The sequence below is a fragment of the Catenulispora rubra genome (genome assembly GCF_015356825.1).
Taxonomy (GTDB): domain Bacteria; phylum Actinomycetota; class Actinomycetes; order Streptomycetales; family Catenulisporaceae; genus Catenulispora; species Catenulispora rubra.
Genome location: NZ_JAACYW010000034.1, coordinates 1 through 55781, shown reverse-complemented (window position 1 = coordinate 55781; position 55781 = coordinate 1). Strand labels below are relative to the sequence as shown.

Annotated in this window: 56 protein-coding genes and 2 pseudogenes (2 of these 58 only partly in view); 24 read left to right on the top strand and 34 right to left on the bottom strand. The window is 70.6% G+C overall.

The window, feature by feature from the left end; all coding sequences use genetic code 11:
• Positions 1–22, top strand: partial view of an SDR family NAD(P)-dependent oxidoreductase gene (locus GWK61_RS12700; RefSeq protein WP_194908540.1) — the 3' portion only. Its footprint begins 746 nt before the window's first position; only the last 22 of its 768 coding nucleotides appear in the window; its start codon lies beyond the left edge, outside the window; it ends in the stop codon at positions 20–22.
• On the opposite strand, the gene GWK61_RS12695 is transcribed toward GWK61_RS12700, so the two are convergent.
• Positions 1–899 carry the 5' portion of a hypothetical protein gene (locus GWK61_RS12695; protein ID WP_194908539.1) on the bottom strand. The gene continues 46 nt to the left of window position 1, outside the view, so 899 of the gene's 945 nt are visible here — the first part of the coding sequence; its start codon is at positions 897–899; its stop codon lies beyond the left edge, outside the window. The genes GWK61_RS12700 and GWK61_RS12695 overlap by 68 nt on opposite strands.
• A 137-nt stretch (positions 900–1036) precedes the next feature.
• Positions 1037–3271: a transglycosylase domain-containing protein gene (locus GWK61_RS12690; protein ID WP_194908538.1), complete on the bottom strand. Its 2235-nt coding sequence runs from the start codon at positions 3269–3271 to the stop codon at positions 1037–1039.
• Between the two features lie 394 nt (positions 3272–3665).
• Here GWK61_RS12690 and GWK61_RS59455 point away from each other — a divergent pair, with 394 nt between their 5' ends.
• Positions 3666–4067, top strand: coding sequence for a WhiB family transcriptional regulator (locus GWK61_RS59455; protein ID WP_194908537.1), 402 nt, complete (start codon positions 3666–3668; stop codon positions 4065–4067).
• A gap of 138 nt (positions 4068–4205) precedes the next feature.
• Here the strand turns inward: GWK61_RS59455 and GWK61_RS12680 are convergent, their stop codons facing one another.
• The 5 genes from GWK61_RS12680 to GWK61_RS12660 form a co-directional block, all read right to left on the bottom strand.
• Positions 4206–5042 carry an MBL fold metallo-hydrolase gene (locus tag GWK61_RS12680; RefSeq protein WP_228562202.1) on the bottom strand — a complete coding sequence of 279 codons (837 nt, stop codon included), beginning with the start codon at positions 5040–5042 and terminating at the stop codon, positions 4206–4208.
• 38 nt (positions 5043–5080) lie between these two features.
• Entirely contained in the window at positions 5081–5950 is an 870-nt protein-coding gene (locus GWK61_RS12675; RefSeq protein ID WP_194908536.1) for an NUDIX hydrolase, read from the bottom strand.
• 67 nt (positions 5951–6017) lie between these two features.
• Entirely contained in the window at positions 6018–6476 is a 459-nt protein-coding gene (locus GWK61_RS12670; protein WP_194908535.1) for a RidA family protein, read from the bottom strand.
• 3 nt (positions 6477–6479) lie between these two features.
• Complete coding sequence (gene sp36, locus GWK61_RS12665) at positions 6480–6662, bottom strand: Sp36 family protein (protein WP_194908534.1); 183 nt, start codon at positions 6660–6662, stop codon at positions 6480–6482.
• Between the two features lie 23 nt (positions 6663–6685).
• On the bottom strand, positions 6686–8230 hold the full coding sequence (locus tag GWK61_RS12660; protein WP_194908533.1) for a serine/threonine-protein kinase: 1545 nt from the start codon (positions 8228–8230) through the stop codon (positions 6686–6688).
• Between the two features lie 116 nt (positions 8231–8346).
• Between GWK61_RS12660 and bagA the strand changes: the two genes are divergently transcribed.
• Both bagA and bagB read left to right on the top strand, forming a co-directional pair.
• On the top strand, positions 8347–9342 hold the full coding sequence (gene bagA, locus GWK61_RS12655; RefSeq protein ID WP_194908532.1) for an ATPase BagA: 996 nt from the start codon (positions 8347–8349) through the stop codon (positions 9340–9342).
• Positions 9339–10487 (top strand): ArsA family ATPase, encoded by a 1149-nt coding sequence (gene bagB, locus GWK61_RS12650; RefSeq protein ID WP_194908531.1) that lies wholly within the window; start codon positions 9339–9341, stop codon positions 10485–10487. The genes bagA and bagB overlap by 4 nt, the downstream gene beginning before the upstream one ends.
• 185 nt (positions 10488–10672) lie before the next feature.
• Here bagB and GWK61_RS12645 read toward each other — a convergent pair whose 3' ends face one another.
• Together GWK61_RS12645 and pdxR are read right to left on the bottom strand one after the other, a co-directional pair.
• Entirely contained in the window at positions 10673–11347 is a 675-nt protein-coding gene (locus GWK61_RS12645) for a Crp/Fnr family transcriptional regulator (RefSeq protein WP_194908530.1), read from the bottom strand.
• Positions 11348–11460: 113 nt separating this feature from the next.
• Complete coding sequence (gene pdxR, locus GWK61_RS12640) at positions 11461–13023, bottom strand: MocR-like pyridoxine biosynthesis transcription factor PdxR (protein WP_194908529.1); 1563 nt, start codon at positions 13021–13023, stop codon at positions 11461–11463.
• Between the two features lie 47 nt (positions 13024–13070).
• Here pdxR and GWK61_RS12635 point away from each other — a divergent pair, with 47 nt between their 5' ends.
• On the top strand, positions 13071–13562 hold the full coding sequence (locus GWK61_RS12635) for a carboxymuconolactone decarboxylase family protein (protein WP_194908528.1): 492 nt from the start codon (positions 13071–13073) through the stop codon (positions 13560–13562).
• A 194-nt stretch (positions 13563–13756) separates the two neighbouring features.
• Here the strand turns inward: GWK61_RS12635 and GWK61_RS12630 are convergent, their stop codons facing one another.
• The 4 genes from GWK61_RS12630 to GWK61_RS12615 all read right to left on the bottom strand — a co-directional run bounded on the left by GWK61_RS12630 (position 13757) and on the right by GWK61_RS12615 (position 18425).
• Entirely contained in the window at positions 13757–14572 is an 816-nt protein-coding gene (locus tag GWK61_RS12630) for a COG4705 family protein (protein ID WP_194908527.1), read from the bottom strand.
• A gap of 125 nt (positions 14573–14697) precedes the next feature.
• On the bottom strand, positions 14698–15381 hold the full coding sequence (locus GWK61_RS12625) for a TetR/AcrR family transcriptional regulator (protein WP_194908526.1): 684 nt from the start codon (positions 15379–15381) through the stop codon (positions 14698–14700).
• Positions 15382–15385: 4 nt separating this feature from the next.
• Positions 15386–16801: an MFS transporter gene (locus GWK61_RS12620; RefSeq protein ID WP_194908525.1), complete on the bottom strand. Its 1416-nt coding sequence runs from the start codon at positions 16799–16801 to the stop codon at positions 15386–15388.
• A 40-nt stretch (positions 16802–16841) separates the two neighbouring features.
• Positions 16842–18425, bottom strand: coding sequence for an MFS transporter (locus GWK61_RS12615; RefSeq protein ID WP_228562201.1), 1584 nt, complete (start codon positions 18423–18425; stop codon positions 16842–16844).
• 195 nt (positions 18426–18620) lie between these two features.
• Between GWK61_RS12615 and GWK61_RS12610 the strand changes: the two genes are divergently transcribed.
• Positions 18621–19433 carry a TetR/AcrR family transcriptional regulator gene (locus GWK61_RS12610; protein WP_194908524.1) on the top strand — a complete coding sequence of 271 codons (813 nt, stop codon included), beginning with the start codon at positions 18621–18623 and terminating at the stop codon, positions 19431–19433.
• Between the two features lie 9 nt (positions 19434–19442).
• Complete coding sequence (locus GWK61_RS12605; RefSeq protein ID WP_194908523.1) at positions 19443–20471, top strand: protein kinase family protein; 1029 nt, start codon at positions 19443–19445, stop codon at positions 20469–20471.
• A 6-nt stretch (positions 20472–20477) separates the two neighbouring features.
• Here GWK61_RS12605 and GWK61_RS12600 read toward each other — a convergent pair whose 3' ends face one another.
• Both GWK61_RS12600 and GWK61_RS12595 read right to left on the bottom strand, forming a co-directional pair.
• The gene (locus tag GWK61_RS12600; RefSeq protein WP_194908522.1) at positions 20478–20795 is read right to left on the bottom strand and encodes an ArsR/SmtB family transcription factor; all 318 of its coding nucleotides are present in this window, start codon (positions 20793–20795) and stop codon (positions 20478–20480) included.
• A 202-nt stretch (positions 20796–20997) separates the two neighbouring features.
• Complete coding sequence (locus GWK61_RS12595; RefSeq protein WP_194908521.1) at positions 20998–21801, bottom strand: arylamine N-acetyltransferase family protein; 804 nt, start codon at positions 21799–21801, stop codon at positions 20998–21000.
• Positions 21802–21927: 126 nt separating this feature from the next.
• On the opposite strand from GWK61_RS12595, the gene GWK61_RS12590 reads away from it, so the two are divergent.
• Complete coding sequence (locus GWK61_RS12590) at positions 21928–22521, top strand: TIGR03086 family metal-binding protein (protein ID WP_194908520.1); 594 nt, start codon at positions 21928–21930, stop codon at positions 22519–22521.
• On the opposite strand, the gene GWK61_RS12585 is transcribed toward GWK61_RS12590, so the two are convergent.
• The 6 genes from GWK61_RS12585 to GWK61_RS12560 all read right to left on the bottom strand — a co-directional run bounded on the left by GWK61_RS12585 (position 22522) and on the right by GWK61_RS12560 (position 28842).
• Positions 22522–24426 carry a GTP-binding protein gene (locus GWK61_RS12585; protein ID WP_194908519.1) on the bottom strand — a complete coding sequence of 635 codons (1905 nt, stop codon included), beginning with the start codon at positions 24424–24426 and terminating at the stop codon, positions 22522–22524.
• A gap of 137 nt (positions 24427–24563) precedes the next feature.
• Positions 24564–25307 (bottom strand): metallophosphoesterase, encoded by a 744-nt coding sequence (locus GWK61_RS12580; protein WP_194908518.1) that lies wholly within the window; start codon positions 25305–25307, stop codon positions 24564–24566.
• Positions 25308–25389: 82 nt separating this feature from the next.
• Entirely contained in the window at positions 25390–26352 is a 963-nt protein-coding gene (locus GWK61_RS12575) for an ABC transporter permease (protein WP_194908517.1), read from the bottom strand.
• Positions 26349–27194: an ABC transporter ATP-binding protein gene (locus GWK61_RS12570; RefSeq protein WP_194908516.1), complete on the bottom strand. Its 846-nt coding sequence runs from the start codon at positions 27192–27194 to the stop codon at positions 26349–26351. The genes GWK61_RS12575 and GWK61_RS12570 overlap by 4 nt, the downstream gene beginning before the upstream one ends.
• Entirely contained in the window at positions 27191–27670 is a 480-nt protein-coding gene (locus GWK61_RS12565) for a GntR family transcriptional regulator (protein WP_323747534.1), read from the bottom strand. Before GWK61_RS12565 ends, GWK61_RS12570 begins: the two co-directional genes overlap by 4 nt.
• Before the next feature lie 131 nt (positions 27671–27801).
• Positions 27802–28842 (bottom strand): NAD(P)-dependent alcohol dehydrogenase, encoded by a 1041-nt coding sequence (locus tag GWK61_RS12560; protein ID WP_194908515.1) that lies wholly within the window; start codon positions 28840–28842, stop codon positions 27802–27804.
• Positions 28843–28977: 135 nt separating this feature from the next.
• On the opposite strand from GWK61_RS12560, the gene GWK61_RS56295 reads away from it, so the two are divergent.
• Positions 28978–30045 carry an endo alpha-1,4 polygalactosaminidase gene (locus GWK61_RS56295; protein ID WP_228562198.1) on the top strand — a complete coding sequence of 356 codons (1068 nt, stop codon included), beginning with the start codon at positions 28978–28980 and terminating at the stop codon, positions 30043–30045.
• A gap of 17 nt (positions 30046–30062) precedes the next feature.
• On the opposite strand, the gene GWK61_RS12550 is transcribed toward GWK61_RS56295, so the two are convergent.
• The 4 genes from GWK61_RS12550 to GWK61_RS12535 form a co-directional block, all read right to left on the bottom strand.
• The gene (locus GWK61_RS12550; protein WP_194908514.1) at positions 30063–30533 is read right to left on the bottom strand and encodes a carboxymuconolactone decarboxylase family protein; all 471 of its coding nucleotides are present in this window, start codon (positions 30531–30533) and stop codon (positions 30063–30065) included.
• A gap of 114 nt (positions 30534–30647) precedes the next feature.
• The gene (locus GWK61_RS12545) at positions 30648–31346 is read right to left on the bottom strand and encodes an alpha/beta fold hydrolase (protein ID WP_194908513.1); all 699 of its coding nucleotides are present in this window, start codon (positions 31344–31346) and stop codon (positions 30648–30650) included.
• 67 nt (positions 31347–31413) lie between these two features.
• On the bottom strand, positions 31414–31623 hold the full coding sequence (locus GWK61_RS12540) for a monooxygenase family protein (protein ID WP_194908512.1): 210 nt from the start codon (positions 31621–31623) through the stop codon (positions 31414–31416).
• Between the two features lie 139 nt (positions 31624–31762).
• The gene (locus GWK61_RS12535; protein WP_194908511.1) at positions 31763–32677 is read right to left on the bottom strand and encodes an LLM class flavin-dependent oxidoreductase; all 915 of its coding nucleotides are present in this window, start codon (positions 32675–32677) and stop codon (positions 31763–31765) included.
• A 726-nt stretch (positions 32678–33403) separates the two neighbouring features.
• On the opposite strand from GWK61_RS12535, the gene GWK61_RS12530 reads away from it, so the two are divergent.
• The 3 genes from GWK61_RS12530 to GWK61_RS12520 are packed head-to-tail and all read left to right on the top strand — an operon-like array spanning position 33404 to position 35976.
• Positions 33404–34309 carry a S41 family peptidase gene (locus GWK61_RS12530; protein WP_194908510.1) on the top strand — a complete coding sequence of 302 codons (906 nt, stop codon included), beginning with the start codon at positions 33404–33406 and terminating at the stop codon, positions 34307–34309.
• A gap of 43 nt (positions 34310–34352) precedes the next feature.
• Entirely contained in the window at positions 34353–34706 is a 354-nt protein-coding gene (locus GWK61_RS12525) for a YciI family protein (protein ID WP_194908509.1), read from the top strand.
• 16 nt (positions 34707–34722) lie between these two features.
• Positions 34723–35976 (top strand): RNA polymerase sigma factor, encoded by a 1254-nt coding sequence (locus tag GWK61_RS12520; protein ID WP_194908508.1) that lies wholly within the window; start codon positions 34723–34725, stop codon positions 35974–35976.
• Between the two features lie 5 nt (positions 35977–35981).
• Here the strand turns inward: GWK61_RS12520 and GWK61_RS59450 are convergent.
• Positions 35982–36239, bottom strand: a pseudogene (locus GWK61_RS59450) (ABC transporter); the annotation flags it as partial.
• Positions 36240–36386: 147 nt separating this feature from the next.
• On the opposite strand from GWK61_RS59450, the gene GWK61_RS12510 reads away from it, so the two are divergent.
• From GWK61_RS12510 to GWK61_RS12495, 4 genes are all read left to right on the top strand, one after another.
• Positions 36387–37283, top strand: a complete 897-nt coding sequence (locus GWK61_RS12510; RefSeq protein ID WP_194908507.1) for an RNA polymerase sigma-70 factor — start codon at positions 36387–36389, stop codon at positions 37281–37283.
• Positions 37284–37341: 58 nt separating this feature from the next.
• On the top strand, positions 37342–38349 hold the full coding sequence (locus GWK61_RS12505) for an LLM class flavin-dependent oxidoreductase (protein WP_194908506.1): 1008 nt from the start codon (positions 37342–37344) through the stop codon (positions 38347–38349).
• Positions 38289–38828, top strand: a complete 540-nt coding sequence (locus GWK61_RS12500; protein WP_228562197.1) for a DUF6882 domain-containing protein — start codon at positions 38289–38291, stop codon at positions 38826–38828. Before GWK61_RS12505 ends, GWK61_RS12500 begins: the two co-directional genes overlap by 61 nt.
• Positions 38829–39313: 485 nt before the next feature.
• Positions 39314–39790 (top strand): DUF1062 domain-containing protein, encoded by a 477-nt coding sequence (locus GWK61_RS12495; protein WP_228562196.1) that lies wholly within the window; start codon positions 39314–39316, stop codon positions 39788–39790.
• Between the two features lie 82 nt (positions 39791–39872).
• Here GWK61_RS12495 and tuf read toward each other — a convergent pair whose 3' ends face one another.
• The 3 genes from tuf to GWK61_RS12480 form a co-directional block, all read right to left on the bottom strand.
• The gene (gene tuf / locus GWK61_RS12490) at positions 39873–41069 is read right to left on the bottom strand and encodes an elongation factor Tu (RefSeq protein ID WP_194908505.1); all 1197 of its coding nucleotides are present in this window, start codon (positions 41067–41069) and stop codon (positions 39873–39875) included.
• Between the two features lie 160 nt (positions 41070–41229).
• Positions 41230–41376 (bottom strand): hypothetical protein, encoded by a 147-nt coding sequence (locus tag GWK61_RS12485; RefSeq protein WP_194908504.1) that lies wholly within the window; start codon positions 41374–41376, stop codon positions 41230–41232.
• Positions 41377–41466: 90 nt separating this feature from the next.
• Positions 41467–41880, bottom strand: coding sequence for a winged helix-turn-helix transcriptional regulator (locus tag GWK61_RS12480; protein WP_194908503.1), 414 nt, complete (start codon positions 41878–41880; stop codon positions 41467–41469).
• A 131-nt stretch (positions 41881–42011) separates the two neighbouring features.
• On the opposite strand from GWK61_RS12480, the gene GWK61_RS12475 reads away from it, so the two are divergent.
• Complete coding sequence (locus GWK61_RS12475; RefSeq protein ID WP_194908502.1) at positions 42012–42881, top strand: aldo/keto reductase family oxidoreductase; 870 nt, start codon at positions 42012–42014, stop codon at positions 42879–42881.
• A gap of 18 nt (positions 42882–42899) precedes the next feature.
• Here the strand turns inward: GWK61_RS12475 and GWK61_RS12470 are convergent.
• Both GWK61_RS12470 and GWK61_RS12465 read right to left on the bottom strand, forming a co-directional pair.
• Positions 42900–43253, bottom strand: a pseudogene (locus GWK61_RS12470) (TetR/AcrR family transcriptional regulator); the annotation flags it as partial.
• A 12-nt stretch (positions 43254–43265) separates the two neighbouring features.
• Complete coding sequence (locus GWK61_RS12465; protein ID WP_194908544.1) at positions 43266–43649, bottom strand: SDR family NAD(P)-dependent oxidoreductase; 384 nt, start codon at positions 43647–43649, stop codon at positions 43266–43268.
• 50 nt (positions 43650–43699) lie between these two features.
• Here GWK61_RS12465 and GWK61_RS12460 point away from each other — a divergent pair, with 50 nt between their 5' ends.
• A complete protein-coding gene (locus GWK61_RS12460) occupies positions 43700–44179 on the top strand; it encodes a TetR/AcrR family transcriptional regulator (protein WP_194908500.1) in 480 nt (159 codons plus the stop codon).
• A 46-nt stretch (positions 44180–44225) separates the two neighbouring features.
• Here the strand turns inward: GWK61_RS12460 and GWK61_RS59445 are convergent, their stop codons facing one another.
• Both GWK61_RS59445 and GWK61_RS12450 read right to left on the bottom strand, forming a co-directional pair.
• Entirely contained in the window at positions 44226–45215 is a 990-nt protein-coding gene (locus GWK61_RS59445; RefSeq protein WP_194908499.1) for an outer membrane protein assembly factor BamB family protein, read from the bottom strand.
• 11 nt (positions 45216–45226) lie between these two features.
• Positions 45227–48838 (bottom strand): eCIS core domain-containing protein, encoded by a 3612-nt coding sequence (locus GWK61_RS12450; protein WP_194908498.1) that lies wholly within the window; start codon positions 48836–48838, stop codon positions 45227–45229.
• 165 nt (positions 48839–49003) lie between these two features.
• Here GWK61_RS12450 and nth point away from each other — a divergent pair, with 165 nt between their 5' ends.
• The 4 genes from nth to GWK61_RS12430 all read left to right on the top strand — a co-directional run bounded on the left by nth (position 49004) and on the right by GWK61_RS12430 (position 52528).
• Positions 49004–49759 (top strand): endonuclease III, encoded by a 756-nt coding sequence (gene nth / locus GWK61_RS12445; RefSeq protein WP_194908497.1) that lies wholly within the window; start codon positions 49004–49006, stop codon positions 49757–49759.
• 14 nt (positions 49760–49773) lie between these two features.
• On the top strand, positions 49774–50475 hold the full coding sequence (locus GWK61_RS12440; protein WP_194908496.1) for an NUDIX hydrolase: 702 nt from the start codon (positions 49774–49776) through the stop codon (positions 50473–50475).
• Positions 50476–51657, top strand: coding sequence for a MarP family serine protease (locus tag GWK61_RS12435; RefSeq protein ID WP_194908495.1), 1182 nt, complete (start codon positions 50476–50478; stop codon positions 51655–51657).
• A 154-nt stretch (positions 51658–51811) separates the two neighbouring features.
• Positions 51812–52528, top strand: a complete 717-nt coding sequence (locus GWK61_RS12430) for a metal-dependent hydrolase (RefSeq protein ID WP_194908494.1) — start codon at positions 51812–51814, stop codon at positions 52526–52528.
• A 95-nt stretch (positions 52529–52623) separates the two neighbouring features.
• Here the strand turns inward: GWK61_RS12430 and GWK61_RS12425 are convergent, their stop codons facing one another.
• Positions 52624–53523, bottom strand: a complete 900-nt coding sequence (locus GWK61_RS12425; RefSeq protein WP_194908493.1) for an alpha/beta fold hydrolase — start codon at positions 53521–53523, stop codon at positions 52624–52626.
• Positions 53524–53647: 124 nt separating this feature from the next.
• On the opposite strand from GWK61_RS12425, the gene GWK61_RS12420 reads away from it, so the two are divergent.
• Both GWK61_RS12420 and GWK61_RS12415 read left to right on the top strand, forming a co-directional pair.
• Positions 53648–54898, top strand: coding sequence for a GNAT family N-acetyltransferase (locus tag GWK61_RS12420; RefSeq protein ID WP_194908492.1), 1251 nt, complete (start codon positions 53648–53650; stop codon positions 54896–54898).
• 24 nt (positions 54899–54922) lie between these two features.
• Positions 54923–55753, top strand: a complete 831-nt coding sequence (locus tag GWK61_RS12415; RefSeq protein ID WP_194908491.1) for an enoyl-CoA hydratase/isomerase family protein — start codon at positions 54923–54925, stop codon at positions 55751–55753.
• Positions 55754–55781: the final 28 nt, after the last annotated feature.

Here is a 55781-nt window from a genome sequence, read left to right as displayed (position 1 = left end):
CCTGTTGATCGGCTCCAAGTGATGCCGAACAACGTGTAGACCTTGGGGATGAGATCGGCGGCGCCGTCGTAGTACTGCGGGGAGCCGCCCTGCGGGGTGATCACGACCTCGCCGCAACCGCCCGCCTGCGCGGCGACCGCCGCCAGGCCCGGCAGCGTGATCCGGACCGTGACGCCCATGTCGGCCGCGCAGTTCTTGGTCCCCGGGACCGGCGGCTGCAGGGCGTTGAGCAGGTCCACGACCTTGTGGACGACGGCCGGATCGGTGCTGGTGTGGCCGGCGGTCTCGTCGGCGGGCAGGGCGAACTGCGGGTTCATCGGGTTCCGGGTGACCACCGACACGGACGTCGCGGTGTAGCCGAGCATCGAGCCCGGAGGCCGCGAGGGCGTCCAGACGTCGGAGGCGTCGAGCCGGATGACCGTGCGGCCGTCGGCCGCGCTCTGCGGCGTCACGATCAGCCAGTTGGTGCGCCCGGGGAAGGCGAAGGTCACGAAGCCGGGCCCGGACCCGCCGCCCGATCCCGACCCCGACCCCGATCCCGATCCCGATCCCGACAAGGTCGCCCCGGTCGGCGGATGCGCTGTGACCCAGGCCAACACGTCATCCGGACTCTGCGAGGTCTCATACCAGCCGACGGCGGCGACCTGGGACTCCGCGGCCGACCTCATCGGCGGCCGGTCCAGGCCGACCGGCAGCGGATCCGGCTGGTTCGCGGCCTTGGTCGCTCCCGGCGGGGGCTGGAAGGCCGCGAGCATCTGGACGACCTCGCGCCGGGCCGCCGCCTCGTGCGGATCGTTCGCTGAGGACGATCCTGCGGGCACGATCGCTCTGGCCGCCGGCGATGCCGGACTGGAGGACGACGCCTGTGCTCCCACCGCAGCGCCGGACACGACAGCCACCGCTGCCAGAGTCGCGCCGATCCAGCCCGGAGTGTTCCGTAGTTTCGATCGAGGAGACTTCATGAACGTTCGACGGGGCACGGAACCGTTCGGTTCCGTGCCCCGTCGTGATCCTTTCGCGGCTATTGCCCGTCGAGCTATTGCCCGCCGATGAACCCGCCGATGAAGCCGCCGGTACCACCGTTGGCGCCGCCGTTCTGGCCGCCGTTGGCCTGGCCGGGCGGCGGGGTGGGCTGACCCGGCGGCGGCGTCGGCTGCGTGGGCGGCGGGATGTCGCCGGGCAGTTCGGGCACCGAGAAGCCGGGCGGCGTGGTGCCGGCCAGGGCACCGTTCATGGCCTGGCCCCAGATCGGCGCGGCCAGGCAGCCGCCACAGACCTTGTCGTAGTACTGGCCGTGGATCTTCACGTTGACCAGGCCCTTGTCGTTGGGCTTCGGCGAGACCACGCCGACCCAGACCGCGGCGGCCAGGTTCGGGGTGTAGCCGTCGAACCAGGTCATCAGGCGGCTGTCGTTGGTGCCGGTCTTGCCGGCCGCCGGGCCCGAGTAGAAGGTGCGGATACTGGCCGCCGTGCCCTTGTCCACCACGCCCTGGAGCATCCCGGTCAGCTGGTCGGTCAGCGACGGGTCGATGGTCTGGTGGCAGTCGGGGGTGGCGACCGGGTACTGCTTGCCGGAGGTGTCGGTGATGGCGGAGATCGCCGTCGGCTTGCAGTACATGCCGCGTGCGGCGAAGGTCGCGTAGGCGTTCGCCATCGCGATCGGCGTCACCTGGTTGGTGCCCAGGGTGAACGATCCGATCTGCTGCAGCCGCTTGCCGACGCCGTTGTCGCTGTCGATGGTCAGGCCGGCGGCCGCGGCCAGCCGGGCCGGCTCACAGATGCCGGTCTGCTCCTCCATCTTGACGAAGTAGTTGTTGACCGAGTTCCACAACGCGCTGGTCATGGTCTGCGGACCGGCTTCCTGCTGGGTCTCGTCGGTCGGCTTCCACTTCGGGTCCTGGGTGAAGCCGGCCGGGGTGTCGCAGGTCGAGAACTTGCTCTGGGTCTCGTCGACCTGGTACGGCAGGTCCTGGACGAACTCCGGGGTCATGCCCTTCTCCAGCGCGGCCATCGCGACGAAGGACTTGAAGGTCGAGCCCGCCTGGTACCCGTTGCCGCCGCCGTGCGAGGGGTCGGCGGCCAGGTTCAGGTAGGTCTGGCCCTCGCCGGTGCCCATGTTCCGGCTCTGCGCCATGGCCTTGATCTGGCCGGTGCCGGGCTGGATCATCGCGATCGCCGCGCCCGGGATGTCGGTGGGCAGGACGTTGTCGTTGATCGACTTCTGGGCGGCGGCCTCCATCTTCGGGTCCATCGTGGTCTTGATGGTCAGGCCGCCGCGGTTGAAGAAGGCCGCGCGGTCGGCCGTGGTCTTGCCGTATATCGGGTCGTTGAGGATCTCCTGCTCGATGTACTCGCAGAAGAACGCCGTGCTGCCCGGCGCGTAGATGCAGCCGGAGTGCTGGGGCTGGAGCTTCAGGCCCAGCGGCTGCGCCTTGAAGGCCGCGGCCTGCTCCGGCGTGATGTAGTGCACGGTCGGGTCGGCCATCCGGTCCAGCACGGTGTTGCGCCGGTCGGTGGCCGCCAGCGGGTGCTTGGCCGGGTCGTAGGCGACCGGGTTCTTCAGCATCCCGATCAGGGTCGCGGCCTGCGGCACGGTGAGCTGGCCGGCGTGCACGCCGAACCAGCGGTCGGCGGCGGTCTCGATGCCCGAGACGTTCTCGGCGAACGGCACCAGGTTCAGGTAGCGCTCGAGGATCTCGGTTTTGGAGAACTTCTGCTCGACCGCGATCGCGTACTTCAGCTCGCGGACCTTGCGGGCCATCGAGTCGCCGGTGGCGTCGGCGTACTTGGCCTTGTCGTTGCCGGCCTCCAGCACCAGGACGTTCTTCACGTACTGCTGCGAGATCGAGGAGCCGCCCTGGTTCGACCCGCCGAGGTCGGAGACGAACGCGCGCAGCGTGCCCTTGATGTCGATGCCGCCGTGCGAGAAGAAGCGGGAGTCCTCGGTGGCCACCAGCGCCTGCCACACGTTCGGGCTGATGGCGCTGAAGGGCACGATGACCCGGTTGCCGAAGTCGCCCCAGAAGGTCGCCATCACCGAGCCGTCGGCGGCCAGGATCTGCGAGCGCTGCGGCAGGTCGGGGGTCTTCAGGTCGTCCGGGATGTCCTCGAAGTGGTCCGAGGCGCTCTTGGCGGCCAGCCCCGCGGTGCCGACGAAGGGCAGTGCCATACCGGCCACCAGCACGCCGGCCAGCGCACTGATCATCAACAGGCCGAACAGGGCGCGCAGCGGACCGCTGCCGCGGAAGGGCCGGGGCGGGTGCGAAGCCATGGGGGACAGACTACGACGTCAACCTCGGCCGGGGTGGCCGGGTGGCGCGGTCGGGGCGCACGCGCCCCGCTTCGATCCGACGCCGCTGTTCAGCGCCGCGCGGGGCACCGCCGGCGTGGTGAGGTGGGGAGGGTGCGGCATCTGCGGCGATCTAGTCACAAAGGACCATAGGAATTGAGTACATCGGGGACTGTTGCGCCCTCCCGATCTTCCGTATTGTGCTGTTTGGCTGCCGAGATCGACCCTTCCACCAGGTCGGATGCGTTTCGGTCCGACCGACGGGCCGGCCATCACCAGCGCGTCCGGGTCCGAGGACGGCTGTCGGTGAGGGGAAGGGCCGCTGTCGGCTCCGCCGTTGGGGGAGCTCGATCTTTGCGAGAGGACGGCACCGGCGATGAGCTGGGTAGAGGACTGGACCGTTGTGGCGGCGTGCCGCGGCATGGATCCGGATGAGCTGTTCGTGCAGGGAGCAGCTCAGAACCGGGCGAAGACCGTGTGCTCGGGGTGCCCGGTGCGCACCGAGTGCCTGGCCGACGCGCTCGACAACCGCGTCGAGTACGGAGTGTGGGGCGGGATGACCGAGCGCGAGCGGCGTGCGCTGCTGCGCCGGCGCCCCGAGGTGCGCTCCTGGCGGCAGTTCCTGGAGGCCGCCAAGGAGCACTACGAACGCAGCGGTGCCGAGCGCACCGGGGGCGACCTCAGTACCGCGGCGGAGGTCGACGCGCGGTTCGCCGCCGCGACCCAGGCCGCCATCCCCCGACAGCGCAGTGAGGCCGGTTCCTTCGGCCGGGCCTGACCCGCCCGCGCGACCCGGCGTACCCGACGTACGACCGGTGAGCGCGTTCGACCAGTGGTCGAGCGGGTCCTCAGGGCCCGCTGACGCCTGCTGCCGTGCGGTGCGAGCCGCACGGGCAGCCGTCCCATCCGCGCCGCCCTATGCGCGGCTGGCCTGTCCGTCGCCGTCCTGTCCCCCGGCGCCGAGGTATTCCAGCTGGGCCCGCACCGACATCTCGGCCGCGAACTTGACCGCCGGATCCACGTCCGCGTACACCCGGGCCACCACGTCGGCGGCGGTCTCGTCGCCTGCGGCCAGCGCCGCCCGCACCTGCTCCAGCCGCTGCCGGCGGTGTTCGAGGTAGAACTCGACGACGCCCAGCGCGTCGGCCGGCACCGGTCCGTGCCCGGGCAGCACGGTCTCCACCTCGTGCGCGGCCGCCAGGTCCCGCAGGTGCCGCAGCGAGTCGAGGTAGTCCCCCAGCCGGCCGTCGGGATGCGCGACCACGGTCGTGCCCCGGCCCAGGATGGTGTCGCCGGTCAGCAGCGCGCGATCGTCGGGCAGGACGAAGCACAAGCTGTCAGCGCTGTGCCCGGGCGTGGCGACCACGAACAGGTGCAGCCCGTCCATATCCACCACGTCGCCGCCGACCAGCCCCTCGTCCCCGAGCCGGAACCGCGGGTCCAGCGCGCGCACCGGCGCGCCGGTCAGCTCGGCCAGCCGCGGGGCGCCCTCGGAGTGGTCGAAGTGGCCGTGGGTGAGCAGGATCAGCCCGATCCGCAGCTCGCGCTCCTCGGCGGTGGCCAGGATCAGCTGGAGGTGGTCCTCGTGCAGCGGCCCCGGGTCGACGACCACGGCGCGGCGCGCCCCGGGCTCGGCGAGCAGCCAGGTGTTGGTGCCGTCCAGGGTCATCGGGTCGGCGTTCGGGGCCAGGATCAGGGTCGCGCGGTCCGTCCCGGCCTCGGGCCGGACGCCGGGCTTCATCAGGTCGTTCATCGCCGCCCCGCCGCTGTCACTGTCAGAGTTCCCATTTGTCAGAGTTCCCATTCGAGGTGCCAGGACCCGTCGTCGTGGCGTCGCACCGTGGCCATGATCGGCTTCAGCGGCCGGCTCGCCGCGGCTCGCACGGCCTCCTGGGCGGTGCCGAAGCCGTGCACCTCGCGCAGCGTGGTGACGGTCGGCGGGAGCATCAGGGCCCGGCCCGCGATGTGGTCGTCAATGGCCTGTCGGGGCTGCATCCAGGTGGTCGACTCGGTCTCCCCCGACACGTCCCGGGTCCGCTGGCCGGCCGGCAGCGCCGAGACGAAGAACGCGGTGTCGTAGCGGCGCGGCTCGAACTCCGGGGTGATCCAGCGGGACCAGCCGCCGAGCAGGTCGGTGCGCAGCACGAGCGACCTTTTTGTGAGGAACTCCGCCAGCGATGTTTCCCGTGAAACCAGCGCCCGCCGGTCGGCTTCCCAGTCCTCGTCGGTGGTGTCGGCGACCACGGAGTGCTCGTCAGGGCCGGCGAACAGGACGCCGGACTCCTCGAAGGTCTCCCGGACCGCCGCGCACAGCAGCGCGCGGGCCTCGGCCTCGTCGCTGCCGAAGCGCCGGGCCCAGTCCGCGGCCGAGGGCCCGGCCCAGGCGATCTCGGCGTCCGCGTCGCGCGGGTCGACCCGGCCGCCGGGGAAGGCGTAGAAGCCGCCGGCGAAGGACATCGAGGCGGCGCGCTTGAGCAGGTAGACGTCCGGGGGTGCGTCCACGCAGTCGCGGAGCAGTACTACTGTCGCAGCGTGCTTCGGGGGCACCGGGGTGAACTCGCCGCGCTCGTAGGCGGCGATCTGCTCCTGCCAGCCCTCCGGCACCTGCGCGCTGAGCCGGCTGCCGGCCGGAGCTATGTACTCCCCGCCTTGCTGCGACATGCGTTCCCCTTCCTTTTCTGGTTCCCGCCGCGGCGGGAACCAGATGCCGCCGTGTACCGCCGCCGGCTCAGACCTCGACGGTCAGCTCGACCTCGACCGGCGCGTCCAGCGGCAGCACCGCCACCCCGACCGCCGAGCGCGCGTGCCGGCCGGCCTCGCCGAAGACCGCGCCGAGCAGCTCCGAGGCGCCGTTGACGACCCCGGGCTGGCCGGTGAAGTCCGGGGCGCTGGCCACGAACCCGACCACCTTCACGACCCGCTTGACCTTGGCTAGGTCGCCGATCTCGGACTTCACCGCGGCCAGCGCGTTCAGCGCGCAGCGCTGCGCCAGGGCCTTGGCGTCCTCCGGGCTGACCTCGGCGCCGACCTTGCCGACCATCGGCAGCGCGCCGTCGACCATCGGCAGCTGGCCGGAGGTGTAGACGAGATTGCCGCTGCGCAGCACCGGGATGTAGGCCGCGACCGGGGCCGCGACCTCGGGCAGCTTCAGGCCGAGCTCGGTCAGCTTCTCTTCGGGGTGGGTCATGTCTCAGGACTCCGTCGTCTTCGGACGCTTCAGGTAGGCGACCAGCTGGTCCGGGTTCGGGCCCGGGACCACCTGGACGAGTTCCCAGCCGTCCTCGCCCCAGGTGTCGAGGATCTGCTTGGTGGCGTGCACCAGCAGCGGCACTGTCGCGTATTCCCATTGATTGTAAATTGGACGCAGCGTCATGGGGTAAGACTACGGGGCGGCGGCTATGAGCCGTCGCCAGGCAGTTGCCCCGCGGTGTTCGTCATCAGGCAGTAGACGCTCTGGTCCGCGCTCGAACTGGTGGGCAGGTTCTTTCCCGCCCACAGGTCCGGGGTCGGGATGACGGCGTAGTAGTTGTAGTGGCCGCCCTTGGCGTTCGCATAAGGCGTGATCAACCGGTCTGTCCAGCATGCCTGCTTGGCCAGTGCCGTCAGCTGGTCGACGCCGGGATACGGCACCGGGTTGTTGGTGCCGTAGCTGCTGAACGAGGTGTTGACGAAGGAGGTCTGGTAGTAGATCTCCAGGTCGTGGGGGTTGGAGCACGAAGTGCTCTGATACGTCGGGCTGCCGGGGACGAAGGGCGGGCCGCTCAGGCAGGTCTGGGAGCCGCTCATGGGCAGGCCGGCCGGGAAGTCGGTCTTCGGGCCGGGCCCCATCGAGTACACCTTCACCACGTCCGAGGGCAGGGCGTCGGCTTTCTGCTCCTGCTTCTTCCCCGAACTCGAGCCCGCGTTGTAGGCGGCGAAGCCCGCGACCGCCGCGGTGACCAGTACTGCCGCGGCGAACGTCCCGGCTATCTTGGCCCAGGACCGCTTCGGCGGCGCGGCTGCCGGGTTCCACAGCGGGGCCAGCGGCGTGGTCGGCGCCCCGATGGGCGCGATCGGTATCGTGCCCATGGTGCCCTGCGGCGCGAGCGGCATGGCCGTCTCGCGGGTCACCGCGTCCAGCAGCGTCCGGATCTGTGGCGCGGTCAGCCGGCCCTCGGGCGCGGAGGCCAGCATCCCGGACACCGCGGCGGCCAGCGGACCCTGCGCGTTCGTCAGGTATGGGACCTCGGTCAGCACCGCGCCGAACGTGGCCGCCGTGGTGTCGCGTTCGAACGCGGCCTTGCCCTCGATCGCGAAGTACAGCACCGCGCCGAGCGACCACAGGTCGGAGGCCGGGCTCGCCTCGTGGCCGGAGAGTCGTTCCGGGGCGAGGTAGGCGGGGGAGCCGATGACGGCGCCGGTCTTGGTCAGCGTGGGGTCGTCGACGGCCTGCGCGATCCCGAAGTCGGTGAGCTTGGCCCGGCCGTTGCCGCCGACCATGATGTTCGACGGCTTCACGTCGCGGTGCACGATGCCGGCTCCGTGGGCGGCCTCCAGCGCGGAGAGCACCTGGCGGCCTATTTCGGCGACGGCGGGTGGGGAGAGCGGACCGGAGCCGCGGACCAGCTGCGCCAGGTTCGGTGCCTCGACCAGCTCCATGACGATGAACACGGAGCCGTTGTCGTGGACCACGTCGAAGACGGTGACCACGGCCGGGTCGTTCAGCCGCCCGGCGGTGCGGGCCTCACGCATGATGCGCTGCTCGAAGACCGCGCGCTCGGCGACCGTGACGCCCTCGCTGAGCCGCATCTCCTTCACGGCGACCGGCCGTCCGATCACCCGGTCCTCGCCGCGCCACACGACGCCCATGCCACCCCGGCCGAGCTCCGCGCGCAGAACATAACGCTCCGCGATCAAGCGCTCCGGTGGTGCCAGGCGTTCGGTGTCGACGTCGTCGCTCATCTGTGGGCCCCCCTCGGCCAAGTTCCCTGATAAGCACCACCCCTGCGGTGGCCCTCCAGAGTAGCGCCAGGGGTGGGCCGTCCCAGGAGTGTCCGGCGCATGGTTAGGCTGGGCCCATGAGCCGACCCTGGCCGCCGGAGTGCCGCCTGCACATCGTCACGGGAAAAGGCGGCACCGGGAAAACCACGGCCGCCGCGGCGCTGGCGCTGGCCCTGGCCGAGGGCGGCGGCCGGGTGCTGCTGGTGGAGGTCGAGGGGCGCCAGGGCATCGCGCAGCTCTTCGACACGGCTCCGCTGCCGTACGAGGAGCGCAGCATCGCGATCGCGCCCGGCGGCGGCGAGGTGTTCGCCCTGGCCATCGACCCCGAACAGGCGCTGCTCGAGTACCTGGACATGTTCTACAAGCTGGGCCGGGCCGGCAAGGCGCTGAAGAAGTTCGGCGCCATCGACTTCGCGACCACCGTGGCCCCGGGCATGCGCGACGTGCTACTTACCGGCAAGGCCTGCGAGGCGGTCCGCCGCACCGCCCCCGACCGCCCGGGCGCGGCCTTCGCCTACGACGCCGTGGTGATGGACGCACCGCCCACCGGCCGCATCACCCGCTTCCTGAACGTGAACACCGAAGTCGCCGGCCTGGCCCGGGTCGGCCCGGTGAAGAACCAGGCCGAGGCGGTCATGCGGGTCCTGACCTCGCCGCAGACCGCGGTGCACCTGACGACCGTGCTGGAGGACATGCCGGTCCAGGAGACCCTCGACGGCGTCGAGGAGCTGCACGCCGCAGGCCTGCCGGTCGGTGCGATCCTGGTGAACATGGTCCGCACCGCGCACCTGGCCATCGGCAAGCGCGCGGCCGTCAGCGCGGCGGCGGAGAAGCGGGTCGCGGCCCTGCTGCGGCCCTACGGCATCGACGGCTCCGAGACCCACGCCCTGGCGGTTCTCGGCCGCGAGCACGCCGAACGCCTCAGCCTGGAGGAGGTCGAGCGGCGCGCGCTGGACTCTGCCGGCCGCCCGGTGGTGGAGCTGCCGCAGATCGCCGGGGGCATCGACCTCGGCGGACTCTACGAGCTGGCCGCGGCGCTGTCTGCGGCGGCGGCGACCGGGGAGGCCGCATGAGTGTGACCCCGAAGCGCCTCGACATCGACGGCCTGCTGACCGACCCGGCGACCTCGATCGTCGTGTGCTGCGGCTCCGGCGGCGTGGGCAAGACCACCGCCGCCGCGGCGCTGGCCCTGCGCGCCGCCGAACAGGGCCGCAAGGTCGTGGTCCTGACGATCGACCCGGCGCGCCGGCTGGCGCAGTCCCTGGGCCTGACCGAGCTGGACAACAATCCGCGCGAGGTCGAGGGCGTCCAGGGCCCGGGCCGGCTGTTCGCGATGATGCTCGACATGCAGCGGACCTTCGACGAGATCGTGGAGAACCACGCCGACCCGGACCGCATCGAGCAGATCCTGGAAAACCCGTTCTACCAGTCGCTGTCCGCGGGCTTCTCCGGCACGCAGGAGTACATGGCGATGGAGAAGCTGGGCCAGCTGCGCCGCACCGGCGACGAGACCGGCAGCTGGGACCTGATCATCGTCGACACCCCGCCCAGCCGCTCGGCCCTGGACTTCCTCGACGCTCCGAACCGCCTCGGCAGCTTCCTCGACGGCCGCCTGATCAAGGTCCTGATGGCCCCGGCCAAAGCCGGCGGCGGCTTCGCCATGAAGGTCCTGGCCTCCGGCTTCTCGATCGCCACCATGGCCCTGAACAAGCTCCTGGGCTCCGGCCTCCTGCACGACGTCCAGACCTTCGTCGGCTCCCTGGAATCGATGTTCGGCGGCTTCCGCCAACGCGCGGAGGAGACGTACCAACTGCTCCAGGCCGACGGCACCGCCTTCCTGGTGGTAGCGGCACCGGAACCCGACGCCCTCCGCGAGGCCGCCTACTTCACCGAGCGCCTGGCCGCCGAGAACATGCCCCTGGCCGGCCTCATCCTGAACCGCGTGCACCCCGTAACGGTCCCCGAACTGTCCGCCGAGAAAGCCCTGGCCGCCGCCGAGGAACTCGACGCCGACTCCCCCGACCTCCGCCTGGCCGCCGGCCTGCTCCGCCTGCACGCCGAGCGCGTCCGCCTCAGCGCCCGCGAACGCCGCCTGGCGGACCGCTTCACCGCCTCCCAGCCGAACGTCGCGGTGGCCGAGATCCCGGCCCAGTCCGGCGACATCCACGACCTGGACGGCCTGCGGCTCGCGGGCGACCTACTGGCGGGCAGCAACTGACATTCGTTTTCGCGGGGAGGACAGGGCCGCCCCACCCAAAGGGGGTCACCAACCTCGATTGAGAGCGCGCGCCGCTGAATCCAAGGTCAGGATCGCCGCCAGCCAGGGACGCGGTCAACGCCAACGCGGAGACTCGCCGATGAAGTTGGGCCGAAAGCGGGTGTGGCGCAATGCGCTGTGACTCCCTACCGCGACCGCTGACTCAACCTCTCCACATTCGTCAGCACCACAGCGCGCGCCTCCAGCCGGAGCCAACCGCGCCCGGCGAAGTCCGCCAGCGCCTTGTTCACCGTCTCGCGGGAGGCGCCGACCAGCTGCGCCAGCTCCTCCTGCGTCATGTCGTGGGCGACGTGGATGCCGTCCTCGGCGGGGGTGCCGAAGCGGGCCGAGAGGTCCAGCAGGGCCTTGGCCACGCGGCCGGGGACGTCGGAGAACACCAGGTCGGACATCGAGTCGTTGGTGCGGCGCAGGCGGCGGGCGATCGCGCGGAGCAGGGCGCGGGCGACGTCGGGGCGGGTGGCCAGCCAGGGGGTCAGCTCGTCGGAGCTCAGGCCCAGCAGGGTGGAGTCCACCAGGGCCGTGGCGCCGGCGGAGCGGGGGCCCGGGTCGAACAGGGACAGCTCGCCGAACATCTCGCCGGGGCCGAGGACCGCGACCAGGTTCTCCCGGCCGTCGCCGCTGGTGCGGCCGAGCTTGATCTTGCCGCGCAGGACCACGTACAGCGAGTCGCCGGGGTCGCCCTCGTGGAACAGGAGGTCACCTCGGGCCAGCTCGATCTCGTTCATGGAGGCGCGCAGCGACGCGGCCGCGTCCTGGTCGAGCGTGGCGAAGAGGGGCGTACGGCGCAGTACGTCGTCCACGGGTTTCTCCTCTTAAAAGGCAGTGCTGTTCCGAGACCAGTGTGACGCAGGGAGCGCCTGAGTAGCACGCCGGGTCGGGCTATCGTGCGATGTCCATTAGACCGTATGAGTAGTCATCTCCACGAAAGTGTCCGCACCAACGCGTCCAGCGCCCGCGGGTACGCCGCCTCGGTGGGGCTGCCGAAACCCACCACGATGCCCTGCGGACGTGGGGCGGAGCTCGCCAGCGTGTTCGTCGGGGCGGTGTGCCACAGACCGCCGAGGCCTTCCAACTCCAGATCGAACTCAGATGCGCGCTTGAGCACTTCCGCCTCGGTCATCCCCGCCGGCTCCAGGCGGACCAGCGCGTGCAGCCCCGCCGCGATGCCGCCGAGCGCGAATCCCGCCGCCGGCCGTCCGGCCCGGGTGTGCAGGCGCTCGGCCAGCAGGTCGCGGCGCCGGCGGTAGCGCAGGCGCGCGGCGCGGACGTGCCGGTCGTAGTCGTGCGAGGCGATGAACTCCGCGAGCGTCAGCTGCCCCAGCGCCTCGGACTGGTGGTCGGCGTGCCGCTTGGCCTCGGTGACCGGCCCGACCAGGTGCCCGGGCAGCACCATCCACGCCAGCCGGATTCCCGGACCCAGCGTCTTGGAGGCCGTCCCCAGATAGCCGACGCGCTCGGGCGCCATGCCCTGCACCGCGCCGACCGGCTGCCGGTCGTACCGGAACTCGCCGTCGTAGTCGTCCTCGACGACCAGCCGCCGACCCTCGCACGCCCACTCGACGAGCGCGTGGCGCCGCGCCGGATGCAGCGTCGAGCCGATCGGATACTGGTGACTGGGCGTGACCACGGCGGTGTTCACCTGATCGAAGTCGGGGCCGGCGAGCAGATCGATGCGCGCGCCGTCGTCATCCACCGGAAGCGGCACTACATCCGCACCATGCGAGCGCACCACGTCATGGAACAGCGGTATGTACGGATCCTCCATCGCCACCACCCCGCCGAGCACCTGCCCGAGCAGCGCCAGCCCCTGCACCGCACCGGAGACGATGACGATCCGCTCCGGATCCGCGAGCACGCCCCGCGCTCGCCCCAAGTACTCGGCCAAAGCCCGCCGCAGCTCGACCCGGCCTCGCGGATCGCCATAACCGAACGCGTCGTTGGGCGCCGCGTTCACCGCCCGGCGGGACGCGCGCAGCCACGCGGCGCGCGGGAAGTGCGACAGGTCCGGCGAACCCGGCAGGAGATTGTTGCCGAGCGGCTTGGCCCGGCTGCGTGGCTGCTCGCCGACCCACGCGCTCGGCAGACCAAGTGCGCCAGGCAGACCAAGTGTGCCCGACGCGCCGAGCGCATCTGGCGACCGCCGCGCACCAGGCGCGTCCGGCGACCGCGGCGCAGAAGGCAACCCGCTCGGACCAGGAACCCCCTGCCCCGCCAGCTCAGCGACATGCGTCCCCGACCCCCGCACCGCGACCAGATGCCCCTCGGCGACCAGCTGGTCATAAGCCGCCGACACCGTCCCCCGCGCCAGCCCGAGCTCCACCGCCAGCGTCCGCGTCGACGGCAGCCGCGTCCCCGCGCCCAGCCGGCCGTCCCGGATCGCCTCGCGCAGCGCGTGCTCCAGCCCGACCCGGCGCCCGGACGCGGGGTCGACCGACAGATGCAGATCGACGTCCAAAGTGGACCAATATTCAGCCATCGGATTGGATCCTAACAACAGTCCACACCCCGCGTACCGTCATAGTCATGACAACGAACGCGACAGAGACCGCATACGTGAAGCCCACCGTCCGCCTCGCCGTCGACGACCTCGCGCCGGGGATCGCCAAGGCGATGAACGGTCTGGAGCGCGCGGCTGGCGAGACCAGCCTGGAGAAGCCGCTGCGCGAGATGGTGAAGCTGCGCGCCTCCCAGATCAACGGCTGCGTCTACTGCGTCGACATGCACTCCCGCGACGCCGTGGCCGGCGGCGACACCTGGCGCCGCCTGAACCTGGTCGCGGTCTGGCGCGAGGCCCCGTACTTCACCGCCCGCGAGCGCGCCGCCCTGGCGCTGACCGAGGCCGTGACCCGGCTGGCCGACCGCGAGGTGTCCGACGCGGTGTGGGACGAGGCCGCGGCGCACTTCTCCGAGACGGAGCTGGCCGAGCTGGTCTGGCACATCGGGATCATCAACCTGTGGAACCGGCTCGGCGCGACGGCCCGGCCGTGGGACCTGTCCGGCGGCGCGCAGGACTGAGCCGTCCGAACGGGGGGAGTCGGCACGGCGGGGGACGCCGCCGGACCGATTCCGGACAGGCGGGACGAGCCGCGCGAGCCGCCCAGGCCGCGCCGCCCGAACCGGCCGAGCCGATGAGCACGCACCCGATGCGAAGGGGGCATCCCGGGTGCGTGCTCATCGGTCTCATCGGTTGTCGGCCTCAACAGGACCAGTCAGTCGCCCTGCGCGACATCCGCCCGCGCGACGTCCATCTTGGTCACGGCCAGGACGGCCACCAGCACCACGATGATCCCGAGCAGCACCAGGCTGACCGGCCCGGTCCCCCAGGCCAGACCGCCGCGCTTGGCCGAAACGCCCATCCAGTCCGCGAAGGACGCGCCGAACGGCCGGGTCACGACGTACGCGAACCAGAACGCGAAGATCCCGTTCAGCCCGAACTTGTACGCCACCGCGGGCACCGCGAACAGCACGGCGAACATCACGCCGGAGGAGAAGTACCCGAGCTTCAGCGTCGTGGCGGTCATGTCGCCGACCGCGGTGCCGAGCGCGAACGTGGTCACCACGGTCAGCCAGTAGAACAGCTCCCGGCGCGGGGTGGTGATGCTGTGGATCGACAGCGTGCCCTCGACCCGGTACCACAGTACGAAGATCGCGGCGAGTGCGACGGCGAAGAAGGCAGTCGACACCGCGTAGGGGACGCCGAAGCCGACGTGCAGCACGTCGGCGCACATCGTGCCGAACACGCTCACCATGACGACGGCGGCCCAGTAGAGCCATGCCGAGTACCGCGAGGCCTTGAACTGCACCCAGATCACGCCGGCCAGCACCAGGCCGGACAGCGAGACCATGATCTTCGGGTCCCACCTCTGGTTCAGGAAGTCCGAGGTGGTCTCGCCCATCCCGGTGGTGAGGATCTTCGTGATCCAGAAGATCAGCGTGACTTCGGGGACCTTGCTCAGCGTGGTGGTCGATACCAGGCGCCGGCGGGCCGAGCCGGCCGCGCTCCGCCGGGTCAGTTCGGTCGTCATAGCGGCCGATCATCCCAGAAGCGCGGTCCGCCGACCCGGGTTGTCCGCAATCTGTTACAAGATGTAGCAGAAATTCGCCGGGAGCCGCCGGGCCGCGGCTTTCCAGCCACCGTCGAGACCCTGTCCTAGGCCCCCTTCGGGACCCAGCGGGCGCCCAACTCCTCGTCGCTCGGCGGCGGCCCCGGCAACGCGGCCACCGCCTTCGCGGTCTGCGGCCGCAGCGCGTCGAAGTGCAGCGCCAGATAGCGGTGCCGCAGCTCCCTGGTCCGCTCCGGCCCCGGCCCGGTGACCGCGGTCAGCTGCTCCAGCAGCATCGCGATGTCGTTGAGGGCGAAGTCGGCGCGGATCACGCCGGCCTCGTGCGCCTGCCCCAGGATCGCGGCGGCCAGGCCCACGGCGCGCGTGGCCTGGCCGGACATCTCCGCGGTCGGCGTGAAGGTCCCCGCCAGGTTCACCGTCAGCGCGTGTACGTCGGCGTCGATGACCGCGCGCACGAAGTCCGTGAAGGTCTCCCACGGCCCGGCCTCCGAGGCCAGCGCCGCCTCCGCGCACTCGATGTACGTCGCCAGGCCGTCCGCGCACAGCGTCTGCAGCAGCACTTCCTTGCTCTCGTAGCGCCGGTACAGGGCGCTGATCCCCACCCCGGCCGCCTTGGCCACAGCGGAGATCGGCGCGGACGGATCGGCGACGAAGACCTCGCGCGCGGCCCGCAGGATGGCTTCGTCGTTGCGGTTCGCCTGGGCCTTGCGGCCGGACAGCGGTCCGGTGCGGGAGGTGGTGGGGGCAGTCGGGGTGATCGGGGCGGACATGGGGTCAGGATAGCACCTGAACGGAATGCTTTGTTCCGCTCGCGTCCGCCTCGCCGTCCCTCTTACCGTCCCCCTCGCCGTCTACCGCGCCGTCCGCCTCACCGCTCATCGAAACCGACCGCGTCTCCCGCGCGAAGTACAGCGCGATGATGGTCACCACGGCAGCCAGCCCCATGTAGAGCGTGAGCCACGCGGAGGTCTTCCCGCCGTTGTGCTCCAGGATCGCCACGGCGATCAGCGGCGCCGGCGCGCCGGCCGCGATCGAGGCCACCTGGTAGCCGATCGAGGCGCCGGAGTAGCGGACCCCGGTCGGGAACATCTCCGCGAAGAAGGCCGCCTGCGGGCCGTACATCAGGCCGTGGAAGGCCAGGGCGACGGTGATCGCGAGCACCGCCAGCGGATACGACTTCTGATCGACGAGCGCGAAGAAGATCGGCGTCCACACCCCGATCCCGATCGCCCCGGCCAGGTAGACCGGCCGGCGTCCGATCCGGTCGGAGAGCATGCCGAACACCGGGATCAGGACGGTCTCGACCGCCGCGCCGATCATCACCGCGTCCAGCCCGAAGGACTTCGGGAGCTTCAGGTGCACGGTGATCCAGGTGACCGAGAAGGTGGCGACCAGGTAGAAGGAGATGTTCTCGGCCATGCGGGTCCCGAAGGCGATCAGGATCTCGCGCCAGGAGGTGCGGAACACCTCCAGGGCCGGCAGCTTCGGCGGCGCGCTCTCCTTCTTCGCCTGCGCGGCCCGGAACGCCTCGGTCTCGTTGAGCGACTTGCGGACCCAGACGCCGACCAGCAGCAGGATCGCCGACAGCCCGAACGACACCCGCCATCCCCAGTCCAGGAACGACTTCTCGCTCATGTTCTGGGACAGCAGGATGAGCACGCCGGTCCCGAGCACCAGCCCCAACGGCGCCCCGGCCTGCGGCCACGAGGCCCAGAACCCGCGCCGGGACTTGTCCCGCTCGGCCACGATCAGCACCGAGCCGCCCCACTCGCCGCCGAGCGCGAAGCCCTGGACCATGCGCAGCGAGGTGAGCAGGACCGGCGCCCAGACGCCTATGGAGTTGTAGCCCGGGACGAAAGCCATCCCTGTGGTGGCGATCCCCATGATGACGAGGCTGACCATCAGCGTCTTCTTGCGCCCGACGCGGTCGCCGACGTGTCCGAAGACCACGCCGCCGATCGGCCGGGCCGCGAAGCCCAGGGCGTAGGTGAGGAACGACAGCAGCGTCGCGGTGAGCGGGTCGCTCTTGACGAAGAAGACCTTCGGGAAGACCACGGCCGCCGCGGTGCCGTAGAGGAAGAAGTCGTACCACTCGAGGGTGGTGCCGACCATCGAAGCGCCGACGACTCTCCAGACGGAGTCGCCGGCGCTTTCGGTGGTGGGGTTTGTGCTGGTGGGGGATTCCGTCATGCAGGGAACAATGGGCTCTTACTCTGCGTTGTGATATGGCTCACAGCGCCACAGTCGCAGCCGTTGCGATGTCGTCGCCCACCACCGTGCTCTCGCCGCCGGTCGGTGCCGTCGGCGCCTTGACGTCCCGCAGCACCACGAACGACACGATCGCGGCGGCGACCACCCCGACCGCGCCGGCGACGTAGGCGACCGACGCCGCGTGGGTGAAGGCGTGGCGCGCCGAGTCCAGCAGGGTGTTGTCGCCTGCCGTCTTGGCGATGCCGTAGGCCTCGCCGAGCGAGTGCCGCGCCGTGCCGGCGTACTTCGCCGGCATCCCGGCCGTGAAGCGGCTGGCCACCACGGTGCCCATGATCGCCACGCCCAGGGCCGCGCCGGTCTGCTGCACGGTGTCGTTCAGCGCGGAGCTGACGCCGGCGTGCTCCGGCGGGACCGCCCCCATGATCGCGGTGATCGCCGCCGGCATCGCGAGGCCGGAGCCGGCGCCCAGCAGGAACAAGCCCACGAACAGCTTGCCCAGGCCGTCGTCGACGCCCAGGTCGGCCAGGATCCCGAAGGCGACCGCGCAGATCAGCAGGCCGACGACCATCAGCGGCCGGTTGCCGAACTTCATGCCCAGACCCGCCCCCAGGGTGTTGAAGATCAGGGCGGCGACGGCCAGCGGGATGAAGCACAGCGAGGCCTTCAGCGCCGAGAAGCCGAGCACGAACTGCAGGTACTGCGTCATCACCAGCAGCAGGCCGCCGTTGCCGATCTGCACCAGCGTCAGCGAGAACGAGCCGCCGGAGAAGTTGCGCTGCTTGAACAGCTGGAGCGGCACCATCGGCTCGGCGATGCGGGTCTCCCAGATCCCGAAGGAGACCAGCGCGACCACTGCCACCACCAGGGCGATCAGGGTGCTGGGCGCGGTGATGCCCTTCGGGAGCTCGATGATCACCCAGACCGCCGAGGTCAGGCCGACGATCGAGAGCACGGTGCCCAGCGGGTCGGGCTTGCGCCACGGGCCCTTGCTCTCCGGCATCAGCACCACGGCCGAGATGATGGCCAGCGCCGCGATCGGGATGTTCAGCAGGAAGACCGACCCCCACCAGAAGTGGCTGATCATCACGCCGCCCAGCACCGGGCCGCCGACCAGGCCGACCATCGCGACCACGGTCCACGCGGCCATCGCCTTGCGCCGTTCGGCCTCGTCGGTGAACACGGTGATCAGGATCGACAGCGTGCTCGGCATCAGCAGCGCGCCGCCGATGCCCATCGCGACGCGGGCGGCGATCAGCTCGCCGGGGTTGTTCGCCAGGGTCGCCACCGCCGAGGCGACGCCGAACACCGCGAGCCCGATGATCAGGACCCGGCGCCGGCCGAACCGGTCGGACAGGCTTCCGGTGGTCAGCAGCAGGCCGGCGAACACCAGAATGTAGGAGTCGAGCACCCACTGGATGTTCTGCGCGCTGGCGTGCAGCGACTCGGTCAGCGCCGGCACCGCGACCGTCAGGACCATGTTGTCCACGACCAGCACCAGCGTCGCCAGGCACAGCACGATCAGGATGAGCCATCGCCGCCGGCCCCCGACCGGCCCGCCCTCGGCGCTCGCCCCTGCTTGCGTCGACTCCGTTACCTCTGACATTTCCCGTCCCCTCCTCTGTGCCGCGACCGGGAGCCCGGCTGCGCACACTGTTCGCATCTGCGCACAGTGTGCGCTTCGATGGGACCACCGTACGCCGATGCGCACGGTGTGCGCAACAGCGAACAGTGTGCGCAGCCTTCGGCTATCGTTGGCGGTGAAAGGTGAAGGCCTTCCGCTCCGAGACGAGGAACGCCCGTGAATATCGACACCGACTCCGGCACCGACTCCGACGGCTCCGACGACTCCGATGCCTCGGCCCCCGCGCTGAACTCGGTCTGGACCAGGCCGCCGCGCCGACAGAAGGAGCAGCTCACCCGCGAGCGCATCGTCGCCGAGGCGGTCGCGCTGCTCGACGAGGAGGGCGTCGAGGCGCTGAGCATGCGTACCCTGGGCCAGCGCCTCGGCGCCGGCGCGACGTCGCTGTACCGGCACGTGGCGAGCAAGGACGAGCTGATCGAGCTGGTGACCGACGAGGTCTACGGCGAGCTGGAGGTCCCGGAGATCACCGATCCCGCGAGCTGGCGGCTGGCCCTGCACGTCAACGCGCACAGCCTGCGCGAGGTCGGGCTGCGGCACATGTGGCTGACGCACGTGCTGGGCCAGGTCGGGCTCAACTACCTGGGCCCGAACGTGGTCTCGGTGACCCAGCGGAGCCTGGCCGTCCTGACCACGGCGGGCTTCGACATGCACGAGGCGGCCCGGGCGATGAGCACGGTGTCCTCCTACGTCATCGGCATCACGTCCGCCGAGGCCGGGTGGTTGTCGGCTCTGCGCCGGCGCGGCATGAGCGAGCAGGACTGGTACCGGACCGTGGGCCCGAAGATGGCGACGGTCGCCGACGACGCCGGGTTGGCGGAGATCTATCGGGAAGAGCTCAAGAAGGACCCGATGGAAACCCGCCTGGGGAACTTCGTCTATGGGCTCGACCTCATCCTGGACAGCCTGGAGATCAGGCTGGCCGCCAAGCTCGCCGCCGACGCGAAGGCTCGCGCCGCCGCGTCTCAGTAGGCTGCCGTCATGCCGGACGACGAGCCGTTGCAGTTGCCCCACAACCGCAACAACGGAGTGACCCGCGGCGTGTGGCGCGGCGAGGACGGTCTGATCCACAAGATCCTGACCCATCGCCGCACCGACGCGCCGCCCCAGTGGGCCTCATCGGCCGATCCCCGGTTCTGGAACTACTGGCGCCGCGAGGCGGACGTCTACATCAGCGGCCTGCCGGCGGGCCTCGGCCTCGGCGCGCCGAAGCTCGTCGAGGTCCGCGAGCTGCCGGACGGTGATGTCGAGCTGCTGCTTGAGGACGTCGCCGGGACGCACGGCGGCGATCTGACGGTGGAGGACATCGCCGCTGTCGCCTACGCGCTGGGCGAAGTCCAGGGCGCCGAGCCGCAACCCTCGGAACCGTGGTTCAGCCGCGGTTTCCTGGCCGACTACAGCACCACCCGGCCCGCCGACTTCTCAGTGCTGGAAGACGACAGCGCCTGGTCGCTTCCGTTGATCGTCAAGCACTTCCCGCCGGACCTGCGCGAAGCCCTGGTCCGTCTGCACCGCAACCGGGAACGGCTGCTGGACCTGATGACGCGCCTTCCGCGTACGGTCTGCCACCTGGATGTGTGGCCGAACAACGTGATCCGGCGCCCGGACGGCACCGTGGTCCTGCTCGACTGGGCCTTCACCGGCGACGGCGCGGTCGGCGAGGACGCCGGGAACCTGGTGCCGGACAGCTTCTTCGACTGGCCGCTGCGGCCGGGGTTCGCCGAGAACCTGCCCGAGCTGGTGACCGAGGCCTACCTCGAAGGACTGCGGGCCGCGGGTTGGCCGGGCGATCCCAGGTTGGCGGTACTCGGCATCCGCGCCTCGGCGGTCAAGTACGACTGGCTGATGCCCTGGTGCTTGCAAGCCGCGCTGGATGACCGGCACCGGGCTTACGGCAGCGGCGAGGCGGTCGATCCCGACGTCCGTTACGAGGCGCGCGCTGCGGGGCTGGCGATCTGCGCGCGCTGGGCCGACGAGGCGATCGACCTGGCGGATTCGCTGGGGTTGTAAGGCTTTCTACGCTTCCAGTGCGGCGATGGTGTCGAGCAGCCCGGGGAAGCGCCGCTTGAGATCGTCCTCGCGCAGGCGGATGTAGAGGCCGTTGCCGACCGCGCGCTGGTACACGAGCCCGGATTCGCGCAGCACGCGCCAGTGGTGGGTCTTCGTCGACTTGGCGATCGGCAGCACGAACGTCGCGCACTGGCGCTCGGTCTTCGGATCGCGCGCCAGCTCCAGCACCACCTGCCGGCGGTGCGGATCGGCGAGCGCGAGCAGCACGGTGCTCAGGTCGATGTCGTCGATGTCCGGATGCGCCAGTCCCGTCACCGCGGTCATCCGCCGCCCCCTTAGTTCTTCGGCTGGTTCCTCGGCCCTCGACAGGGTTCGAATTGCATCGTACCTTGGGGAGGTACGAGAACTATCGAACCTAGATGCCTCGGAGGGGATATGCGTGGCGTGCGCAGGCGATTGAGGATGTTCGTGCTGCTGTTGCTGGCTGCCGAATGGTGGCCGTTCGGCGGGCTCTAGCAGCGCTTTCTCAGGCCTCGGATTCCGGCGCGACGATGCCGAACTCCTCGGCCAGGACCTGTCGGACCTCGGCGTCGTCGGCGAGTTCGCGCTTCACCGAGGTCCCGTCGATGGGGGTCACGGTGAAGGTGCGGGTGTCGATCTTCAGCTGGCGGTCCGGGAGTGTCCGGCCGACGTAGACGCGGGTGCTGAACGGGGAGCGTGGGCTGGTGGCGATGTAGTGGTTGATGACGCCGAAGTCGGGTGCGTAGAACGGCTCGACCGTGAACGAGTACTGATCCCGCCACTCGCCGTCCTGGAAGGCGCGCAGGACCCACTGCTCCAGCGGGCCGTCGGCGGGGGTGACGTCCAGCCGGTGATGGCGCGGGTCGTCGTGGACTTCCGTCGTGGCCAGCGGCATGGGGTCCAGCAGTGCGCCCTCGCTGCCGAACCCGACGTCGGTCAGGTAGCGGTTCGGGTCGTCCGGGGCCTCGGCGAGCGGCAGCATGTGGGTGCGCGGCCGCAGGTCGCCGGGCTTCGCGCCGACCAGGACCCGGCCGGCCAGCAGCGTCACCTTGAAGCCGAGCGCACGCAGTGCGGCGGCGTAAAGGGAGTTGTGCTCGTAGCAGTAGCCGCCGCGCGCGGTGCCGTGGACCAGCTTCGCCATCAGGTCGGCCGGCTCGAGCGAAGGGACGACGCCGCGGGCCGGGTCCAGGTTCTCGAAGGGGATCGCGTAGATGTGCGCGCGCTGCAAGGCCTTGAGCGTCGCCGCGGTCGGGGTGCGTTCGCCGGTGTACCCGATGCGGGCGAGGTAGGCGTCGAGGTCGAAGTCCACGCCTGAACGCTACTCGGAGGCCGCGCCTCTGGGCGCCGCAAGTAGTGGAACGAACCATTCCGTTCTGATAGACTGGCGGTACGACCACGGCACAGAGCCGAAGGTCCGCCACGAAGGGATTCCGCCATGACCGGCACCGGATACGCCGCCCTCGACGCCTCGCACGCCGCCCTGCGCACCGTGGTCGGCGCCCTCGCCGCCACCGACCTCGACCGCCCGACCCCCTGCTCGCAGTGGTCCGTGACCCAGGTCCTGCGGCACGCGGCCGGCGACCAGATCGGCTACGCGGCCTTCCTCGGCGCCGGCCCCGGCCCCGAGGAGGACCCCTTCGCTCCGTCGGCGACGCCGCCCCAGGACCCGAAGGCCCACCTGGAGCAGGCGCTGACGCGCTCGGCCGCCGCCTGGGCCGCCGTCGACCCGGACACCGAGGAGGTCGCGGTCCCCGTCCCGCCGAACAAGCTGAGCGCCCGCGTCGGCGCCGGCGCGTGTGCCCTGGACGCGGCGGTGCACGCGTGGGACATAGCGACGGCGGCCGGCCAGCCCTCGCCGCTGACCCCGGAGCTGTCGGCGGAACTGCTGGAGGTCGCACGCCAGATCGTCGAACCGCTGCGGCAGTACGGGGTGTACGCGGCCGAGCTCGCGCCGCAGCCGGGGGACGACGCCGAGGCGGAGCTGCTGCGGTACCTCGGCCGGGACCCGCGGTGGACGGCCGACCGGTAGTCACACCCCGCGCTGCACCCGCATCAGATACTCCTTGCGGTCCAACGGATTCGCGTCCCAGCGGGCGCGCGCGGGCACCTCGCCGCCACTGACCGGTGCGAAGTGGTCGAAGGCTGACTCCAAGACGCCTTCGCCAGCGGTCATGCCGGGGATGCGCTGGCCCAGCGCGTGCACGCGCGCGGCCGGGACCGTGCCCTCCAGCACCGCTGTCTCCCCAGCCACCGTTGTGGATCCCGGTACCGCGCGGAACGTCGCGAGGGTCGGCAAGACCGTTCCCAGCAAAGCGCTCGGCACTTCCAGCCGGAACCGGTGCATCGGTTCGCAGACCTCGGTTCCGGCCTTCGCCAGCGCCTCCATGAGCACCAGCGGGGTCAGCGCCCGGAAGTCGCCGGCGGTACTGGACATGCTCTTGTCGAAGGTGCCGTGCGAGTGGCTCTGCCGAGCCCAGTAGCCGCTGCGCGTCAGCGTCACCACCGCGTCCGGGACCTGCCAGCCGTGCAGCCCCGAGCCGAGCGTGGCGCGTACCGTCTCCTCCATCGCGGTGAGGAACGCCGGGATCAGCGACCCGAGCTCGATCTCCAGCCCGAACGACACCCCCGCACCCACCGGCGCCGGCGCGATCCGCAGTCCGACCGTGGCCAGGAAGGGGTTGTCGCCGATCTTGATGACGTCCAGCCCCTCGCCGACGCCGAGCACCCGCTCGACACAGATCGGCGTCGTCTCGCGGAAGTCCACCGTGACGCCGTACTCCTCGGCGAGCGTGGTCTGGATGACCTCCTTCTGCACCTCGCCGTAGAGCGACAGTGACGTCTCCCCGCGCGCCTTGTCGTAGCGCAGCCCGATCAGCGGATCCTGCTCGGACAGCTGCGTCAGTGCGGAGAACATCGCGCCGCGGTCTGCCTGATCCCGAGGTTCCACAACGGTTTCCAGCGTCGGCGGTGCGAAGTACGTTGCAGCTTCCTCCTCCGCCGCGCCGCGCATGCCGAGCCGGTCGCCGATCCGCACCCGAGTCAGGCCACGGACGACGCCGATCTGCCCAGCGCTGACAACATCAGCCGGCACCGGCGCTCCGTCCGCCGCCGACAGCACGGAGATCCCGGTGACGCGACCGCTCGGCAGCCGATCGCGCGTCTTCAACGCCCCCGCGAACATGCGCACATAAGCGATCCGCTCACCGGCGAGTCCGCGCTCGACCTTGAAAACCCGACCGGCGGCGGCCTTGGCCGAGCCGTCGTCCCCGGCCGCGCGAGGCAACAGTTGCTCGATACCGGCCATCAGCTCCGGGACCCCCGCGCCGGTGATCGCCGATCCGAAGTACACTGGATGCACCGCACCACGCCGACTGTCCGCGGCCAATTGCGACCAGAGCCCGAGCCGCCGCAGCTCAGGAACATCGGAGACGAACCGCGCCGCGCGCGTCCCGGCGTCGACGATCTTCCCGAGCGGAAACGCAGCGGGCGTCAGTTTCGCCGAGACATCGGCCAGCACGCGCGCCGGATCGGCACCACGGCGATCGGCTTTGTTGACGAACACCACCGTCGGCAGCCCGAGCCGCCGGATCGCCCGCATCAGCACCCTGGTCTGCGCCTGCACACTCTCGACCGCCGACACCACCAGCACCACGCCGTCGAGCACCCCCAGCGTGCGCTCGACCTCGGCGATGAAGTCCGGGTGCCCGGGCGTGTCGACCAGGTTCACAGACGTCGCGCCCAACGGGAACGCCGTGACCGCGGCCTTGATCGTGATACCGCGACGCCGCTCCAGCTCCAGGCTGTCGGTCCGGGTCGTGCCGCGGTCCACGCTGCCGATCTCGTCGATGACCCCGGCGGCGTGCAACAGCCGCTCGGTCAGGGAGGTCTTACCGGCGTCGACGTGCGCCAGAATGCCCAAGTTCAGATACCGCACCGGAAACCGCGTCCTTCGCGTTGACAGACATGACCATCGGAGTGGGCATGGCAGCCAGCAGACGCATGTGCGGTTCCTTCCGGCAGGGGACCTGGACCGGACCAGTGCAACACCGCCGGACGGCGGCGGCAACCGAATTACACGACGCAGCGATAGTGCGTGGTGATCCGATGCCGGTCGTCGATGACGTGGAACGCCAACGACGGCGGATGGTCCAGATGCACCGACCGCTCGCCCTCCCACGGCAGCGGCACCGTGGACACCACTCCTGGCGCGACCAGCAGCGGCAGCCCGGCGAAGCGCGTGGCGGCGGCGGTGTGCGCGTGCCCGGCCAGGAAGGCGACGACGTTCGGCCGGCCGGCGACCACCTCGGCCAGCCGGTCCTCGCCGAACTGCCGGATCCGGTCCACGTACGGCGCGTGCAGCTCCACCGGCGGATGGTGGAAGCCGATCAGGACCGGGACGTCGTCCGGGGTCGCGTCCAGCTCGGCGGCCAGCCACTCCAGCGTCGAGTCGGCGAGGAAACCGTCGTCCTGCCCCGGGATCGAGGAGTCGCAGAGAGCGACGACGAACCGCTCGGTCCGGTGCACCTGGTCGATCGGCCCGGTCGAGGGCGGGACGCCGAGCAGCGTGCGCCGGAACGCCTCGCGGTCGTCGTGGTTCCCGGGGCAGACCAGCAGCGGGTGCCGCGTGGCCGTGGCTCCGCGGACCGTCGCGTACTCGGCGTCCAGGCCGTGGTCGGCGATGTCCCCGGTGAGCACGACCAAGTCGAGGTCGGCGGGCAGGGTGTCGAGGTGGTCGAAGACCCGGCGGGCGCGCTCGGCGGCGCGCGGCGCGGAATCGATGTGGATGTCGCTGACATGCGCGATGACGACTGGCATGGCTTGAGGGTAAGCAGCCGACCGGTCCACGGCTAAGTCCACTTCCATGGCGAAGGCTTGGACCGGTTCGGCTATGCGACCTCTAGACGACGGTCGTGCGGGTCTTCTTCACGCACCACCAGGCAATGGCCAACGCGATCACGAACAGCCCGAGGTTCAGGCCGTTCTCGATGAGGTGGAACGTGCCCATCCGGCTGGCCGGCTGGAACTTGTTCAGGGCGCCGACGATACCGTGCTGCTGGAAGCAGCTGCTGAGGTCGTCGGTGCGCCCGCACCAGCCGTCGACCACGACCTTCGGAGAGTACGTGGCGCCGTGGACGTCGACGAACCACTGGCTCCCGCCGTTCAGGCTCATGTCGTTCGTGACGACGGCGTGGACGGCGTCGGACCCGCGTGCGGTCTCCTGGAGCGGCTTGATCACGTGCATCGGGGTCATGAACTGCCCCCGCAGCTTGACCATCACCACCATGCGCCCGATCCACAGTCCGCCGACGACCGCGATCGCCGCCAGCACCCTGCGGGTCGCGGCACCGGCCGCGATGCCGACCGCCAGCCAGGCCAGGGCCAGTGTCAGCGGCATCCAGCCGCCGGCCTGGAACTGCGTACCGTTGAAGAGGCTGTCGCCGGTGTAGGCGTGGTACTGGTGCGCCAGGTGTTCCGATTCGGCGGCCAGGACCGTGCCCATCGCGCCGACCAGCACGATCATCACGGCGGTCTTGCCCCACAGCCACTTCTGCCGGCTGACGTCCTGCGACCAGGCTAGCGGCAGCGTGCGCTGCTCGAACTCGCGGGCCAGCAGCGGCACGCCCCAGAACACCGCGATCAACACCGGCAGGAAGACCAGCGAGTTCATCAGGTAGGTGGCGTGCGAGGGCTCCGGGTCGGTGTTGACGCAGGGTGGCTGCGCCGTCGCGCACTTGGTGACCATCGACCCGAGACGGGATGCGGTCAGGGCCATGGCCGCGGTCATCGCCACGGTGATCACCGCGCCGGCCACGATCGGCCACCGGTGCTGGCGCCAGGTCAGCCAGATCAGGCCCTTCACAGTTCCTCCCCGGGACTGCGATTCGGCTTCAGATAGGCGAGAACCAGGTCCTCCAGCGTCAGCGGTTGGGCCTTCCAGGGCTCTGCCACCGGCGTGTCCGCCCCGAGCAGCGTGCGGACGACGAACGTCGACTGCCGCTCGGTGTGCTGCTCCTGCACCACTTGGCCCTCGACCGGCGGGGCGGCGGCGCGCGGGCCGACCAGCCGGGCATGCTGCGTCAGCAGATCCTCGACGTCGCCGTCGAGTGTGCTGTGCCCCTGGCTGAGCAGCAGCAGGTGGTCGCCGACGCCGGCCAGCTCGGCCACCACGTGGGTGGACAGCACGACGGTCATGTCGCTGTCGGCCACCTCGGCGAGCAGTTCGCCGGTGACGTCGCGGCGCGCGACCGGGTCCAGGTTGGCCAGCGGCTCGTCGAGCAGCAGGACCGAGGGCCGGGCGCCGAGCGCCACGGACATCGCGACCTGCGTCTGCTGGCCGCCGGAGAGCTTGCCGCACGGCCGGTCCAGCGGGATGTCGAAGCGGCCCAGCCAGTTCAGCGCCCGCTGCTGGTCCCACACCCGGTTCAGGTGCCGGCCGAAGGCGAGCATGTCGGAGACCTTGAACGAGCGGTAGAGCGGCTTCTCCTGGGACAGCAGGACCACGCGGCCGTCGATGTGGATCTCGCCCTCGCTGGCCGGCAGGATCCCGGCGGCGATCGACATCAGCGTCGACTTGCCGGCACCGTTCGCGCCGACCAGGGCGATGACCTTGTTGGCGGGCAGGGAGACGCTGAAGTCCTTCAGGGCCCACAGGCTTCGGTATCGCTTGCCGAGGCCGTGGGTCTCTATGGCGACCCCGCTCACGGCCGGGCTCCGCTCTCGGACCGGGCATCGGGTCGGGTGTCGGGTCGGGCATCGGACCTGGCCGCGGCGTCCGCGCGCTGCTCAGCCGTCAGCTCCCCCGGCGGCTCCGCGAGCACCGAGGTCATCAGGGCCCGCAGGTCGTCGTCCTCCAGGCCGGCGGTCCGGGCATCGCCGACCCAGCTGGCGAGCCGGCCGCGCAGCGCGTCCATCACCGCGGGGTCGGCGGCGCCGCCGAGCGTGCCCGAGACGTAGGTGCCGGCCCCCTGCCGGGCCTCGACGAGGCCGGAGAGTTCCAGTTCGCGGTAGGCCTTCAGGACGGTCGCGGCGTTGACCGCGCAGGAGGTGACGACCTCCCGGACCGTGGGCAGCTTGTCGCCGGGGTGCAGGACCCCCAGGCGCAGGGCCTCGCGGACCTGCTGCACGAGTTGGGCGTAGGCCGGGACGCTGCCGGCTCGATCGACGTGGAAATCAATCACGGGAGGATTGTTACGGTTAACTAGAACACTAGTCAACCGTTACGCGAGACGTGATCGACTCGCCCGGCCCCGGGAACGCCGACGGCCCGGCCTCCCGCAGGAGGTCGGGCCGGGTTTTACAGCTAGTTCAGTCAGGCCAGCGTGGAAATGTCGATGACGAACCGGTACCGCACGTCCGAGGCGAGCACCCGCTCGTACGCCTCGTTGATCCGCTCGGCCGGGATCGTCTCGATCTCGGCGCCGATCCCGTGCTCGCCGCAGAAGTCCAGCATCTCCTGGGTCTCCGCGATCCCGCCGATCAGCGACCCGGCCAGGACCCGCTGACGGTTCAGCAGGCGGACGTGCAGGCTGCTCTCGTCCGGGGGCGAACCGACGTTGATCATGGCTCCGCCGACGGCCAGCATGCGGAGGTAGTCGTCCATCGGCAGCGGCGCGCTGACCGTACTCAGGATCAGATCGAAGGTGTTGGCCAACTCCGTGAAGGTCGCCGGATCGCTGGTCGCGCGGTAGTCGCTCGCGCCGAGCGCCAGGCCCGCCTCCTTCTTGGACAGGCTCTGCGAGAGTACCGTCACCTCGGCGCCGAGCGCGCGGGCGATCTTCACCGCGACGTGGCCGAGCCCGCCGAGACCGACCACGGCGACCTTCTTGCCGGGGCCTGCGCCCCAACGGCGCAGCGGAGCGTAGGTCGTGACGCCCGCGCACATCAGCGGTGCGGCGGTGTCCAGCGGCAACGAGTCCGGGACGTGCAGCACGAAGCGCTCGGTCACCACGATCTGCGTGGAGTAGCCGCCCTGGGTGACGGCGCCGTCGAAGTCGGTGCCGCCGTACGTCCAGACCGCCTTGACGGAGCAGAACTGCTCCTGGCCGCGCACGCACGCGTCGCACTTCCCGCACGAGTCGACCAGGCAGCCCACGCCGACCCGGTCGCCGACCGCGAAGCGTGTCACCTCGGCGCCGACCGCCGAGACCACGCCGGTGATCTCGTGGCCCGGCGCGAGCGGGTAGTGGGCCTCGCCCCACTCGCCGCGGACCTCGTGGATGTCGGAGTGGCAGATGCCGGTGTACTTGATGTCGATCCGGACGTCCCGGGGCCCGACCTCGCGGCGCTCGATGGTGAGCGGCTGGAGCGGGGCCGTCGCGGAGACTGCGGCGTAGGCGTTCACGATTGGCACACCATCATCAAACAATCAGACCGGCTGCTCGCACCAATCGTGCGGCCCGTGCCGGTCCGGTCACCCGGCTAGCATCGCCGTGTCGCGAGGGACGCGCGATGTTCGAGTGAGTGGTGTGAGCGAGAGGTGGGGCGGATGCGCGGGGTCACGATCGCGGTCGCGGCAGCGGCAGCGGTGCTGGTGATGGCGGGCTGTTCCAGCGGCGGCGGTGGCGGGTCGACGCCGCAGGTCGCGGCCGGGGATTCGTCGTCGGTGCCGGGCTCGTCTGCCGCGGGGTCGTCGTCGGCGGGTTCGCCCACGGCGTCGGCGGATGCGGGCGCTTCGTCGTCGGCGTCCACATCGGCCTCCGGGCATTCGCCGTCTTCGCCGTCCTCGTCGTCTGCCGCTTCGCCGGCGTCGTCCGGATCACATGGGCCGTCGTCGTCCGCGAGTAAGCCGTCCGGCGCGCCGAGCAGCGCCGCCGCTCCCGCTGCCCCCGCCGGATCGGCCGCGCCGCCGCCGACCGGCGCGAAATGGGACTACCAGATCGGCGGCGCCTATCCCCCGCCGTCCGGGGTCCGCGTCGTCTCCCGCGACAGCTCGGCGTCGCCTGCTCCGGGGCTCTACAACATCTGCTACATCAACGCGTTCCAGGCCCAGCCGGACGCCACCGGCTGGTGGCAGAGCAACCATCCGGACCTGTTGCTGAAGACCTCGTCCGGCGCGCCGGTGATCGACCAGAACTGGAACGAGCAGCTGCTCGACGTCTCCACCGATGCCAAGCGCGCTGCGCTCGCGCAGATCGAGGGCGGTTGGATCGCCGGCTGCGCGGCCAAGGGTTTCCAGGCCGTCGAGCCCGACAACCTCGACTCGTACTCGCGCTCCCAGAGCCTGCTGACCGCGGACAACGACGTCGCGATGGCCACGCAGCTCGCGCGGCTTGCGCATGCCAAGGGACTGGCGATCGCGCAGAAGAACACCACGGAGTTCCTGCCGCGTGCGCACCAGATCGGTTTCGACTTCGCGGTCTCCGAGCAGTGCGGGAACTACGGCGAGTGCGGCGGGTATGCGACCACGTATGCCGACCACGTCGTGGACGTCGAGTACGACGCCTCGGGATTCACCAACGCCTGCCGCGATTACGGCGGGAAGATCGCGATCGTGCTGCGCGACCAGAACGTGAGCGCGGCCGGCAGCTCGTCCTACGTGTACAAGACCTGCTGACCTGCCGGCCGCCGCTGTCACCACTGGCCGGGCTGGTAGCTCCCGGCCGGGGTCCGGGCGATGACGTTCATCCGGTTGTAGGCGTTGATCAGCGCGATCGTCGACACCAGGCCGGCGAGCTGCTCCTCGTCGTAGTGCTTGGCGGCGGTGGCCCACACGTCGTCGGGGATCCCGCCGGCGGCGTCGGCGATGCGGGTGCCCTCCTCGGCCAGCTCCAGCGCGGCGCGCTCGGCGTCGGTGAACACCGTGGCCTCGCGCCAGGCCGCCACCAGGTTCAGGCGCTCGGGCTGGTCGCCGGCGTGGATGGCGTCCTTATAGTGCATGTCGGTGCACATGCCGCAGCCGTTGATCTGGCTGGCGCGCAGCAGGACCAGCTGGGTCGTGGCGTAGGGCACGCCGGAGTCGCCGGACGCCTTGCCCGCCGAGTTGATGTACTTGCTGAACTTCTGGCCGGTGGTGGTGCCGTAGTAGTTGAAGCGGGCTTCCATGGTGTGCTCCTCGGGTCTCGCGGTTGCTTTCGCTACGTAGACCCGTGGCGCGGGGGTGATGTGACAGCGGGGCGGGAGGATCCGATGTGACCTGCGTCACTGTCTCTTAGGCGGTCACAGTCCGGCTTCCACGCGGTAGCCCTCCAGCCGTCGGACGAGCTCTTCGGGGTGCGCCAGCGGTTCCAGGTGACCGCCTTCCATCTCGTCCGGCGCGAAGCCCAGCCGCTCCTGAACGACGCGGCGCTGGAAGTCGATCGGGAAGAAGCGGTCGTCGCGGCCCGCCAGGAAACGGATCGGGAGGCCGGCCGGCAGGGCCGGCATCGGCGGCGGCGCGAACGGCCTGTCGCTCTGCGGGATCTCGCCGCGCTCCCAGGCCTCGGCCACGACGTCGTCGGGGACGTCGTGGAAGAAGACCGCCTTCAGGTCAGCGTCCGCCGGCAGGCCGAGGCGCGCGTCGCTGGCCTGCCGATCCCGGGTGTAGTCGGTCGCCTCCCACCACTCGCCGGGCGTCTCGCCCTCCTTCGGCGCCATCGCTGAGAGGAAGACCAGGAGTCTCACCGGGACCCGGTGGGTCAGCACGGTCCCGGTGAAGCTGCCGAAGGACTGCGCGACGACGATGAGGTCGTCGGCGGCGGCGCGGTCGCCGAGCGCTGCGACGGCGGCGTCGGCGTACTCCGGGATCCCCGCCTCGGAATCGGAGATCGGCAGGTCGGGGGTGACGACGTCGTGCCCTGCCGCGTGCAGGAGGGGGACGACGCGGTGCCACAGCCAGGAGTCCGAGGACGCTCCGTGGATCAAGACGTAGGTAGCCACGTCTACAACGCTAGCCGCGAACTCTGACAAAACCGGCGGCTCGCCACGGGGTGTGTTGTGCTGTGCTTCAGTGCTTGGCGATTCCGGCGAACTGCGGGTCCTCGCCCTTTACGTAGCCGAGGCCGTCCGGTCGGTTCATTACGGCGTCCAGGCCGCGGAAGGCGCCGATGCCCGTCGGGGGCATGTCGCCGTATAGGCACTGGTACGAGCCGGCGCGGACGGACAACATCTCGTGCCAGATGCCGACTGCTCCGTTGGATCGCATATAGCGGGCCATGAAGCGGTCCTGCGCAGGGCCCTCACGCCGACCCTGGCCCTGACCCTGACGTTGGCGCTGACGCCGACAGCGGGGAGCACACGACCTAAGCGCCGGTCGCCTCCCCACCCCAGCCCTCTGCGTTACTCGGCGCTACTCCTTACTCCTTACCCAGCGCCTTGCGCACCCCCGGCACGATCTCCTCCGCCCACAGTGCCGACGCGTGCTCCACCGGCAGATCGCCGACCGGGAAGTAGGTGAAGCCGCCCGCGCCGTGCTCCAGCACCGCGCCGGTCAGCTCCGCGAGCCACTGCGCCACCGACCCGCCGAGCCAGCGGCCGTCCTGGTCACGCGTGCTCGCCAGCGGCGTGGGGCTGATGCGGCCGGGGAGGTTGTAGACCGTCGCGACGGCGCGGGGGTCGCGACCCACCGCCTGCGCCGCCTCGTCGATGATCGGGCGCGACTCGCGGTAGCGGACGCTCAGCCAGTCGGCGGCGTGGCCGGGGATCCATCCGTCGGCCTGTCGGCCGGTGACCGCCAGCGACTTCGCCCCGACCGAGCCGGTCCAGATCGGTGGTGCGGCTACAGGCGCAGGCTCAACGCGGTCCAGGTGATAGAACTCGCCGTCGAAGGTGACCGGAGCGCCGCCGCCGGTCAGGGACCTGATGACGGTGAAGGCTTCCTCGAAGGCGCGCACAGCCTCGCCCCCGCTCAGGCGCGCAAAACCCAAGCGCGCGATGTCGTCCCAGGAACCACCGGCACCCAACCCCAGCACCACGCGCCCGCCGCTGAGCGCGGACAGCGAGGTGACAGCGCGGGCCAGCATGGGAGCGGGGCGCGTCGGCAGATTGCTGACGTTGACCATGCCGCTGATGCGCTGAGTGCGGCCGAGGAGTACGCCGACGAGCGAGTAGGCATCGAGCATGCGGCCGATGTAGGGGTGGTCCGAGACAGAGAAGTGGTCCAGGCCTGCGTGGTCGGCGGCGGCGACGATCTGGGTGGTCTGGGCTATGTCTTGGACGGCGTTCGACACTCCGATGCCGAACTGGGTGGTGTTCTGGGTGTTCTCAGGCATGGGTTCTCGCTTCCCCGTTCTGGCTGGTTCGCTATACGAACTTAGTGGTTCGTGGTACGAACTTCAACTGCTCGGGGTGCGGGTGGGCTGTGGGTTTGCAGGCGATCTTTTACGGCTTCGCGGATGGGTTGATGGCCTCGCGGGGGGACGCAGTTCGGTTGTGCGACTCATGCCGCGCTGGCGGCCGCCGGTATTCGCGAACACGACCACGCGCCGGTCCGAGTCGGTAGGTGTGGTGCGTTGGCGGCTGGCGGTGTTCGCGAGCAAGAGCACGCGCTGGTCCGAGTCACTGCGCATGCGTTTGGTCTGGCGGGTGGCGGCTGCGTTTGGTGGGTGCGTTGAGGCCTCTGGCGGGCCTCCTCGACGAGGGGGTGACCCGTGCGTCGGGTTGTTTGGCGGCGGTCCGCGACTGTTCGGCTTTCTATCACGCTGTTGCCTGCGCTGCGTTGTGCGGTGGCGGTGCTGCTTGTGGTCGCCGAGGTTCTGGGTCCCTCGCCGCGTCATCGCCGTAAACGGAACTAGAACCAAACCCCCGCATGGTCCGGTCGGACGCCCCGAACCACGTGGCCGGCCAGCCGCCAAAAAAGCGGAACGCGCCGCGCCGATCGGGGGGTGCGGCGCGACGCGTTCCTACGGACACGGTGCCGGGCCTGAGCCCTCTCCCCTGTGCCTTGTAGAAGAGGCGTCTGGTGATCGAATTCCGTTACACCCCTATGATCACCTGCCATGATCCTGGACCCGAAGGTCCTCGAAGCCGCGCTGGGCCGGTTCGAGGCGGAGTACATCGATCCCCGGAGGGCGGCCAGTGCTGCCGCCGAGATTCGGCGTGCTGCTGCGGCTGGCGAATACGCCGAGCTGGATGGTGCGGCGGCTTGTGCGGCTGTGACCAAGGTGTTCGCCGACTTCTGTCGGGACAAGCATCTGCGGCTCATATGGAGCGAGGAGCCTGAGCCGCTTGAAGACGATGACGAGGAGGCTGGGGCGGCCATGTTCGCCGCGCTGTGCCGTGAGCACAACAACGGTGTCCGCAAGGTCGAGGTCCTGGACGGCGGCATCGGTTACCTCGACCTCACGCTGATCCCGACCGCCGAGCTCGGCGGCGCCACTATCGCGGCGGCGATGCAGCTGGTCGCCGACACCAGTGCTCTCATCCTGGACCTGCGCAGCACCATCGGGGGCTCCACCGACGGCGTGCAGTTGTGGTGCAGCTACCTGATCCGCGGTGCCGACACCCTGCTCACCACCTCGCACTCCACGGTGAAGGGGACCCGCCAGTACTGGTCGCTCGGTCACCTCGACGCCCCGCGTTACCTCGACCGGCCCGTCTACGTCCTGACCGGTGCCCGCACCTTCTCCGGCGGCGAGGACCTGGCCTACACGCTCCAGGGTCTGCAACGCGCCACGCTGGTCGGGGCCACCACGCGCGGCGGCGCGCACCCGACCGACTGGTACCAGCTCACGGAACACGTGACGGTCACCGTCCCGAACTGCCGCTCGGAGAGCCCGTTCACCGGTACGGACTGGGAGGGCGTCGGTGTCGTCCCGGACGTCGCGGTCGCGGAGGACGAAGCACTCGCCGCGGCGATCGAGCACGCGCGGCTGTCGATCGCTACCGATGCGGATCGTCCCTAGTAGTGAGAGGGTCGAAATCCGGCCCGCGATGGAGGGAACGCCGATGTCCAAGTACATGCTCCTCATCTACGGCAACGAGCAGCGGTGGGAGACCATCTCCGCGGAGGAGATGGCTGAGATCGACGCCGGCCACGTCGCCTTCCAGAAGCGGGCCGGCGACCGGATCCTGGCCTCGGGGCAGTTGGAGCCGTCCTCGACGGCCACGACGTTGCGCGGCGACGGTGAGGCGCCTGCGGTGACTGACGGACCGTTCCTGGAGACCAAGGAAGTCCTCGGAGGCTTCTACCTGGTCGAGGCTGCGGATCTGGACGAGGCCGTGGCCCTGAGCCGGGAGCTGGCGGAAGTCCGGCACGAGCACTCCGGGGTCGAGATCAAGCCGCTGGTCCAGCACGGCTGAGAGGGGGAGTGGGACGGTGAGCACGCCTGGCGACGCCGTCGCGGCGGCTCACCGTGCCCACTGGGCCGGCGTCCTGGCCGCGACCGTCCGCATCACCCGCGACCTCGACACCGCCGAGGAATGCGTCCAGGACGCCTACGCCCAAGCCCTGCGCACCTGGCCGTCGAACGGCGTGCCGGACCGCCCGGAGGCGTGGCTGCGCACGGTGGCCGGGAACCGGGCCCGCGACCTGCTGCGGCGTGAATCGGTGTGGCGGCGTGCGATGCCGCTGCTGGTCGAGGAAGCCACTGCCACTGGTCCAGACCCGCAGGACGCGGACGAACCGCCGGTCGTCGCCGACGACACCCTGCGGCTGATCTTCACCTGCTGCCATCCCGCGCTCTCCCGGGAGGCCCGCGTCGCCCTCACGCTGCGCCTGGTGTGCGGACTGTCGACGGCCGAGGTCGCGCGGGCCTTCCTGGTCCAGGAGAGCACCATGGCCGCGCGCATCACGCGGGCCAAGAAGAAGATCGCCGCGGCGCGCATCCCCTATCGGGTGCCGACCGCGGTCGATCTGCCCGAGCGGGTCTCAGCAGTCTGCGACGTCGTCCACCTCGTCTTCACGACCGGCAGTAACGCGCCGGTCGGGGAGACGCTGGTCCGGGACGATCTCGTCGACTCCGCGGTCGGCTTGGCGCGGATGCTCCATCGGCTGCTGCCGGTCGCGGAACCCGCCGGGTTGTTGGCGTTGCTGCTGCTGATCGACGCTCGTCGTGCGACGCGGACCGACGACGATGGCGCTCCTGTGTTGCTTGAAGATCAGGATCGGTCCTGGTGGGACCGGGAGATGATCGCCGAGGGGATCGAGCTGCTGACGGAGTCTTTGCGGGGTGGTCCGCCGAACCGATACGCGGTTCAGGCTGCGATCGCCGCCGTTCATGCGGAAGCCTCCACGTTCGAAGCGACCGACTGGTCAGAGATCGTCTCCCTCTACGACGTCCTGCTCCGCCTGTGGCCCTCGCCGGTCGTCGAGCTCAACCAGGCTGTGGCCATCGGAATGCGCGACGGCCCGGAGGCCGGTCTCGTCGCACTCGACCGCTTGGCCGCCGAGCCCGCGCTGGCGACGTACCGCTATCTCAGCGCTGCTCGCGCCGACTTCCTCAGAAGACTAGGACAGTGGCCGGAAGCCGCTACCGCGTATGAGGAAGCCCTGGTGCTCACCGACAACGAAGCCGAGCGTGCGTTCCTCGCCAGACGTCTTGCCGAGGTCCAGCGGGGTCAGGAGTCCTGAAGCCGCCGACCCACCAGGTCGTGCAGGCGGATCAGCCGCCGGCGCATGCCGCCGGAGTAGGTGGACGGCGGCTGATCGGCGGCGTCGGTCAGGCCGAAGCGCTCCAGCAGCTCCGCCGCGCGAGCCCGCCCGGGACGCCGCAGAGCGAAGACCGTCCCGGCCGGGACGCTGAGGTCCACGCCGTTCAGAACGGATTTCTCGCCGAAGGACTTGCGCAGGTCGGAGACGCTGATCGCAGGGGAGGCGGTTGCTGTCGTCGTCATGACGGCAATGCTGGAAGGTTGACCCTGCGTCAGGGTCAACGCGCTGCCGGGTCGATGTGATGCACGTCACTTCGGGGGCACGTCACAACCGCGCGGTTCGTGTAGTCCCGTGTAAAAGTACTCGCGAGCGAACAGATAGGTGCCGTCATGAGTGGGGAACCGTCGGGGCAGTCCGCGACCGAGACCTTCGTCGCCCATCGCAACCTGCTGTTCACCGTCGCCTACGAAATGCTCGGCTCCGCCGCCGACGCCGAGGACGTGCTGCAGGAGACCTGGCTGCGCTGGACCACCGTCGACCTGGACACGGTGCGGGACCGGCGGGCGTACCTGGTGCGGATCACCACCCGGCAGGCGCTGACCCAGCTGCGCAGGCTCGGGCGGCGCAAGGAGTCCTACGTCGGGCCGTGGCTGCCCGAGCCGTTGCTGACCGCGCCGGACGTGGCCGAGGACGTGGAACTGGCCGACAGCGTCTCGATGGCGATGCTGCTGGTGATGGAGACGCTGACGCCGGCTGAGCGCGCCGTGTTCGTGCTGCGCGACGTGTTCAGCCTGGAGTACGACGAGATCGCCGAGGCGGTCGACAAGACCCCGGCCGCGGTCCGGCAGATCGCGCACCGGGCCCGCAACCACGTCGCGGCGCGGCGGCCGCGCGGCGTCACCTCCAAGGCCGACGTCCTGGGCGCCACCGAGGCGTTCCAGAAGGCGGTCTCGACCGGCGACCTGCAGAGCCTGTTCGACCTGCTCGCCCCGGACGTCGTCTTCATCGGCGACGGCGGCGGCGTCGTGCAGGCCACGCTGGTGCCGCTGCGCGGCGCGGACGTCGTCTCCCGGTTCCTGGCCGACGGCCTGTCCCACCTGAGAGGTTTCGTGACCATGGAGAACGCGTACCTCAACGGCGGCCTGGCCGTGATCGTCCGGGTCGACGGCGCGGTCGACACGATCGTGGCGATGCACACCGAAAATGGCCTGATCACCGGGATCTACGTGGTCCGCAACCCGGAGAAGCTGTCGCGGGTCGAGGAGGAGACCGCGATGGCGCGGTGACCCGCGTCATTCCCTGCCGGGAATTGAGACGCCGCAGCCGCCCGAAGACCATCGGGTCATGGACATCGGTGTGTTGCTTCCGACCGGCGAGGCGCAGTGGGAATCCGGGGACGATCCGCGGGACGTCGTCGCGCTGGCGGTGCGGGCCGAACAGCTCGGGTTCTCCTCGCTCTTCGTCAACGATTCGCTGATCAGCCCGCGCATCGAGGCGCTGACCATGCTCGCGGCCCTCGCCCCGGCGACTGAGCGCGTCACCCTCGGGACCGGCGCGTTGTTGCCGTTCCTGAGGCGGCCGGTGCAGGCCGCGCAGTCGCTGGCCTCGATCGACCTGCTGTCCGGCGGTCGGCTTGCGGTCGCGGTCGGCGCCGGATTCCCCGGCCGGTTCGGGCAGCCCATGTACACGTTGTCCGAGCTGCCGTGGGAGCGCCGGTTCCGGCGCCTGGACGAGACGGTGGCGCTGTGGCGCGCGCTCTGGGCCGGGGACACGGCGTTCCACGGCGAGCTCGTCCACTTCGACGACCTGCCGCCGGCGACGAAGCCCTTCCGCGCCGGAGGACCGCCGATCTGGCTCGGCGGCGCGACGCCGGCGGCCTTGGCGCGCGCCGCCAAGCTCTACGACGGCTGGCTGCCCTACCCGCCGGATCCCGCCGACTATCGCAGTGGCCTGGCGACGATCCGCGAGACCGCAGTTCAAGAAGGCCGCTCGGCCGACGCCGTCACACCGGCGCTGTTCGTGACGGTCCGCGTCGACACCGACGAGGCGGCCGGCCGCGCGCGGCTCGACCGCTACTCCCGGGCCAACTACGGCATGCCGCTGGCCGACCTGGAGACCATCCAGGCCGTCGTCACCGGTACCGCCGATCAGGTGACGGCCGGCCTCGGCGCCTACGTCGCCGCCGGAGCACGCCACCTGGTGCTCCGTCTGGGCGCGATCGGCCTGTCCGCCCAGCGGGAACAGCTCGACGCCGTCGCGGCCCTGGTCGGTCGCCTGGCAGACTGCGCCGCATGGGACCTTTCCACGGCGGCACCGATCCCGGGCCCGGACAGCCCGAGACCTCGGATCTGAACGCACTGCTGCTCCAGGGCGAGGACATGATCGAGCAGCTCGGCGCCGCGCACGCCAAGGCCTGGGGCCTGGGCACGGCCGACCGCTGGGACCTGGACCAGCGGACCGGGCTGATCACCTGGACGTTCCCGGACAAGACCGCGACCGCCCCCGCGCAGATCCTCGGCAGCTTCAACGCCGAGGCCGAATCGTGGCTGTGGGCCTGGGCGAACGACAGCATCCTGCCGGAGATGAGCCGCGACGCCTGGGCCGTCCACGAATGGGGCCAGGCACACGGCCACCGCGCCCTGACCGAGCCCAAGGTGCACGGCGACGCCAGCACCGCCGGCGCCCTGGTCGCCGTCGCGGTCCGGATCACGCGCGCGACCGGGTACTACAAAGGCGGAAACGGCGGCGCGATCCCGATCATCACCTTCGGACCGGTGACTCTGATCTCGAAGGACGGCGGGACCCGGACGGTCACGGTCGAGATCGGCTGACGGCAGGCTCGGCGGCGATCCGATCAGGAGCATCGGCAGCACCGAACGGCACGCGATAAATTCGCTGGCCACGCAGAATCCCCCGGCGCTAGGCTCACGCCGATATCCGGGATGGGCCGAAATTTCGGCGAACCGGGCCGCCGCGTCAAAGGTGGGCCGTTGTACACCAGCTGAGACGTTCATCGCGTCGAGAAGACACGCCGGACCCGTCAGGGGTCCCCGGCCGCGCAGCGCTGTAGCGCCACGGCCGTGGTTCTGGGTGTCCTCGGCAGGTCATCGGCGTCCGGCTGCCCGGCTTCCAGGCATCCGTAGGTCGATCCGGTGCTGCGCTCTCACGCGCGGCGCCGACGTCTCACGATGATCTCGCAGCAGATCGGTCTTTCCTGGTGCACGAAAACACCTTCCTCGTGCGCGCCACGACGCACTGGCGCGTACGCCCGACCGCCCTTCCGACCATCCGGCGCCGTTGCCGGACCTGTCCTTCCATGGAGTTCCAGACCCAAGGACGCTTCCGGGTCAACGCGAACCACAAGCTGCTCGACGTCTGGCTGCTGGCGCTGTGCGCGCAGTGCGGCGAGACGATCAAGCTGACGGTGATGGAGCGGACCCACGTCCGCTCGATAGACCCGGACATGCTCACCCGATTCCACGAGAACGACGCCTCGCTCGCGGCGCGACTGCTGACCGATCCCCAGCTGCCGCACCGCAACGACGTCGCGCTCGACTGGAGCGACGCGTGGCGCCTGGACATGGACCCCGTCGAGCTGCCGAAGGCGGACGTCCTCGACGTCCGCGTCGAGTTCACGCATCGCATCCCGCTGCGGGTGTCGACGGTGATCGCGAACGGGCTGGAACTGTCGGGATCCGAAGTCGCGAAGCTCATCGCGACCGGAGGGATCACCTCCGACGACAAGCTGACCGGGCGCAGGGCGAGCGATTTCGGCTTCGTCATGCGGTGGTAGCGAGTGCGGAAACGCTGATCGCGGCCCGATCGAAGTCATCGATCGGGCCGCGAATCGCGGTCTCACAGCTGACCTGCGCGACCTACTCCACCAGCTCCAACACAGTCCCGGCGCCGACGGTCCGGCCACCCTCGCGGATGGCGAACCCGAGGCCGGGCTCCATCGCGACGCCGTGCCCGAGCTCGACGGTCATCGTGACCCGGTCGCCGGGCAGCGCGATGCCGTCGGCGCCCAGGTCCACCGCCCCGACCACGTCGGTGGTGCGGAAGTGGAACTGCGGCCGGTAGCCCGCGCCGAACCCGGTGTGCCGGCCGCCCTCGGCGGCGGAGAGCACGTACACCTCGGCGCGGAACCGGCGGTGCGGCCGGATGCTGTGCGGGGCGGCCAGGACCTGGCCGCGCCGGATCTGCTCCCGGCGCACGCCGCGCAGCAGCAGCGCCGCGTTGTCCCCGGCCTGCGCGGCCTCCATGGTGCGGCCGAAGGTCTCGATGCCGGTGACCACCGCGGTGAACGCCTCGCCGTGCCCGGTCACCTCGATCTGCGAGCCCAGCGCCAGCGTGCCGCGCTCGACCGCGCCGGTGACGACTGTCCCGCGGCCGGTGATGGTCAGCACGTTCTCCACCGGCATCAGGAACGGCGACTCCAGGTCCCGGACCGGGTCCGGGACGGTGGTGTCCACCGCGTCCAGCAGGTCCAGGATCCGCTGCGTCCACACCGGGTCGCCCTCCAGCGCGCGCAGCCCGGACACCCGGACCACGGCCGCCTCGTCGCCCGGGAAGCCCTGCGCGGTCAGCAGGTCCCTGATCTCCAGCTCCACCAGGTCCAGCAGCTCCTCGTCCTCGACCAGGTCGGCCTTGTTGAGCGCGACGACGACATGCGGGACGCCGACCTGCCGCGCCAGCAGGATGTGCTCCCGCGTCTGCGGCATCGCGCCGTCCTGCGCCGAGACGACCAGGATCGCGCCGTCCACCTGCGCGGCGCCGGTGATCATGTTCTTCACGTAGTCGGCGTGGCCGGGCATGTCGACGTGCGCGTAGTGCCGCCGCCCGGTCTCGTACTCGACGTGCGCGATGTTGATGGTGATCCCGCGACTGATCTCCTCCGGGGCCCGGTCGATCCGGTCGAAGGCGACGTAGTGGTTGGCGCTGCCGGAGCCGGCGGACCGCTCGGCCAGGACCTTGGTGATGGCCGCGGTCAGGGTGGTCTTGCCGTGGTCGACGTGGCCCATCGTGCCGATGTTCAGATGCGGCTTGGTGCGCGCGAACTGCTGCTTGGACATGGTGGATCCCTGAAGCTGGTGCGGGCAGGCGGCATCGCCCCGGTCCCGCTGGAGAGTCGGCTGATCGACGGCCCGCATGCACGCCAGCCGAGGCGCGCGGAGCCGGAGAACCGGAAGGGGAGCCACCCTCCCCGCCGGGTTCCCGCCGGGGCGGGGAGGGTCAGCTTCGGACGCCGGTGAATGCGGCGACGGTTGCGGATGCCGCAACGACTGCGGATGCAGCGACGACTGCGAACGCCGCGACGACGGCAGCCGGAACCGGCAGGGCGATGCCTGCTGCGGTCGGCGCGAAGGTCGTCGAGGACATGCGTTCATGATGACCGCGGCCGGGTGGTTTGTATAAGGGTTTTCTATCGGTGCGCGCGGGTGATCCGCGGAGTGACCGGTTTCAGGGTCCTTATTCCGCCGTGTCGTCGTAGGCCGCGCGGTTGGTGAGTACGTCGTCCATGTGTGTCTCGGCCCAGCTCTTGATGCCCCGCACCATATGCTGGAGCGACCGGCCGAGATCGGTCAGTTCGTAGGTGACCGTGACCGGCACGGTCGGCGTCGCCTGCCGCGTGATGAGGCCGTCGCGCTCCAGGGAGCGCAGCGTCTGAGTCAGCATCTTCTGGCTGACGCCGGCCAGCAGGCGCGACAGTTCCGAATAGCGCATCGGCCGGGGCTCGTCGTCGTTGCCGAGGGCGCACAGGATCAGTGCGACCCACTTGTCGGAGATGCGGTCGAGCAGCTTGCGGCTGGGACAGGCCGCCAGGAAGGCGTCGTACTCCGCCTTGGCTTGGGCCCGCTGTTGGGCCGCCGTCATCGTGGCCATCCCGCCGCTCCTCGCACTCGTGGGTCCGTTACGCACTCCGAAGTGCGTACTTCCTGCCGGGAAGTTGCCTATCCATACTGAAGCAACAGCCCATCGGGCACCACTCCCGACACTCTACGAAAGACACAGGCATGAGCACGCTCTCCTCGCTTCCCGGCGGCACCTGGACCCTGGGGGACCTGACCGTCACCCGCTTCGGCTACGGCGCCATGCAGCTGGCCGGCCCCGGCGTCATGGGACCGCCCGCCGACCACGACGGCGCGCTCGCGATCCTGCGCGAGGCCGTCGATCTCGGCATCACCCACATCGACACGGCCGACGCGTATGGGCCGCAGGTGACGAACCGGCTGATCCGCGAAGCGCTGCATCCCTACCCGGAGTCGCTGCACATCGTGACGAAGGTCGGTGCGACCCGCGATGCGCAGGGAGGCTGGCCGCCTGCGCGGGAGCCCGAGGCGTTGCGCCGTGCCGTGCACGAGAACCTGGAGACCCTCGGCCTGGAAACGCTCGACGTGGTGAACCTCAGGCTCGGCAACGCCCAAGGGCCCCAGCCCGGCTCGCTCGCCGAGCCCTTCGCAGCGCTCGTCGACCTTCAGCAGCAGGGCCTGATCCGGCACCTCGGCGTGAGCAACGCGACGGCCGACCAGGTCGCCGAGGCGCGGGCGATCGCGCCGATCGTGTGCGTGCAGAACATGTACAACCTCGCCTATCGGCACGACGACGAGCTGATCGACACGCTTGCCACGGCGGGCATCGCGTACGTGCCCTTCTTCCCGCTCGGCGGTTTCAGCCCGCTGCAATCCTCGGCGCTCTCGGCCGTCGCCGATCGGCTTGGCTCGACGCCGATGTCGGTGGCTCTGGCGTGGCTGTTGCAGCGTTCGCCGAACATCCTGCTGATTCCCGGCACCTCGTCTGTGGCGCACCTGCGCGAGAACGCCACCGGCGCGGGACTCGGGCTTAGCGAGGAGGATCTCGCCGAGCTGGAGAAGATCGGTCGTTAGCTTCAGTCCTCTTCGGTATTAGTCCTTCGCGCGCGGCTCGGTGAGGCGCCGCAGTGTCTCCACCAGCGAGGCGCGGTGTTCGCTCAGCCGGGACTGCGCCGTCGGATCGCCGCCGTCGGCCAGGGCTTTCAGGGCCGGCGGCGCGTCCAGCCAGCTCTCGGTGACGCGCAGGACGATGGCGAGCAGGTCGATCGCCGGCAGGCTGTCGTCGAGGCGGCCCTCGCGCTGCGCGGCGGCGACGGCGTCCACCTTCGCCTGGTAGCTCTCGGCCTCGGTCTGGCTCCAGTGCTCATTGCGCTCGAAGCGGCGCCACGCGGCCAGCCGGGCGGCGTCGGGGTGAGCGGTCATGTAGTCGAACCTGGCCGCGCCGAAGGCCGCCGGGTCTCAGTTGACGGTGGGGGTGAATCCGCCGTCGATGCGGAGGTTGGCGCCGTTGACCGAGGCGCCGAGCGGGCTGGCCAGCAGGGCCAGGAGGGCGGCGATCTCCTGCGGTTCGGTCAGGCGGTCGGAGGGGTTGGCCAGTGAACCGTCGAGCAGCGCGCGGGTGCCGGCGACGGCGTCTTTGCCCAGGCCGTGATGCTCGGCGAAGGTCAGCGCGAACTGGCGGAACCCGTCGGTCAGGGTCGGGCCGGGGCTGATGGTGTTCACGGTTATCCCGGTGCCGGCCAGTTCCTTGGACAGACTCACTGTGAGGTTGGCCAGTGCGGCCTTCGACGCGCAGTAGGCGGCCTGTCGGGGCAGCGGGTAGGGGTGTGCGGCACTGCCGATCTGGACCTGCCGAACCGCTGAGCGTCGAACGGGTCGCCGCCCTGGCCGAGGTGTCGCGCTCGACGGTCTACCTGGTGTTCGGCTCCCGCGCCGGACTGTTTGACGCGCTCGGCGACGATCTGCGCGGACGCGGCGGATTCGACCGGATGCCCGACCCCGCGGCCGCTCCCGACGCTCGCCGGCACCTGGCCGACTCGATCCGCGCCTCGGTACCGATCTTCGCCGAGCACCGGCAGGTGCTGCGGGTGCTGTACTCGATGGCGCACCTCGATCCCGAATCCGTCGGCGGCGCCGTGCGACGGATCGCCGAGGCCCGGGCCGCAGGAATGCGCTGGCACGCTGATCGCCTGGACGCCGAGGGCGCGCTACGCGCCGACGTCACCCCCGAGGAGGCCGCTCATCTCCTGTGGGCCACGACCAGCTTCGAGTTCTTCGACCAGCTCCACTCCGGACGGGGGCTGCCGGCGGACCGGGTCGCCGACCTGATGGTCGCCGCCGCCGAGCGCGCGGTCCTGAAACCCGGCCGGTGAACGCCGCAGGGTGGAGCGCATATCTGCCCACTAGCGCTTGAAGAGATCAGTCAGCGATGTCGAGGGCCAGCACCTCGCCGACCCCGGCCACGTACAGGCGGCCGTCACCGTATACCGGTGCAGTGAGCAGGCTCGGCAGGCGGCCGATCGGCGCGCCGTCGGCGGCGCGGAACAGCAGCCTGCCGCCGAGGAATCCGTAGGAGACGACCGGACCGTGTGCGCCGACGGTGCTCGGCCGCCGGCCGGTCGGCGCGGTCCGCCACACCTCGGCGCCGTCTGCGGCGCGGAACGCGACCAGGGCGTCGCCGTCCGCGGCGTAGACGTGGTCCGCGTCGAGGGCCGCCGCTTCGACCACCGACGGCGCCGTCCACAGTTCGCGCAGGTCGTCGGCGGCCAAGACCAGTACCTGGCCGAGGCTGCCGGGGCCGCCGTTACCGGCGGAGGCCATGATCCGGCCGCCGACGGCAGTCGACTTCCAGACCTGTTCCGCGATCAGCGGACGCCCGTCCAAGACGTAGAGGCCCGGACGTCCCTGGGAGGCGACCTGATTGCGTACCAGCAGTCCGCCGGACCACGCGGCGAAACCGTCTGCGCCCCACGGCAGCGGGATCCGGCGCCGCATGTCGCCGGTGTGCGCGTCGAGAACGTAGACGACCGCGCCGTGCTCCGGCTCCGTGGCCGCGAGCCAGAGCTCTCCGTCGTGCCGATACGCGCTCTCGGGCGCGATGATGGCGGGCAGATCGACGCGCGCCTCCACCTGGCCGGACTCCGACACGCCGATCACGGTGTCGAGACGCTCCGGCCGCCGGACCGCGTTGGTGAACAGCAGCCCGCCGCCGATGAGCAACTTCCCGCCGGTGTCGTTCCCGGGCAGCTCCGCCGTCCACATCGGGTTCCCGTCAGCGGCGTCCAACCGGATCAGGGCGGCGCCGGCGCGGACGGTCAGCGTGCCGGCTTCGAACAGCGGCGGCACCAGTGGCGTGAAGTCCGCGGCGGTTCGATGCCGCCAGGCGATCGGGAGCGGGAAGTCGGACACGGTCGCCAACCCTAAGGCACCAAGGTGAAGGTGCCGTCGGCGTTCAGCCGGACGAGTTGCACCGTCCTGTCGGTCTTGAGAACGGCCGCGCCCTCGCTGAAGTTCAGCGTCGCCGCTCTCTGGATCGATGACGGCGCCAGCGTCACACCTTCTTCCAGACGCACGGTGTCGATCAGGTCGTGCAACTGGTTGTGCAACTCCAGCGGCAGATCCACCAAGGAGTCGTGGCCGCCGCCCATGTACAGCGGGATCAGGTGGTGCAGGTCGCCCTCGGCTTCGGCGCCGGCGGCCTTCTCGAAGGCCAGCCGGTAGTTGTAGGCGCGCAGCTGGTCCGTGCCGCGCACCACCGTTACCTCGTGCTCCAGCAACGCCTCCATCGCCGCGAACGCCTTGCCTTCCGCCTCGGGTTGCTTCGCGGCAGTGAACGCGCGGGTCAGGATGTTGAGCATCTGCTCGGACTGCTGCTGGGTCAGGATCTCCCGGAAGGTGCGGCCGGTGGACGCCACTCCTTGAAGCGGCACGACTCGGAACACGCCGCTCCCTGAGTAGGCGCTCTTCACCGCTTCGAAGGCCTCCTGCGCCTTCGGGGAGAATCCGGCGACCATGGCCTCTGCCGCCTCGGTACGGCTCAGTGCCCCGGTCGCGATCTTCCAGCCGCCGCCCTCCTGCACCAGCGTCAGGGCCGGAACGTCGGCGTTGGCCATCCGCTGCAGGATGTACGGGGGCTGACCGCCCGGATTCGCCCGGTAGTAGTACTTGGCCGGGTCGCTCACGAGCGGGTTGCCGGCCAACGCCGGCATTCCCTCGGATATCGCCTTGGTGGTGCTCTCCCCGCTCGCGGCGATGAATCCGGCGCCCTGCTCCGCGACCATCTGGTCCACGACGGCCTCGTGCCGGACCATCTCGCTCTGCAGGTACTCGACTTCTCGACGGAGCGCGTCCTCGGACTCGGTCCCCAGCGAGGCCCCCAGGGCGGCCTGCCGGGAGGCGATCACCTCCGGCAGCTTCTCCAACTCGTAGAAGGACTCGAAGGCCTGCGATCCCGCGGGGAACGGATTCACCCCCGCGGCCGGGAAGCCGGCCAGCGACCGTACCTTGTCGATCAGCTCTCGGATCTTGCCGAGGACGCCGTCGTACCGGCGCAGCTCGGCGACCACGCCCTCGTGGGCCAGGATCACCCCGGCCGTCGCCTCCGGTCCGCACCGGATGCCGTCCACGACGGCCCGGCCCTCGGAATCCACGTGATAGACCACGCGGACGTCCTTGCCCAGCTCGGCGTCGATCTCGATCGAGGTGCCGACCCGGCGGGCGAGACCGATCTTGTTGGCCTCGCTGACCACCTCGGTGGCGTCCAGCGCGCCCGCCGCGAGTCTCAGCTCCCGGCTCAGCGCTTCGTCGGCGCGGGCGAGGACCCTGACGCCCTCCTCGATGGTGCCGCCGGCGGCCTTGACCGCCCGGACCGCGGCGACCACCTGCGCGGCGTCGGCGACCACGCCGAGCCAGGCCACGACCAGCCAGGCCCAGCCGCGCGCCTCCTCGGGCGGCAGCAGCGAGGCGGCCGGGTCCAGGGCGGTGTTGGCCGCGGCGTTCTCGGCGGTGATCTGCTCGGTCTGGTTGATGGCGTCGGCGGTGCTCAGTCCGAGCGCGCCGGCGGCGATCACGGCGCCCACCGGACCGTCGACGACCATCGAGAGCAGGCCGAACACCACGGTGAAGACGGTGAGCAGGTCCTCGGCGACCGAGCTCTGGTTCGCGTCCGCGAGCCTCCTGACGTAGGCGCGGGCGTTCGGGTCGGTGATGCCGAGCCCGGCGATGGTGCTGTCGACCAGCGACTGGATCTTCCACAGGTTCAGCGAGCCGTCGAGGACACTGTCCCGGGCCGTGTCGATGTCCTTGCGGATCTGCAGCGACTTGGCGCCCAGCTGCGCCATCTGCTCGTCCGGCGAGAGTTTGACGAACTGGCGCGGGTCGACGCGGGCCAGCACCGGATACCGGCGGACCACCACCTGCCGGCGCGCGTGCAGGGCCCAGAACCGGTCGTAGGCCTCCGGATCCGGCGGGAGCGACTTGGGGACGTCGTCCATCTCCTGGTCGATACCCGCCAGGTACTCGGCGGTGCTGCGCATCAGCGCCACCTCGGACGGCGGGATCAGGCCGGACGAGCTACGGCGCTCGATGTCCCGCTCCACCAGCGGTATCGCGGAGGCGAGCCGGGCCAGGGCGTTGTCCCGCATCGCGGGTGCGAACATCTGGCTCAGGACAGCCGCCGACTTGTTCGGGTCGCCGAGCGCCTGCCGGTAGGCGGCGAACGGATCGCCGGTGCCGGCGCCGGGCATCAGCGCCTGGTCCGCGGAGGCGGCCTTGGCGTCGTCCTCGGATTTGAAGTTCTCCGGCCGCAGGACGACGCCGTCCTGGGTGACGATCAGGTTCGCGCCGTTGTCGAACCGCACGGCCGTCCACGGCTTGTCCCTGAACCAGCGCACGTTGTCGAAGGTGAAATCGTGGATGATGCCGGCGCCGTCCACGTGGTAGGCGACGAACTGTCCGGTCTCGTCGAAGACCGCGCCGGCCGTGCCCGCCGCCTTGATCGCGGCGACGGCCGCGTCCTCGCTCTGGTAGGAGCCGCCGGTCCAGCCGGCAGGCTGGACGGAGGCCGGGATCATGCCGGGCATTCCGGCGTAGTCCGCGAGCGGGGCCGCGCCGAGCTGCACGGTGGTCTTGACGCTGGTGTCGATCCAGCCGATCCAGGTGGCGATCGTCTGGCTGCCGTGCTGCGGCGGATTCGGCGCCGGGGCGTCGGGCGGCGCGGGGTCGCGGTGGACCACCGCCGAGCCGGCGTCGGCACTGCGGGCGACGGAACCGGGTGGCGCGTCAGGCGCCGAGCCCGCGAGGCTCGGTCCGGTGTCAGAGCTTTGAGCGCCTTCGTGGTGCTGGTCCCACTCGTCGGCGACCGCCTCGGCCTCGACCTCCGCGGGGTCGCTCGGCGAGCTCAGCCAGGACCCGGCGCCCCGAGCCTCGGCGCCGCCCTGCACGACGTGGGTCACCTCGTGCGCCAGCAGCCGCTGCCCGGCCCGCGTGTCCGGCTGGTACTGATCCCGGGCGAAGTAGACGTCGCTGCCGATGGTGAACGCGTCCGCCGATATGGCGGACGCGGCGACCTGCGCGGCCGGATCCGAGTGGACCCGCACCCCGGCCAGGCCGACGCCGAACCGGTCCTCGGCGCGGTCCCGGAAGGCTTCGGGCAACGCGGAACCGGACCCGCTGCCGGCGACGGTCTCCGTGAAGCTGCCGAAGTCGGGCGTGCCGACCGACGCGAGACCGTCACCGCGTCCGTCACTACGTCCATCACCGCGTCCGTCACCGAGCCGCCGGGCGACCGCGGCATTGCCGGCCAACGCCGCGGCCCGCGCCACGAGAGCGGCCGACATCCCGGAACGGCTGCCATCGGTCGGAACGCCATCGGAAGCAACGCCGAACACAGACGCCGCGGATCTGCTGTCGAGCCCTGCGAAGGCTGCCTCATCAGCGATGCCGACAGCGGCATCGGGAAGCCGGTCCTGAGCCGTCCTCGGCGAGGACTCGGCCTTCTCCGACTCCTGCGGCACCCGGTCGCCTCGGCTCACACGAAAATGCTACCCAGCGTGGTCATTCATAGAGTTACAGTGCAATCACCTAGTGCGCGGGCAGCTCAGCGACGCGCCGCGCCGACCGTGTTCAGGTCGGCGCCGGCGGGTGATGACAGCGAGTTCACACCCGTCTCTTAGGTTCACCGGCTTACAGTGGGGTGCATGACTCGAGCCGCGGCGGATGTCTCCGACGTGAATACAGGGAAGCCGGAGACCCACACGGCGCTGGTGCGGCGTGCCCGCAGGATCTACCGCGAGCTCGGGGAGGTCTACCCCTACGCCAAGGCCGAGTTGGACGCCGAAACCCCGTTCGAGCTGCTGGTCGCGGTCATCTTGTCGGCCCAGTCGACCGACGTGGGCGTCAACAAGGTCACCCCGGCCCTGTTCCGGAGGTATCCGACCCCGGCCGACATGGCCGCGGCGGACCCGGAGGAGCTGGAGGTCATGATCAAGGCCACCGGCTTCTTCCACAACAAGGCCAAGTCCCTCCTGGGCATGTCCAGGGCCGTGGTGTCCGACTACGGCGGCGCGGTGCCGGGGAAGCTCAACGAGTTGGTGAAGCTTCCGGGCGTGGGCCGCAAGACGGCGAACGTCGTCCTCGGCAACGCGTTCGGCGTCCCCGGCATCACCGTCGACACCCACTTCGGGCGCCTGGTGCGCCGCTTCGGGTGGACCGACCTGGAGGACCCGGTGAAGGTCGAGCACGCCATCGGCGAGCTGTTTCCGCGCAAGGACTGGACTTTGCTCTCGCACCGGGTCATCTACCACGGCCGGCGGGTCTGCCACGCGAAGAAGCCCGCCTGCGGCGCGTGCCCGATCGCGAAGCTTTGCCCCAGTCGGGGGACCGGGGAGCAGGATCCGGTGAAGGCGGCTGCGTTGCTCAAGTACAAGCCGGGGGAAGGCGGTCTGCCGCTGTGAGCGTTGCTCCCGACATGGGAACTCAGATAGCCGATTCGTTGCCCGACTGGTTGCTTCCGCTCGCTCAGGCCGCCGAGAGCGGGAAGGGGCTGGGCCCCCGGTTCAAGCGGCCCGCGGATCTGGACGGGGAGCCGCGGCGCTCCGCCGTCCTGATCCTGTTCGGGGAGGATCCGGAGAACGGGCCGGACGTGCTGTTCGTCGAGCGCTCCAAGACGCTGCGGAACCATCCCGGGCAGCCGGCCTTCCCCGGCGGGCAGGTCGATCCCGGCGAGGGGCCGGTGGCCACCGCGCTGCGGGAGGCCAACGAGGAAACCGATCTGGACCCCGACGGCGTCCAAGTCTTCGGAATCCTTCCTGATCAGTACATCTTCCCCTCGGACTTCCTGGTGACGCCGGTGCTGGGCTGGTGGCGTGTCCCGAGTCCGGTGCGGGTACGGGATCCGCGTGAGGTCGCCTCGGTCTGCCGGATCCCGGTGCGCGATCTGGTCGATCCGGCCAACCGGCTGCGGGTCGGCAACCCTTCGGGGAATTCGAGCCCGGCCTTCGAGGCGGGCTCGTTGCTGATCTGGGGTTTCACCGCCGCGCTCCTGGACGGGGTGCTGAAGGCGGGCGGATGGGAAAAGCCGTGGGACACCGAGCGGGTCGAGCCGCTGCCGCAGGAGGTGCTGGCGCTGGCGGTCCGCAGCCGCGGGGCGCCGGGGGGAGAAGATAAGTAGATGGACATCCTCGACATCCTGCTGCTGCTCGTCGTGGCGGCGTTCGCAGTCTCCGGGTACCGGCAGGGCTTCGTCGTGGGAGTGGTCTCCTTCGCCGGGTTCCTCGGCGGGCTGGCGCTCGGATTCGTGATCGTCCCGGCGTTCCTGGACCGTTCCTCCAGCAGCCTGCTGGCCTCGGTGATCGCGCTGTGCGCGGTGCTGGCGCTGGCGGTCGTCGGGCAGGTGCTCGGCTCGATGCTGGGCGCCCGGCTGCGCGAGGCCATCACCTGGCAGCCGGCGCAGATGGTGGACGCGGTGAGCGGCGCGGTGGTGTCGGTGATCGCGGTGCTGATGGTGGCCTGGTTCCTGGGCCTGGCGCTGTTCACGTCCTCGGTGCCGACCATCAGCGACCAGGTGCGCTCCTCCAGCATCCTCAAGGGCATGACCCAGGTGCTGCCGCAGGGCGCCAACCAGTGGTTCAACGGATTCTCCAACATCCTCAACCGCAACGGCTTCCCGCAGGTGTTCGCGCCCTTCCAGGCCGAGGACCCGGCGAACGTGCCGGCCCCGGACCCGGCGCTGCTGAACAGCCCGGTGATCGGCACGGACCGGGCCTCGATCGTGAAGATCCGGGGCCAGGCGCCGTCGTGCGGCAAGGACATCGAGGGCTCCGGCTTCGTCTACGCGCCGGGCAAGGTGATGACCAACGCGCACGTGGTCGGCGGCACGCGCTCGCTGGTGGTGCGGCAGTCCAACGGCCGGCAGTACGCGGCGACCGTGGTGCTGTTCGACCCCAAGCGCGACATCGCCGTGCTGGACGTCCCCAGCCTGAAGGCGTCGCCGCTGAACTTCGACCTGAACGGCAAGGCCAACGACTCCTCGCTGGTCGTCGGCTACCCCGAGGACGGCCCGTTCACCGTCGACGCCGCGCGCATCCGCGAGCAGATCACGGCCACCGGCGCCGACATCTACTCCAACGGCAACGTCCGGCGCCAGGTGTTCGCGCTCTACGCGCAGGTCCAGCAGGGCAACTCCGGCGGTCCGCTGCTGTCCACCGACGGCAAGGTGCTCGGCGTGGTCTTCGCCAAGTCCTTGGAGGACAAGAACACCGGCTACGCGCTGACCGCGCAGGAGGTCTCTTCCGACGCGGCCGCCGGCGCCGCCACCGACGTCCCGGTCAACACGCAGGCCTGCGCGATCTGAGGGCCTGGCGGGGATTGACGCTGAGCTAGCAGCAATTGACGCCGACCAGGCGGCGCGCCGGCGATCTCAGGCTTCTGCCGGGCCCGGCTCCGTCGCGCCTTCCTGATACGTTCATGCCAGAAACGGCACAGGACCATCAGGGGGCGGATCGGGCATGCTCGGGCACTCACACGCGACCAGCGGCGGACTGGCCTGGGCGGCGGCCGCCTCCGCGCTGCCGATGAGCGTCCTGGCCTACCCGGCCATGCACGGCTCCACCGCCCACATCCAGGCCAAGGACCTGCTGTTCGGGACCTTCATCACGGCCGGCGCGGCGCTGCTGCCGGACATCGACCACCCGAACGGCACCATCGCGCACTCGGTCGGGCCGATCACCCACAACCTGTGCAAGGGCGTGTCGAAGATCAGCGGCGGGCACCGGCACGCCACGCACTCGCTGGCCTTCGTCGCGGCCGTCACCTACGGCACCTGGGCCGGCGAGAAGTACCTCGGTCGGTACTTCACCCTCGGGCTGGTGTTCTTCATGCTGGTGCTGGCGGTGCGCGCGCTGAACCTCTGCCCGCCGGGGGAGAAGCTGGAAGCTTACGGGCCCTGCATCCTGCTGGCCGGCGGCGGGACGGTCCTGATGGACCGCTGGATAGCGAGCGCGCCGAGCTGGCTGCCGTTCGCGATCGGGCTCGGGGCGCTGACGCACCTGGCCGGCGACTGCCTGACGGACCACGGCTGTCGGCTGTTCTGGCCGTTCACGCTTCGGACCGGGATACCGCTGATCCAGCGCACCGGTAACAAGATGGAGACGTGGTTCCTGGCGCCGGTGATGGCGGTCGGGTGTGCGGTGCTGCTGTACATAAAGACTTCTGCGAAGCCCTAGCCCTAGCCTTAGCCGCCTTGAGGCTGAGGCGCCCCGGCAGTCTCAGCCGCCTTGGTCGGACTCGGCCGGCTTCGATCTGCCTTGACTGACTTCGGTCAGCTTTTCAGCCAGTCGATGAGCTCGCTGGTGAAGCGCATCGGCGCCTCCTCGTGCGGGAAGTGGCCGATGCCCTCCATCAGCCGCCAGCGGTAGGCCGCCGTCACGTACCGGCCGGAGCCGCGTGCGACGTGCGGTAGCAGGGCGCTGTCGAGCTCGCCCTGCAGATGGAGCACGGGCACCCGCACCTCGGTGCGCATCCGCTGCGCGTACCGCATCCCGTCGGGGCGGACCAGGGACCTGATGAGCCAGCGGTAGTACTCCAGCGAGGAGTGCGCGGCGCCGGGCACGAGCAGCGCGTCGCGGTAGCGCTGCGCCACGTCCAGCTCCGGCCAGCCGGTCGCGCCCCACTCCGTGAGCAGCTGCTCGACCAGCATCGCGGCGTCGCGGGTCAGGGCCTTCTCCGGGGCCCACGGCCGTTGCGCGGCCCACATGAAGCGCGCTGCCGAGATCTGCTTGGGGTCGGTCAGCAGGGCCTGGCGCAGCCGGCGCGGATGGGCCGAACCGGTGACCGCCAGACGGTTGACCGCGGCCGGCCGGAAGACCGCCGCGGTCCAGCCGAGGAACGCGCCCCAGCCGTGCCCGACCAGCGTCGCGTTGGACTGGCCGAGCGCGCGGATGACGCCGGTGACGTCCATGGTCAGGGTCAGCGGGTCGTAGCCGCGCGGGGTCTTGTCGCTGCTGCCGTAGCCGCGCAGGTCCATGGCCACCGCGCGGAAGCCCGCGTCGGCCACCGCGGGGAGCTGGTGGCGCCAGGACCACCAGAATTCCGGGAAGCCGTGCAGGAACAGCACCAGCGGTCCCTCGCCCATCTCGGCGACGTGGAAGCGGGCCCCGTTCGCGTTGATGTCGCGGTGCGTCCACGGGCCGGCCAGGCGGATCGGATCGGAATCCTGCATGGGTTCAGCCTCCCACGCGGGGCAGGCCGAAGGGGGCCGCGTTCACCGCCGGTGGCCCGGTGTACAGCGCCCTGCGGGTGAATATTGGTTCGCCGTCGAGGCGTCGCGGTGTTAGCCATGGATTATGAGCTTCGAAGCCGCCTCCCACCCCGTCCGTCCGATCACGGACGGCGAGGTCGAGGCTTTCACCGCGCAGATCGATCTCGGCTTCCACGAGAACCCCCCGCAGGAGGCGCACGACCTGTGGATGCGGCTGCTGCCGCGCGAGCGTTCGGTCGCCGCGTTCGACGGCGACGAACTGGTCAGCACCGGCGGGTCCTTCCCGTTCGCGATGACGGTCCCCGGCGGCACCACGGTGCCCACGGCCGGCGTCACGATGATCACCGTGAAGCCCACGCACCGGCGGCGCGGCATCCTGACCGCGATGATGCGGCACCAGCTGCACGGCTGGCACGAGCGGGGCGAGGAGCCGGTGGCGACTCTGCAGGCTTCTGAGCCGGCGATCTACGGCCGCTTCGGCTACGGGCTCGCCACCCAGCAGGTTGACCTCAAGGTCCCGCGCGGCGACAACGGCCTGTCGGCGGTGCCCGGCAGCGACAAGTTCCGGCTGCGGATGCTGCCCCCGACCGAGGCGTACGACCGCTGCCAGGAGGTGTTCGAGGCGAACCGCCTGGGCCGACCCGGGATGCTGCCGCGGGTCGGCGAGGGCTGGCGGGACTCGGCGCTGGCCGACGACGAGTTCGCCCGGGACGAGGCGGGGCCGCTGCGCTGCGTGCTGGCCGAGGACGCCGACGGCCGGGCCGTGGGCTTCGCGCGCTACCGGGTCAAGGAGGACTTCGACAACCCGGCGCACCCGGACTGCAAGGTGCGGGTGCAGGAGGTCTACGGCCGCGACCTCGCCTCCTACGTCGCGATGTGGCGCTTCCTGCTCGACCTGGACCTGACCAGCGAGGTCCACGCCTCGGTGCCGGTCGACGACCCGCTGATGTACCTGCTGACCGACACCCGGCGCTCGCTGCCCCAGCTGCGGGACGACATGTACCTGCGGCTCGTGGACGTGGACCGCGCGCTCGCCGCGCGTCGCTATTCGGGGCCGGTGGACGTGGTGCTCGAGGTCGCCGACTCGTTCTGTCCGTGGAACGCCGGCCGCTGGCGGCTCCGCGGCGACGCCGACGGCGCGGTCTGCGAGCGTACGACGGACCCGGCCGACCTGGTGCTGGGCGTGCGCGAACTCGGCAGCGCCTACCTCGGCGGCCTGTCGCTGAGCGCACTCGCCCGCGCCGGACGGGTCGAGGAGCTGCGGGCGGGGACGCTGGCGGCGGCGTCGCGGGCGTTTGTGAGCGACGTCGCGCCCTGGCTGCCCTTCGGCTTCTGATGGCGATCTCATACTGTGGGCGGCATGACTGAGGTACAGGTGAAGGACTACAACGGCGTACTCCTGAAGCGGCACCCCGCGTCGGGCAACGGCGTGGTCGCGGAGATCGTGCTGAACCGCGCGTCGGCGATGAACGCCATCTCGACGGCGATGGCCGCGGCGATCCGCGACGTTGCACCGGAGCTGGCCGAGGACCCGGCGGTCCGCGCGGTGGTGGTGTCCTCGGCACCGCCGGAGGCCGAGGGCAAGAACCACGCGTTCTGCGTCGGCGTGGACCTCAAGGAACGCAACCAGATGAGCGACGCCGAACTGGTCGCCACCCGCCCGGCCTTCCGCCGGACCTGGGGCGCGTTCGGCTCCCTGCCGATGCCGGTCATCGCCGCCGTCTCCGGCTACGCCCTGGGCGGCGGCTGCGAACTGGCCCTGGCCTGCGACCTCATCGTGGCCGACGACGGCGCCGTCTTCGGCCTCCCCGAGGTCTCCGTAGGCGTCATCCCCGGCGGCGGCGGCACACAGACACTGGTCCGCCGCGTAGGCACGAACCGCGCAGCGGACCTGATCTTCACCGCCCGCCGCATCGACGCCGACGAGGCCGACCGCTTCGGCATGGTGGACCGCCGCGTCGCCGGAGCCTCCACAGCCCGCGCCGCGGCACTGGAGCTGGCACAGCAGATCGCGAAGAACTCCCCGATCGGCGTCCGCAACGCCAAGCACGCGCTGAAGGCCGGCGCCGACCTGCCGCTGGCCGCAGGGCTGGACGTGGAGGACGGGGCTTGGCGGGCGACGGCCTTCTCGGCGGACCGGGCCGAGGGTGTGCGGGCTTTTGTGGAGAAGCGGTCGCCGGTTTGGCCGTGAGGCAGGGCGGACTCGTACTTGTACTTGC

Coding starts and splice junctions, on each gene's coding strand:
- GWK61_RS12690 (WP_194908538.1), bottom strand. CDS start 3,271: ATGGCTTCGCACCCGCCCCGGCCCTTCCGCGGCAGCGGTCCGCTGCGC.
- GWK61_RS59455 (WP_194908537.1), top strand. CDS start 3,666: ATGAGCTGGGTAGAGGACTGGACCGTTGTGGCGGCGTGCCGCGGCATG.
- GWK61_RS12680 (WP_228562202.1), bottom strand. CDS start 5,042: ATGAACGACCTGATGAAGCCCGGCGTCCGGCCCGAGGCCGGGACGGAC.
- GWK61_RS12675 (WP_194908536.1), bottom strand. CDS start 5,950: ATGTCGCAGCAAGGCGGGGAGTACATAGCTCCGGCCGGCAGCCGGCTC.
- GWK61_RS12670 (WP_194908535.1), bottom strand. CDS start 6,476: ATGACCCACCCCGAAGAGAAGCTGACCGAGCTCGGCCTGAAGCTGCCC.
- sp36 (WP_194908534.1), bottom strand. CDS start 6,662: ATGACGCTGCGTCCAATTTACAATCAATGGGAATACGCGACAGTGCCG.
- GWK61_RS12660 (WP_194908533.1), bottom strand. CDS start 8,230: ATGAGCGACGACGTCGACACCGAACGCCTGGCACCACCGGAGCGCTTG.
- bagA (WP_194908532.1), top strand. CDS start 8,347: ATGAGCCGACCCTGGCCGCCGGAGTGCCGCCTGCACATCGTCACGGGA.
- bagB (WP_194908531.1), top strand. CDS start 9,339: ATGAGTGTGACCCCGAAGCGCCTCGACATCGACGGCCTGCTGACCGAC.
- pdxR (WP_194908529.1), bottom strand. CDS start 13,023: ATGGCTGAATATTGGTCCACTTTGGACGTCGATCTGCATCTGTCGGTC.
- GWK61_RS12635 (WP_194908528.1), top strand. CDS start 13,071: ATGACAACGAACGCGACAGAGACCGCATACGTGAAGCCCACCGTCCGC.
- GWK61_RS12630 (WP_194908527.1), bottom strand. CDS start 14,572: ATGACGACCGAACTGACCCGGCGGAGCGCGGCCGGCTCGGCCCGCCGG.
- GWK61_RS12625 (WP_194908526.1), bottom strand. CDS start 15,381: ATGTCCGCCCCGATCACCCCGACTGCCCCCACCACCTCCCGCACCGGA.
- GWK61_RS12620 (WP_194908525.1), bottom strand. CDS start 16,801: ATGACGGAATCCCCCACCAGCACAAACCCCACCACCGAAAGCGCCGGC.
- GWK61_RS12615 (WP_228562201.1), bottom strand. CDS start 18,425: ATGTCAGAGGTAACGGAGTCGACGCAAGCAGGGGCGAGCGCCGAGGGC.
- GWK61_RS12605 (WP_194908523.1), top strand. CDS start 19,443: ATGCCGGACGACGAGCCGTTGCAGTTGCCCCACAACCGCAACAACGGA.
- GWK61_RS12600 (WP_194908522.1), bottom strand. CDS start 20,795: ATGACCGCGGTGACGGGACTGGCGCATCCGGACATCGACGACATCGAC.
- GWK61_RS12590 (WP_194908520.1), top strand. CDS start 21,928: ATGACCGGCACCGGATACGCCGCCCTCGACGCCTCGCACGCCGCCCTG.
- GWK61_RS12580 (WP_194908518.1), bottom strand. CDS start 25,307: ATGCCAGTCGTCATCGCGCATGTCAGCGACATCCACATCGATTCCGCG.
- GWK61_RS56295 (WP_228562198.1), top strand. CDS start 28,978: ATGCGCGGGGTCACGATCGCGGTCGCGGCAGCGGCAGCGGTGCTGGTG.
- GWK61_RS12550 (WP_194908514.1), bottom strand. CDS start 30,533: ATGGAAGCCCGCTTCAACTACTACGGCACCACCACCGGCCAGAAGTTC.
- GWK61_RS12540 (WP_194908512.1), bottom strand. CDS start 31,623: ATGGCCCGCTATATGCGATCCAACGGAGCAGTCGGCATCTGGCACGAG.
- GWK61_RS12535 (WP_194908511.1), bottom strand. CDS start 32,677: ATGCCTGAGAACACCCAGAACACCACCCAGTTCGGCATCGGAGTGTCG.
- GWK61_RS12530 (WP_194908510.1), top strand. CDS start 33,404: ATGATCCTGGACCCGAAGGTCCTCGAAGCCGCGCTGGGCCGGTTCGAG.
- GWK61_RS12525 (WP_194908509.1), top strand. CDS start 34,353: ATGTCCAAGTACATGCTCCTCATCTACGGCAACGAGCAGCGGTGGGAG.
- GWK61_RS12510 (WP_194908507.1), top strand. CDS start 36,387: ATGAGTGGGGAACCGTCGGGGCAGTCCGCGACCGAGACCTTCGTCGCC.
- GWK61_RS12505 (WP_194908506.1), top strand. CDS start 37,342: ATGGACATCGGTGTGTTGCTTCCGACCGGCGAGGCGCAGTGGGAATCC.
- GWK61_RS12500 (WP_228562197.1), top strand. CDS start 38,289: ATGGGACCTTTCCACGGCGGCACCGATCCCGGGCCCGGACAGCCCGAG.
- GWK61_RS12495 (WP_228562196.1), top strand. CDS start 39,314: ATGGAGTTCCAGACCCAAGGACGCTTCCGGGTCAACGCGAACCACAAG.
- tuf (WP_194908505.1), bottom strand. CDS start 41,069: ATGTCCAAGCAGCAGTTCGCGCGCACCAAGCCGCATCTGAACATCGGC.
- GWK61_RS12485 (WP_194908504.1), bottom strand. CDS start 41,376: ATGTCCTCGACGACCTTCGCGCCGACCGCAGCAGGCATCGCCCTGCCG.
- GWK61_RS12480 (WP_194908503.1), bottom strand. CDS start 41,880: ATGGCCACGATGACGGCGGCCCAACAGCGGGCCCAAGCCAAGGCGGAG.
- GWK61_RS12475 (WP_194908502.1), top strand. CDS start 42,012: ATGAGCACGCTCTCCTCGCTTCCCGGCGGCACCTGGACCCTGGGGGAC.
- nth (WP_194908497.1), top strand. CDS start 49,004: ATGACTCGAGCCGCGGCGGATGTCTCCGACGTGAATACAGGGAAGCCG.
- GWK61_RS12440 (WP_194908496.1), top strand. CDS start 49,774: ATGGGAACTCAGATAGCCGATTCGTTGCCCGACTGGTTGCTTCCGCTC.
- GWK61_RS12435 (WP_194908495.1), top strand. CDS start 50,476: ATGGACATCCTCGACATCCTGCTGCTGCTCGTCGTGGCGGCGTTCGCA.
- GWK61_RS12430 (WP_194908494.1), top strand. CDS start 51,812: ATGCTCGGGCACTCACACGCGACCAGCGGCGGACTGGCCTGGGCGGCG.
- GWK61_RS12425 (WP_194908493.1), bottom strand. CDS start 53,523: ATGCAGGATTCCGATCCGATCCGCCTGGCCGGCCCGTGGACGCACCGC.
- GWK61_RS12420 (WP_194908492.1), top strand. CDS start 53,648: ATGAGCTTCGAAGCCGCCTCCCACCCCGTCCGTCCGATCACGGACGGC.
- GWK61_RS12415 (WP_194908491.1), top strand. CDS start 54,923: ATGACTGAGGTACAGGTGAAGGACTACAACGGCGTACTCCTGAAGCGG.